This window comes from Burkholderia sp. L27(2015) (genome assembly GCF_009765705.1).
In the GTDB taxonomy this organism is placed as follows: Bacteria; Pseudomonadota; Gammaproteobacteria; order Burkholderiales; family Burkholderiaceae; genus LMUX01.
This window is the reverse complement of record NZ_LMUX01000007.1, coordinates 91614-149284: the sequence shown is the minus strand read 5'-3', so window position 1 is coordinate 149284 and position 57671 is coordinate 91614. Positions and strand designations below refer to the sequence as shown.

Below are 57671 nucleotides of genomic sequence, written 5' to 3'. Positions count from 1 at the left end.
TGACGTTCAGCTCAGACGACAAGTCGCTGGACGCGAACCCGTTGCGAGGTCTCGTTCGCTTTGGCGCGTACAACAGCGCGAGTTTTCCCTTGTACACGCCGCAGTTGCGGGTGGCGACGCTGGGTCCAGCAGCGGGCCGCAAGGGTGTCGCCGGTCTCGTCGAAACGCTGCGCTCCAGCCACGCCCCGAGGGATCGTCTCGATTACGTTCCAGAGTTCCCGAGTTTTGAGAGGCTGTTCGGCGTACCGCTCGTGGCCTCGCCGATCAGCGCGGCCCACATTAAGTGGCCCGACGACCTTGCGTCGTTGGGGCAGGGCGGTGCGCCGCACTTGCGGGTGCTCAGCGCGCTGCGCGACGGCATGGATCGGCTGTCGTTGGTGAGGGACCAATTCGACGTGGTGCTGGTACACCTGCCGGACGCATGGGAGGTCGGATTTCGAGCGCCCGGCTTCGACGCGCACGATTCTCTCAAAGCGTTGGGTGCGACGTACGGCATACCGACGCAGGTCGTGAACGACCGGGCGTTCACCTTCGGCTTCAAGGCATCGTTGGCGTGGCGACTGTCGATCGCGCTGTATGTCAAAGCCGGGGGCGTCCCGTGGAAGCTCGCACCTCTGCCCGGTGTGCCCGACGGAACAGCCTACATCGGCCTCGCGTATGCGTTGCGCGGCGATCCCAAGGACGCGCACTACGTGACCTGCTGCTCGCAGGTCTTCGACGCCGACGGTGGGGGCATGCAGTTCGTCGCGTTCGAGGCGCGCGACCCGGTGAAGGACGTTGATGAGGCACGGCGCAACCCGTTCCTGACTCGCACGGACATGCGGGCGGTACTGGCTCGAAGCCTTAGCCTCTACCAAAGCCGCAACGGGGGCCTGCTGCCGCGTCGCCTTGTCGTCCACAAAACGACGTCGTTCAAGCCGGAGGAGCTTGAGGGGGCCCTGGATGCATTGTCATCGGTGCCGGAGGTGGAGTGCGTCGAGATCGGTGGTAGCCAGAGCTGGCGCGGTGTGTGGTTGAAGGAGAGCCGGGTGGCCGGCAAGAAGAGCGAGCCGGACGGCTATCCCGTCCCGCGTGGAACAGTGCTGCTTCGTTCCGGCACGTCAGCGCTGCTGTGGGCCGCTGGCAACGCGCCGAAAGCGTCATTGAAAGCCGACTACTATCAAGGGAAGAAGAGCATTCCCCGACCGATCAATATCGTTCGGCACGCGGGGGTTGGTCCGCTCGAGCTGACCGCGCTCGAAGCTTTGGCATTGACGAAAATGGATTGGAACAATGATGCACTGTACGACCCGGTGCCGGTGACGATCCGGTATTCGCAGCGCCTCGCCCGAACCATTGCGAATGTCCCTGACCTTCCGGGCAATGCGTACGCCTACCGACTGTTTATGTGAGCCACGGAAACGTCATGACCATCGTACAGACAACAGCGAAGCGCGGCGATTTCAACCCAGATTGGCCGGTGCCGGATGAATACTTGCTCGAACTCGGACGCATGGTCTGCGTGTGGGGCTCCCTTGAGTCCATGTTGGTGGCCGCGATAAGCAAGCTGGCCGGATTCGATTCGGCCGTCGATCTTCGTGCGTTGACCATGATGGCCCACTCGACGTTTCAGCAGCGCGTTGACGTGGTGAGTGCACTGTGCGGGCTGCTTGTGGACCAGGTGCCGCACCTCAAGGACTATGAGGCCGTGATCAAGAGGATCCGGGCGGCGCAGGGCGGCCGCAACAAGTACGCGCACAATGCCATGTCCCTCGACGAGAACAATGAGGTGCACATTGCTTTCCTGTCCGCCCGAGGTGCGATCAAAACGACCGTCGAGCAAGTGCGGATCAACGAGATCAAGGAAGTCACGGCGAAGATCCACGACGCCTTGTGCGCCTTGCAGACGTTGATCACCAACAAAGAGACCAAGCCCATGTGGGCTCGCTAGGGCTGCATAGGAGGTCGCCGCTCCTCTTCATCGTCAGGACGAGCGATGGCGAGGCGGGAGTCGGGCACACGCGGTCGTTGGACCAGGAACATTTTGAAGTGGCCGAGAGCGGACGTCTAGGTCCGCCGGATAGGTGGCAGTCCATGTCGCCGGCGGCCGTAAGCTACGGGAGACTAAGAAATGGGTTGGCATGTAACGGCAAGGCTAGCATGGCACAACGACGGTTGGAACGGTCATGTGTGCAGCGCTCCGCAGAAGAACACGTACTGCGTAGGTGCGCACTCGTACCCTGGCGACATGATTGCGGAACGCCGCGATCTGGCATGGGAACAGTCCTGTGCGGGTAAGGCTTGCTCTGCCTTGGACAAGATGCCCCCCTGCATGTACAGCATTAATGCCTTTGGTGCGAAGGCATTGACCGCTTTCGCCGACCCGCCCGTCTTCTTCAACAAGGAGAGCAAGCGGCGCGACTGGGAGCTGCCGCCTGCGACGGTCTGTGTTTGGCCTTACGAGGAGATGTATCGGGACGAAGTTCGTGAGGGTAACTACTACGATGCACGCGCCCGGAAGAAGTATGCTGACGAGTTCTTCTCAAAGATCGAAGAGAACTCGAGCCTTGTCTTCTACTACTCGAATTACTCCAATCCGTTCAGTACGGCTGAGGATCCTCGTTACGCACTGGTAGGCCTGTCCAGGGTGGTAGACGTAGGAGGGGAGCTGTTCTACGACGGCTGCGACGAACGCACCATGGACCGGTATGGTGGCTATGTTTGGGACCGCAACATCACCTCAGCCTACCCGGAGCAGGGACTGCGGTTGCCGTATCACCTCTACAAGGATGACCCTCGTATCGAGCGTTTCGCAGTCTTTCCTGACAACCCGCTCTTGTGTAAATACGGCTCAAAGTTGCTCACCGACGATGACGCCCTTGGACTCGTCGAGCAGTTCCACCAGGCGGTGCTCGTCCTGATTGAGCTTGGCGACACCAGCGAGAACTGGGAGGCTAGGCGGAAGTGGCTTGAAGGCGTCATCAGCGAGCTGTGGCAAAGGCGTGGGGCGTACCCCGGTATGGCCGAGATCTGTGTCTACCTGAAGCTGCAAGAGGCGATTCCGTACCTTAAGAGCCAAGTCGCGCTAGGACAGGAGATCAAGGCCGTCGAGGCGATCTGGTCGCTCCTGGAAGGCAAATCTCAGACGCTTGGAGCGAAGGCGCTTGGTAACGGGGGAGTTGATGCCGCAAGACGATCCTGGAGGCTTCTGGAGGCCGACAGTCAGACCCTATTGAAGGTCGTGCTGGCTCGACTCGATATCGATGCCGACACGATCACGAGAGTCATTGAGGGGCCCTACTATCCGCACGGTCTCTACGCGAAGACCGTTGACATTGTCGCGAACCCCTACTTGTTGTCAGAGCAATATGTCGGGCTCAACCCGGATGATCGAATCACTTGGGGCAAGCTGGATCGCGCGGCGATCCCATCACCAGAGTTAGGCGTTACCGAACTTGCGGGACACGACTCACCACAGCGACTAAGAGCATTGGCCGTCGAATGTTTATCCCGTGTCAGCGGACACACGTTCGTCGAGGAGGGTGAGCTCGTCGCACTTGTGAACCGGCGTCTGCAGAGTGTTCCTGAGTGGAAGCAGGTTCAGTTCCGTGCGAAATATTTCGAGGTCGATGAGACCGAATACTCCGATGCCTTGTACTTCCGAAGTGAAGATGAAGGCAACTACGTGTACCTGCGACATCATCAGCAAGCAGAACAGCGTATTGAGCGGGACATTAAGCTGCTGATCCAGCGCCCGGATATCGCTCTGCGCGTCCCCATGACTGATGAGAACTGGCGCGACTTCCTATACAAGGCTGACAGTCCACTCGCAGTGCGGGCGAAGAAGGAATACGACGAAGCCATCAAGACACAAGTGACGACCTGCGCGCAGGTGTTTCGCCGTGGATTCTCCGTGCTTTGCGGTGCAGCAGGGACAGGCAAGACTACGGTGCTTGCATCAATAGTGAAGGCGATCCGCAAGATCGATGGCATCGGCGCGTCGGTCATCGCGCTAGCACCCACAGGCAAAGCCGCCGACCGAGCCCGCGATGTGTTCGAGCAAGATAACGAGCTCGGTGGCGCAGTGGAGACGGCGACAATTCACTCGTTTCTTGCCAAGCGTGGTTGGCTCAATGACAACCTGACCTTTAAGCGGATCGGAGGCGAACAGGAAACCGAGCGCCAAACGATCATCATCGACGAGTGTTCGATGATGGACCTGCAGCTATTCGCGACGCTGTTCATGGCAATTAAGTGGTCGACGGTCAAGCGGTTGATTCTGGTAGGAGATCCAAACCAACTCCCGCCGATTGGAACGGGTCGGGTCTTCGCGGACGTTGTGCACTATTGCCGAACCAATGCCCCGGGGTCTATCTCCGAACTGACCGCGAACCTTCGGCAGATGGAGAGTCGCGCGCAGGGCAAGGGGACCGGGATCATCGATCTGGCGAGTCTTTACAGACAATCCGGTGTTGCCGATGAGAAGGATGAGGACAAAGAGACGGCCGTCGAAGATTTGCTTCGGCGAGTTCAGGCCTCGGGCGACGTTGACAAAGACCTGAGAGTTCTCTACTGGCAGGAGCCGGAAGACCTGTCGGCGCTATTGTTGGAGCGGATGAGGGCGGACATGGCAGAGGACGTTGGTATCGATTCCTCCTCGGTCCCGTTCTTTGAGCTATGGGATAAGGCTTACGACTGGCGTCCAGAGTACGCGCAGGTCTTGAGTCCTTATCGTGGTGAGCTCTATGGCATTGAAGCGCTAAACCTAGCCGTTCAGTTGCACAAGAGCGGAGATTTGATCAAGCGGAAGGGCACACTGGATGGCATTGCGCTGTTCGACAAGGTAATTCAGATTCGAAACCGGACGTTATCTGATCCTATATTTGGGTATGACCTTCGCACGCAACGCATTGGCCAGTGCGATGTTTTCAACGGGGAGCTGGGCTTCGTCGGACCTCACGGGTACGACAAGGCTGAGTGGAAGAATTGGAATTTCCGACTGGAGCGTTTTGCAGTCAAGTTCTCGCGCAAGGGGGACATACGGATTAACTACGGGACCGATCTAGGCAAGGACGCGCGCGGTCGTTACCTTCCCGCACAGCGAGTGGAGGAGAACCTTGAGCTCGGATACGCGATCTCTGTTCACAAAGCTCAGGGAAGCGAGTTCGACCGCATCTACGTGGTCATTCCCGCCTCGAAGCGTCAGCTACTGAGTCAGGAACTGCTCTACACTGCTCTCACGCGGGGCAAGCGCCACTGCACGCTACTGATTCAAGGTGACGCGGGGGCGCTCATCGACATGCGGCGCCGAGAGCGATGCTGGCTAAGTCGGATTAACTCATCGCTATTGGGCTGGCACGTCGCACCAGCTCAGCTTCTCAAGCTGGAGGGTTGGTACGAAGCAGGTAAGGTCCATGAGGCTCTGTCACATGACATGGTCCGGAGCAAGTCAGAGGTGATCATTGCGAACATGCTTCACGAGCGAGACATCACCTTCTTCTACGAAAAGCCGCTCTTCGCTCCGGACGGAACCATGTACCTCCCCGACTTTACTGTGGTGTGGCAAGGCGAGGAGATCTACTGGGAGCACGTCGGGCGACTGAACGATCCAATCTACGTTGAAAAGTGGACTGCGAAGCGCGCTTGGTACGAGAAGTTCTTCCCGGGCAAACTCAGAATCACGTATGAGAAGAACCCGGGCAATGCGCCGGCGGCACCGAAGGCTCCCCTCGATGTGAGCCTTCAGGCTGACGCGATCATCGGGACACTGTGAGTTCGGCTGAGATCAACGCAGAGCTCCCAGGCCAAGCGGTCAATGTCCCCTGTTCAGGTCTAGGTGCTTCTGGGGGGGCGATCGTTTTCAAGTTGGTCGCCCCCCCGTCCCATACATGGGTTTCGGAGCGCTGCGGCTACCGATGAGCGCTGGCAGTCTGCGTGCCTGGTTACGGGTCTTCACCCGCACGGACTGGCATTTCGGGCAGGGCAGGGCGGGGCGGATGCGGAGGATCCAGCCGGTGAATCGGGGCGTCGGCTTTCGAATAGCTCGTACGTTTCATCCGGCTCATGGGTACGGCTGTGATCAATCAAATCCGGGGTTTGCTGGCAGAGCGCGGTTTAATCATGGCACGCTCGCCACAGGCATTCAAGCGTGCCATACCGACCTTGTTCGGCAATGAGGGCTCTGAACTCACCGCCTTCTGCCAGGCACTGCTCACCGAGATGTTGCAACATCTCGAGGCATTGGAAGCACGAATTCACTGGCTTGAAGTGTCGATCAAGGAGTTCGTGAAGAATTCCGAGTTGTGTCGCAAGATCAGCCAAGCCACTGCTAGGCAGTTCGAACTCGAAATTGCGAGCGGCGCTCACGAGTCTGCTGCAAGCTTTCCGTGCTATCCCACGTTTCGGTTCAGATGCCCTCAAGACTCCAAGCTCACCGGACTTGCGACGTCGAATACCAGGACTGCGATATGAGACCTGCGTTCGAAGGGAACGATATATCTCAGCATTTCGGCCATCGTTTCGGCCGACTCGGGACGACTTCGAGTCGTCGGATGCAATGGTGTTTTTCGATCGCGAGCGTCGCCGAACCAAAATATGCCATACACCCCATAACGTGATGCTCCCGGATCTGCCGTATACATACCGTCTAGTTGGGTTTGCGCCGCATCCCAGACCTCAGCGTGATAGTTGCGCTTCAATTCGACGGGAATTTTGTGCAGCCCGTGTGACACTGTGAGATCGGCACGCTTGCCGTCCGCCATATGCCCCTCCGGCTCGATGACTACGCCGAGCGGCTGCAGCCGGTCTCGTAGGAAGTCAATCAACACGTGGCGGCAGCTTTCTTCAGGTTTCGGGTTTGTGACTTTGCCGTAACCGTCCTCGTTCCAGAAGCGCTTGTAGATATCATTGTTCGCATTTGCAATGCGATTAGCGATATCCGAGAGCGTATCAACCACAAGCGCATGGAGGTCAGCCGCATTCGCGGGTGCGCCGCTGGCCAAGGTTGTTACCGTCTGGGCCCAGGTTGGCTGGCGGTATTCAGCGTCGAGCCGTCGCATACGTTGACTAGCAGATGCGTGCAGAATAAAGTCGCGATAGGTCACAATTCGCTCGTTAGTAAGCAGACGGGCAAGCGACGCGGTTGCTTCAGGACTCGCGTCCGCAGAAATGCGGTTGACCATTTTCTTGAGAAATTCAGAGGCGTCCCACGGATTTTGATTTCCCGACCATCCGCGAACGGGGTGAGGCGTATCTGGAAACCGATCTCCGACAAGAAGGATGATGCGCTCGCGCAGTTCGACCGCAAACTTCACGTGTTGATCAGCGCGTGTTGAAGGAACGTCAGCGGGGATGGCGATGTCCCGCAACAACCAGATTGCGTTTGGATTGGTTTGTGCACACGCCACGAATAACGATTCAAATTCTGCTGGCGCGATAGCGAACGCAGTGACAAGCCATCGCGCGTGGCCCTCTGCATCTAGTGCATGTCCGGGCGCAAGGGTATCTCGGGCGAGACGCAAGAAGTCGGCGTGCATCTGCGAGTCCGAGCAAGCGCATTCGAGAAGCTGTTGAAGTTGTTGCGCGGGTGCATTGGGATAACGCCTTAACAGTTGAAACCCGATGGCCGAGCGATACTGCGAAAGCTCAGTTTTCCAGCGCAATTCGTGCAGCCCATGCACGTGCGGAAGACCCGCATCCAAACCGGCTGCGGCGACAGCAACATATGCATCGCGAACCAGCTCGGGACGCTGTTTCAACGTCGCATTCGCCCAGCTATGTGAAAGCGAACGAATCGTGTTTCCTTGCCGTTCTTCGGTAGGGCAGACAAGGTTGATCGCGATCGCTGTTGATATGAGCTCGTCACTGAGGCCGTCAAGCGACGGATTGTCGTTCCACCGTTCATCGAGGGCGGCAATCACTGCGAGCCACCATGCCCGAATGCTGCCTTGCACGTCCGCTTTGCCAACGGCGTCGATTGTAGGGAGATCTGGGCGAGCTAAAACTGTTGCCATGCCGAGCAAGGCAGCAGAAGTGTATTTTTCGCCGAGTAAGGCAGTTAACCTTTGGCGCGGTGGCGACTCATGACTCACCTCGCTCAGTTGCGCGAAATACGCCTGCGCGATCCAGCCCAACCAATTGAGCAGCAATCCTTCACGGATTGCTTGTTCGTTTTGACCGAAGGAGTGCCGAATCTGCTTATTCGAGACTAGATCCGCGTCGAACTGGCGCGACTTTCGCTGTGCGTCGTCGATTCGCCATTGAGAAATCTCGCTGACGAGCGCACGCTCGCGGACTTCCCTTAGATCTGCCCGCTCGCCCTCAGCATACAGCAGCTCAAAAAGTGCAACATTTTCAGTTGGGGACAGGCAAGCGAGTGAAAGGGCGGCTTCATATACGTTGGCAGCCTTGGTCGCGTCCGCATTTAAGTCGGCCAATTGTGCAACGAGCCTGTACAGCATCTCCTGATCACTCAAGGTATTTTGCGTCTTTCTTCTAAGGTCATTCAGCATTTTCCACCAGTTTTCGTTCACTGATAGCGTTCTGATTCCCTCGTCTAGTGCGTCAAGCAGGAGCATTTTATTATTCAGAAGCGCGGTCCTCAAATGCTCCGCTAATGCGCTTGGGCCGTCGTAGGAAGTCAGGTTCGATAGCCAAATCCAGAGCTTGGCTCCAGATGGTCTCGTTGAATCCTTAAGAACTTGAATCAACAGCATCGTCAAAACATTCGAAACCGTCGAGGCGTTACGCCCAACCCTTCGGGAGTTTTCGTTATCGCGTACCGGCGGAGGTACGCCATCCAGGATGACTGACGCATCGTCCGCAGGAACGCTTTCGGTAAGCATCCAGGTCTGCACGCTCCTCGACACGTCTTCACTCGCAATCTGGAGCCGCGTCAACAAGGTGATGACATCAGAGGGACCAAATGCCTCCCCGTACAAACTGGATATCGCCTCGGCTCGCAAATAGAACGCATCTGAGGTCCAGCCTATTGCGCCTTTGCATGCATCGGCGACAAACCGCTTACCTTCATCGCCACCAGTTAACAAGGCCCTCAAGGCTGCTCGACGCTCGCTGAGCCCTCCGGTTGTGTCGATCAGTACACTGGCGACGTCAATCAAAAGACCTCGTGAGATATTACCGGCTGCTAACGCTTCAAGTACGAGCAGGCGCATCGCATGATTAGGTTCGGCTAGACGGAGGATTGATCTGAATGCGTCATCCATCGCCGGATCACACAGCGCTGCAAGTCGCTCCCGTGATTGGTCGTCGCTCCGAAACCAGGGGTCGCGACGCGATAGGTCACTGAGGGCGCTAAGAAGATGAACTCGAGCTTCCGAGGAGAGCAATGCGGCGTCGCCATAGACGAAAACACCGTATGGATCTGCGTCGATGAATAGATGCGCAAACTTCGGGGCGAAGACTGGCAGCCAACTATGTAGCCCACGTAATTCTGTCGCGGGGCGACCATCCAAGCCTAATAGCGCCGTTACGCGGGTTATCGGGAGGCCGTGATTCATCTTCGAGGCTAGCCACTGAGCCGCTAGATACTCAGCGGTGGTCCGATGTATGTAGTCCACACCGGCTCCGTCGGTCGTAGACACGAATACGGGACGACGTAAAGCGGCGCGGATCTTATCCTTTTCGAGGAACGGAATGGTTCCGAAGCCCGGAAACTCGGCGTCCGTACTCTGCTCATCAATTCCGAGGCCTTCGACACCACTTATTAGCCGCAAAGCGCAAAGCGCACCGGCCGTCGACCGCAAGTCTTCCGGACCGTACCCATCTTTGCGAAGGTGTGCCTTGTTATGCTCAGACAGCAACAGCTGCGTCGATTTCTGAAATAGCTCTGCCCGGGTAGAGGGCCAACTGTCATTTTTTGCTACTACCTCGGCAAGCATAAGCAAATTCTGGGGATTGCGGAGAAATTCACCCAGCTCCCGGCGGTTGGCCTCTTCAAGAAAGGAGTCGACATCATGCAAGCCCCGGGATTCCAACACTTCTCGCTGTTCCTCGGGCCGCAGCGCATGCAGGGCCAGTACCGTTACGCTGTCGTGTGCTTCGAAGTACGGCTGGAACGCCTCAAGGTCAGATTCACCCAGCCAGTCGCGCTCCCGACAAGAAATCCGGAGCGCGGCGGGCGGGCTTGCAAAAAGCTTCTGAACCAGCGCATCAATAATATCGTCATCACCGCGGCCGCCGCGCTTCTCGTCAAGGGCATCGATGAAAATATGGTCGTTTGCCCAGTTCGGTGGGACGTTAAGGAACTGGCGAACCGTCATGTATCTTCCACCGGCTGCTTCCGCAGCCATCTTGAAAAGATACGTTTTGCCTGCGCCCGGTTCACCAAGCAGCACTATGTTGGACCGCGACAGGAAGTCCGAGAACCCGATCCGCACGCTGATCGCATCTTGAGCTGGCTTAGGGAAAATTTGTTGAACCTGGCGCTCGATCATTTTGGCGAAAAAAATTACTACTGTTATTGAGCATCCCTTAACGGGACCGATTCTAGCCGGATGGATAGATTATGTGTCGCACGGAGCCGTATTTTTGATCAAAGCCTCGCTGATATTTTATAGAATTGCGCGTTTTTCTAGTCGCTGTGAGGGCAGCCTAACAATGCATCAGAGTTACCTCGTGGGAAGCTGATTCGTGTCTACAAGTGCTTTTCATCGAGGTTGCCCGCGGACCTTGTCGGTCGCGAATGGTCGCTTACGAGCAATTCGCATGCTCCTTACTAGCCGATTCTGTTGGAAACCGCGTGCCACTCGATCAACCGACCAACGCGTCCCTAACGCTGATGCCAAGCCCGCAGCGAAAGACCTACACACCGAAACGAGTTTTGCAGATTTTCCTTAGCAGTTAATATATCGCTGCGGTCGGTCAGCTTGCCTGCCCCGCGCAGACATTAGCACGCGGTACCTGCTTGCGGCGCCCGGGAAAAATGTCCACATTAAAATGAAAACAAGAGAGAGACCATGGAAATTACTACAACCATTGGATTTGACGGCACTGCGCGGCAAGATCTTGCCACTATCCTTGGCTGCGCCGATGCAGATCTCGAACAGACGTTGGCAGCCTACTCAGCTGCCGCTTTGGATGAGTACATCGCGATGTTCCGAGGGCAAAAGGTGCTGAAGCGGGGAAGCGACTTCCTCGAGTTTCGACTTTCTCTCTTGATAGCGCACGCTTTCGGCGGGGTCATCCCTGATGAGCAGAGAGTCTCAAACTTGTTTCAGACTAGCGCAACCGAAAGCCGATCGTTGATCCGCGCGGTCATGTCGAAATATCAGTACCAAATGCGCAGCTTCGTCGACCAAACCCTTACAACGTTACTTGCCCGGGCAGAGTGCGAGGAGGAGGGAGGGGTTTACTATCTCGTGATCCAGAGTCAGAATCTTGTCGACGAACTAAACAGGATACTCGCCAGCATTGACGGCAATCTACCGCCAGTAGCGAGGAAAAAGGGCAGCGTTGCTACATTCGAGATCAACCCGTCTTCATACGAGCGCCTGCGCGTAAAGTTCAATCTGCCGCTTGTAGCACCTCGTCCGCAGTGATAAGTCGAGGCCGACAATAATGGGAGATCTCCTCGCCGCAGCCTCACTGCTTGCTACCGTCGTCACCATACTGTACAGCCTGTGGTATCCAGAGCTCATGAAAACGCTCGATATCGAGCCCAAGCGCTTCTATCACGACAATATTGCGGCACGGCGTGAAGTCGCGGTGAAGCTCTTCGGTAAGGCTCTTCCATTGGGCGTTCTGGCCGTTGCCGTCGCCATCGTGTTCCTGCCAGATGCCTGGACTATTTGTTCCGATAGTCTCGCCGGATATCGGGCCGACTGGCTTGCACAGCTAAAGCGTTACGATGCCATCCGTACTGCAATCGTCTTGGTGGTGGTCATGTCGTTGGTTCTTGCATTGTATGTTTGGGTCATCAGTTGGCGACTTTTCCGGCTGAAAGCCAGGCTAGGGAAGCCAGACTGACGCCCGTTCCTCCTTGCGAGATCGTCGCGCACGATTATTAGGTAATTCCGTGTGAACGTCGAACCTATTGAAAATCTACTCGACCTGGCCTATCTGCGCTGGCCGATTCCGCACGCGAATGAGGTTCTTTCCACTTGGTGCCGCACAGCCGATTTTCTATATCGATAAATTCAAGCACTCCATGAAGCACGCCCTAGACCGAATCGCGCGCGAGTCGAGAGATCATTCATGGGCGCCGGTACCGAGAAAGATACTTTCAAAACACTATTTAGCGGCTAGTGGGCTGATGTTCGCAGGCATCGACTATTCCTCAGCGGTACAGCCATGCTCGGCGTTGCACGCGAAAACCGCGCTTGCGGCCGAGACGGAGGATAGCAGCCGAACAAGCGAATACCCGTACATCCGCGTTATGCCATTACCCGGCTGGACTGGATCAGGCGACAACAGCGCAAGCTGCTTTCGCAGGAACGGGAGACAGCCCGTGAATATCTGGATCGGGAGAGCCACTACGTCTGGGGAAAGCGTTACCTGTTGCGTATTGTGGAAACCGATGCGGCACCGACGGCGAAGCTGAAGCATTCCACGCTCGAACTAGGTTTGCGCCCCGGGAGTGATGCAAACGAGCGCCGTGAGGTGCTTGAATCATGGTATCGGGAGCAACTTCGGGCCGCCGTACCGCCGTTGCTGGAGAAATGCGAGCCGTTACTGGGTGTCAAGGCTGGAAGGATCCTGGTTCAGCACATGAAAACGAAGTGGGGAAGCTGCAACCCGGTGTCCGACAATATTCGGCTGAATACGGATTTGGCTAAAAAACCGTGAGATTGCCTGGAGTACATCCTCGTGCATGAGTTGCTGCATCTGATCGAGCCGACTCACAATGCACGGTTTCAGTCGTTGATGGATCGGTTCATGCCGCAGTGGCGGCAGGTGAGGGATGAGTTGAATCGCTTGCCGGTACGGCATGAAGAATGGGGGTATTAGTCGCGGGCGTCGTCGATCATCCGTGCTGCACCCCCGCACCATCAGCAGCACTGTAGAAATTGGGCGAGGCGACCGCAGCGTTGTTCAGCGGGATGGTGTGCGCTTGGTTTGTGATTGCCGCCGCAGCGACGGCGCAAGACAGCAGAAGCGAGAGATGATGCGCATGGGCGGGACAGCCGGATTGCCCCTTAGTCTAACAGACTGCTGAAAAACTGTTTTTATAAGGTTTACAAGGCGAATTTCCAGCGTACCTCACCCCTTACCCATATCGCGCGAGACGCTTGTGAAGCGTTTTGAGAGGCCGAGAAATTTTCCTCGCGTGCATCCACAAGGTATTTCAGTAGCCTGCTAGGGTTGGTCGCTCGCTTGCCATTATGCTTGTAGCATAAGGCCGTGGAGCGCCTCTGATGCCTCACTCGTCCAGTGTGGTGCAGCACGGTACAATAGCGTTCATCGGCCAGGCGTCGCCGTGAGTGCCGCGTTCTATTGGTTTGGACGTTGAACTTGAACTGGCAATCGAACCAAAGTGTTCCCGAAAATTGGGGGCATTTTTGGGGGCATGCAGAAATGGTGGAGCGGCTAGGATCTTTATTTTAAAGGGCTCTCCCTGAATAATTTTGTTCCTGCAGCCGCACCAAAATGTAATGCGCCACCGTTCGGTGGTGTCCAAAAAACCCGTGGAATCGATGATTCTGCGGGTTTTTTGTTTTTTCACGTCCATTCATAGGCGCTTAGCGACGCGGCAGATTCAGTTCGAGATGGGCCCCGGCCTGCTGGAGGACAATCCGCCGCCGCGACCCCTCAGGTGCCTGAACCGCTCGCCGAAGGCAAATCGAATAAGTGCCGTGGCGCAGCGGCATGAGGCGATCGACGTGTCGATTCCGCTCTTAATCGCCGAGTACGGATTGGGGCGAGATAGGCGTCGCGCGAGAGGGGGGCGACGCATGACCCGCGCCGAATTTTGCGCGGTACAGCATGGCTAGCCAGGTCGAAAATACCGTGGCGACCACGAACGGCACCGCCGCGGCGTAGAACAACTGCGTCGAGGGAAGATGGGTCGCCAGGAGCAGGCCGCCGATCACGGGGCCACATACCGAGCCGATTTTGCCCACCGAAATCGCAGTGCCGACGCCCGCCGAACGGAAGTGAGTCGGATAGATCATACCCGCCACCGCATACAGCCCGTATTGCGCGCCGACCACGCAGAAACCGGTTGCGAACACCGCTGCGACCAGCAGCCCTTCCGACATGCTGTGCCCTAGCAGCGCGACTACGGGACAACCGATGGCCGGCAACGAGATAATGGCAAGCACACCGTGGCGATCGACAAAGCGGCACAGAATCAAGCCGCCGATCACGCCCCCGACGGAAAACATGGCGGTGACTATGCCGGCATCCTTAGGCGCAACGCCGATACCCTCGATGAGAATCGGCAACCAGTTCTGCAGGAAATACAGCGCCATCGAATTACTGATGAAGACGATCCACAACAGTGGCGTGATGTAGCGCAGGCCGTCCGAGAAAATCTGTTTCGGTGCGAAATGCGTCTTCGTCGGCGTTTCTTCTGCAACGAATTGCGCATCGCTTGGAATAATAAGTTCGGGTCTGAGGCGTCTAACGAGGCGCGCGACTACGGCGGGAGCGCGTCGCTTGACCGTGAGAAACTTGATCGATTCAGGCAGTACGAATATCAGCAGCAGCGAGACGCCTAGCGATCCCGCCGCGCCGACTATGAACATGACGGGCCAGCCGTAGCGGCCGATCAACGCGGACGAGACGAAGCCGCCGGTCCCCGCGCCGATCGAAAAGCCGGAGAACATCAAGGTCACCCATGTCGCGCGTAGCCGCTTGGGCGCGTATTCTGCCACCAGCGCGACGGCATTAGGCACCACGCCGCCCATGCCGAGGCCGGCGAGAAAGCGCAGCAGCATCAACTGCTGCAGCGACCCGGCCCACACCGAGGCGAGCGTGAGCGCGCCGAACACGAAGCCGCCGAGGATGATGGCCTGCCGGCGGCCCAGCCGGTCGCCCAAGGTGCCGAACACGAAGGAGCCGATCAAGGTGCCGAACAAGCCGGCACCGAACACGGGCCCGAAGCCGGCACGATTAACGTGCCAGTCCCTTACGATCGCCGGTGCGGCAAAAGACACCGCCGTCTGATCGTAACCGTCCATCGCCATCACGAGGAAACACCACAGCAACAGCCCTATGGCGAAGCGTCCGATTCTCTGTTCTTCCACCAGTTGCCCGATGTTGAAGGTCTGCGTTTCTTGCATGTGTCTTCCAGTACCTGGTTAGTCCAGCTTGCACAGCGGCGATCCGAATGACAGAGCCGGACCGTGCGGCGCCAAGATGTGTATGGCCGCCGATTTCGGACTGATACCGGGAAAGGGCGCGTCCCATTGGTACGCCATGCTATCCCTTCCGGTATCTGCGCGGAATCAATAAATTTGCATCTGTCTATAGCGATATTCGATCAATGAACTTGAGGATTCCGGCTTCGCCGCCAGCCCGTCTCTTCGCGGGCGGCGCCCGCCCCGCAGGGCCGAGCGTAGCGTTCAGCTCACGCTAGGCTGCGGTGCCCTGGTGCCCTCCCGGCGTGACCAGCCGAGCATCACGGAGAACAGCGCAATGAATACGAACACGACCGATACATCGACAAACAGCCTGCCAATCGGCAAATGCATGGCAAGCAGCACACCGCCCAGCATCGAGCCGGCCACCGAGCCGAGCTTGCCGATGCCGATCGCGGCGCCGACGCCGGACGAACGCAGCGTGGTCGGATAAATAATGCCGGCGAGCGCATAGAGGCCGAACTGGGTGCCTATGACGCAGACGCCGCTCATGAATACCGTCGCAAACAGCAGTGCGGGTGGCATCTCGATACCGAGCGACGCGGCGATCGGGCAGCCCAGTACCGCCAGGGCGACGATCGCCGTCATGCCGTGGCGGTCGACGAAGCGGCTTAGCACCAGCGCGCCTATCGTACCGCCGAGTGGGAACATCATTGCCGCCTGCGCCGCACGTTCGGGGTTGAGGCTCGTCATGCCAAACAGCAGCGGCAGCCAGTTCTGCAGGAAGTGCAGCGCAAGCGAATTCAGGATGAAGACCACCCACAAGAGCGGTGTCACATAGTGTAAGGAGCCGCCGAACAGCGCGCACGGCCCGGTCCGTGTGAGCCGCGTTTCGTCGTCGAGTACGAAGACTGCATCGGGCGGCACCGGCCGGCTCGGATCAAGCCGGCTCGCCAGCCGCGCGATCTGCCGCGGGTCACGCTGCTTGATCACCATGAAGCGGATCGATTCCGGTAGCACAACGAACGACAAGCACGCGATCAGCACCGCGCTCGCCCCGCCGATCAGGAAGATGACCGGCCAGCCGAAATGCGGCAACAGCCACGACGATACTGCCCCGCCGCCGCCGGCACCGACAGAGAAGCCCGAGAACATCAGCGTTACCCAGGTTGCTCGCCGGGCTTTCGGTGCATATTCGGCGACCAGCGCCACGGTGTTGGGCACGACGCCGCCCATGCCGATCCCGGCGAGGAAGCGCAGCACGGTCAACTGTTCGAGCGACGCCGCCCAGCCGCATGCCATCGTCAGCAAGCCAAAGAACAGCGAACCATAAATGATGGTGCGTTTGCGGCCCAGGCGGTCGCCGACGAAACCGAGCAGCAGCGAACCGACCAGTACGCCGAATAGACCGATCCCGAAGACCTGGGCGAACTCCCCGGCCTTGACATGCCACGCCTTGATCAGGGCCGGCGCCGCAAACGCGACGGCGATCTGGTCGTAGCCGTCGAGCAGAACGACGATGAAACACCACGCAAGCAGCGTGATGGCGAAACGCCCGACCCGCTGCTCTTCAACTCGCGCGGCGATATTGACGACTGGTTCGTTGCTCATTGGTGCTCCAGTTGCTGCGTTTTCCTATGTTCGCCGGTACTCAGAACATCTTGTTCACGCCGATCCGGGCCACCGTCTGCGAGTTCGAGCTAGACGGCTGATAGCCGAATTGTTCGGCATGGGCATTGGGACCGGAGGCGCGCTGCAGGCCGACGCCTGCATAAATCTGCGTGGTCGCAGACAGGTAGTGAGTCAAAAAGAGGTTGTACTGGTTGTAGGCCAGATCGGTGAAATTGGAGCGATTGTAGGAGATGCCAAGGATATAGAAGCGATTGCCGCCACTGAGATCGATATTGACGCCAACCTGATAATTGCGCTCCGACTCCGAGCCCTGTGTGTCGGCCAGTTTCACGTCGGTCACCGTCAAGTGCGGCGTGAAAATGCCGAGCGCCACAGAAAGGCCGCCACCTAACTCACTGTAGCGCGAGGCGTTGAACAAGGTGCCCGCAGCCAGCGGCTGCCCGAGCAAAGAACTGAGCCCGAACACACCGAACACATCGGCGGTGCGATTGTGTGACATGGTATAGGCCAGCCCTGCTTTCACCGAGTTTTGCACATACTCGGCACCGAAACTGTATTGACGGCCGGCACTGAAATCGCCGGCCGTGCCGCCGAAGCTGTTCATCACGCCAAATTTGAAGCCGTGGATGTCCGGGGTTAGGTACTTGATCGAATTGTTCAGTGCGCGCGTATTCGCGAGATCGTCAAGGTTGCCCACGGTATAGAACGACGAGATGCCCGGGACCGAATTGTTGATTCCACCCACGTTCTCATACATGAAGCCCGGCATATTCCCAGCCATGATCGCTCCGTACGACGTGTCCGAGATACCGACCAGCGCATATCGGTTGAAGAAGGCGGTTGGGTTGATCTGCGCGCCGGTGTTCGTTACGAAGCCGTTCTCTAGCCTGACGAACACCGAGTCTCCGTCGCCGAGGTCCTCGACGATCCTGAAGCCAAAGCGGTCCGGCGTGCGCTTGCCCGACGATTCCTGCACAAGGTGTTTGCCACTCGAGTTCGTTACATAGTCGATGCCGGTATCGAGGCTGCCATATATGGTGGCAGAGCTTTGCGCTTGGACGCCGGTGCTGGCGAGCGCGACGATGGCGCCCGCGAATAGGATTTCTCTCATCTAGTCTCCGTCTTATTTGGTATTTCGGTCTTGTCAAAGCGACCGATTTTCTTCTGGTAGATGGCTCTATGCGCTGATGCCCACGTAGCCATTCCCCTATTTCGGCCGAAGTGTAGCGGGCCACAATTCGGCGTGGAATCAATAATTATTTATAAATTAATAGAATAATATGATTAACGGATGGCCGGTTAGGGTTAATACCAGCCAAAATAAACCACTGCGGCGGGATTGTAGTTAATTCGACATGATAATATCTGTCGATATTATGAATTAACAGAATAAAGTGATTAGTAGTAGGGGTTAGTGCTGATCAAAAAAATCGTGTGAGACTGACGGATAAACAACCAAGCATGCCAATTCAGGACCCCCTGATCGAGTATTTTTCCCGATTAGCGGTCTTTGCGATTCGCTTGAAAACAGGAGTCAACGATGCACGTGAGAGTGACCCAGCCGCGCCGCATGGTGGTCGGTATCAGCGGTGCTTCCGGGGTGGTGTATGGGGTGCGCCTGCTGCAACTCTTGAGGAAGTTGGAAATCGAATCGCACCTGGTGATGAGCCGCTCCGCCCAGGTGACACTTGCGCACGAATCGCATTTCAGTGTGGCGGATGTGCGGGCGATGGCGGACATATGCTATACGAACGCCGACATCGGCGCGGCGATTTCAAGCGGGTCGTTTCCCGTCATGGGCATGATAGTGGCGCCTTGTTCCATCAGAACCATGTCCGAGGTGGCGACGGGGGTGACGGCCAACCTGCTGTCGCGCGCCGCCGACGTGATGTTGAAGGAACGCCGCAGGCTCGTGCTGATGGTGCGCGAAACGCCGCTGCACGCGGGGCACATCCGGAGCATGGCGGCCGTGACCGAGGCCGGCGGCATCATCTTTCCGCCGGTGCCCGCGTTCTACAGCAACCCCGAATCGATTGCCGACATGGTGGACCACACGCTTGGCCGCGTACTCGATCTATTCGGGATTGAAGCGGGCACGGTGCGACGCTGGGGCGTCTGAATATTCAGGCGCACTTACCGGTGCCGGCGTGCGGCGGCAGATTATATGAAGCACCTTGAGATATTAATAAAAATATCTTATCAGACAACAAAATTAATTTGCTTGTGTGGTCACAATGATTGTCTTAAAGTGATTTATCTTTTAGTTGACGTAAATGCTGGATGTTAATATCTAGGCATTAATTTTATAGCGATTTTTTAATAAATTGCTGCGTCAAGCTCGTGTTAATACAGGTGAATCAATTAATGAAAATAATCATAGCGGGCGCAGGCATCGGCGGCCTGATCGCAGGTTTGGCGCTATTGGAAAAAGGTTTTGACGTCACGATACTCGAACAAGCTCAGGCGCTAAAGGAAATTGGCGCCGGGGTGCAGCTCAGCCCCAATGCGACGCGCGTGCTTTATCGGCTCGGCGTGGGCGATGTGCTCGAAGAGCTGGCGTGCGAGCCGCTGGGCAAGCGCGTGCGGCTTTGGAACACAGGTCAGACCTGGCCGCTCTTCGATCTCGGCACGCATTCGCGTGAACTCTATGGTTACCCGTACTTTACGGTTCATCGTGCCGACCTGCATCAGGCGCTCGCCGCCTGCGTCCTCGCCAAAAGTCCCGATGCAATACGACTGGGCGAAAAGGTCGTATCAGTCGAGCAACGGGACGGCATGGCGCAGATTTACACGGCGAACGGTGGATTCTACGAAGCGGACCTGCTGATCGGGGCCGACGGCGTCCATTCGAGAGTGCGGCATGCACTGTTCGGCCCCGACGAGCCGCAATTCTCGGGCGTGATGGCGTGGCGCGGCGTGATCGACGCGGCCAAATTGCCCGGACATCTGCGCTCGCCATACGGTGCCAACTGGGTGGGTCCCGGCGCTCATGTGATCCACTATCCGCTGCGCAACAACCAATTGATTAATTTCGTCGGCGCGGTTGAGCGCTCCGACTGGCAAGTCGAGTCGTGGTCCGAGCAAGGTACGGTCGAAGAATGCCTGCGCGATTTCGAAGGATGGCACGAGGACGTGCGAGCGCTAATCAGCGCAATTGAGACTCCTTTCAAATGGGCGCTGATGGTACGCGAACCGATGACGACGTGGGTGTCGGGCAATGCCACGTTGCTTGGCGATGCGTGCCACCCGACGCTGCCGTTTCTGGCTCAGGGCGCGGCGATGGCGATCGAGGACGGTTACCTGCTCGCGCGTTGTCTGGCCGAGCATGGCCAAGACGGTGCCGGGCCGGGTGCTGCGCTCAAGCGCTACGAGGCATTGCGTATCGAGCGCACCTCACGCGTGGTACGCGGCTCCGCTGCCAATGCGACACGCTTCCACAATCCGGAACTCGCCCGTGCGGAAGGTGCAAGCTCGTATGTGAGCCGCGAGTGGAGCGAGGATCGAGTCAAGGAACGCTACAACTGGCTGTTCGAATACAACGTCGACGAAGTTACGCTCTAACCCACGTCGTGCACCCGCAACAGCGGGCGACTGCCGCGCTTTATGGGCGTCGCTCCATAGCGTTGCCAATACGGAGACTTCCCATGCTTACCCCCGCATCCATTCTCGGGTTGCATCATTTCGCGTGGCGCTGCCGCGACGCTGAAGAAACGCGACGATTTTACGAAGACCTGCTGGGCTTGCCGCTCGTTCATGTGATCCATCTCGATCGGGTACCGAGCACCGGAGAATTTTGCCCCTATGTGCATCTATTCTTCGAGATGGCGGACGGCTCGAACATCGCCTTCTTCGATCTGGGCGACCATACCGCCGCGTTGCCATCGGCTAACACGCCGGCCTGGGTCAACCACATCGCGTTGCGTGTGTTTTCGCACGAGGCGCTTGTCGGCATGAAAGCGCGCATTGAGGCTGCGGGCGTGGAGGTGCTGGGCGTGATCGACCACCACTTCGTCCATTCGATTTATTTCTTCGATCCCAACGGGCTGCGCGTCGAGTTGACCGTGCAAACCGCCGGCGACGACGAATTGCGAGCGTTTCGCAACAGCGCGCATACCAAGCTGGCTGCATGGACGCGTGACAAATCCAGCGTGCCTAAAACATCCGCGTCATCCGCGCCATCCGTATGAACGAGCTCAACCCAACTCATGATCCGTCGCGCCGCAGCTGGGTGCAGTCCGCCAATCAGCCCGGCCACGACTTTCCGATCCAGAACCTGCCCTTTGGCGCATTTCTGCGCGATGGCGAAGCCCGCACGGGCGTCGCCATCGGCGAACGCATCGTCGACCTGCGTGCGCTGTTCGATGCGCAACTGCTAGACGGCAACGCCGCCCTCGCGTGTCAGACTGCGCTCGGCGGTGAACTGAATGGACTGATGGGCATGGACGCGCGCTATCCATCGGCCTTGCGCGCGCGGCTCTCCGAACTGTTACGAGCCGATGCGCCTGAGCTGGCCCGCCTGCGCGAACGCACCGCGGGGATTCTGGTCGACGCGGCCGATGTCACGATGCTGCTACCGTGCCGCATCGGCGACTACAGTGACTTCCTGACCTCGCTCCATCATACCGAGCGACATGGCCGTTTCAAGGGTCTGGCCGATCCGCTGCCTGCGGCGTTCAAGTCCTTGCCGATCGCCTATCACGGCCGTGCCTCATCGATTTGCGTCAGCGGCGCAGCCGTGGTGCGACCCAATGGCCAGTACCGCGACTCGGCAGGTCAGGTGGTGTTCGGCCCCGCGCCCGCACTCGACTTCGAACTCGAATTGGCTGCCTTCATTGGGCGCGGCAATGCGTTGGGCCGGCCGATCGGAATCGACAGCGCGCGCGACCATATCTTTGGTTACTGCTTGCTCAATGATTGGTCGGCCAAGAGCATGCAATGGTGGGAGCAGGTGCTCGGTCCGTTTCTCGGCAAGAGCTTCCATTCGACGCTCTCGCCATGGCTCGTCACCGCGCAGGCGTTGCTACCGTTTCGTCTTGCCGCACCGGTGCGCGCCGCCGGCGATCCGCCGCTACTGCCGCATCTGCACGGCGCATCCGACCGGGCCAGCGGCGGTCTCGATCTGGTCCTCGAAGCCCGCTTATCGACCGCGCGCCAGCGCGCAGCCGGCCGGGCTCCCGTGCGCATCACGCGGACCCATCTGCAAAACCTCTACTGGACCTTTGCGCAAATGGTTACGCACCACGCCAGCAACGGTTGCAACTTGCGCTGCGGCGACCTGATCGGCAGCGGCACGATCTCCGGGGCGGACGATCTTTCGCGCGCCTGCCTGACCGAGCTGACCAATGCAGGCAAGGACCCGCTGTCGGTCGGCGACGACGAAACGCGCACGGCGCTGGAGGATGGCGACGAGATCATCCTGAGCGCACGCGCCGAGCACCCCGGCGCGGTGTCGATCGGTTTCGGCGAGTGCCGCGGACGCATTGCGCCCGCGCTGATTTTCGGCAGCGCGGAGTGCGACTCTGCCGATGCGGCACGGGAGGCATGATGACAAACGGCTTTCTGCAAATTGGGCACGGCTCGCGCAAAGTATTGGCACTCAACGGCTGGTTCGGCAGTTCGGCCGACTGGTCGGCAATGAGCGAGGCGCTCGATCCGCAGGCCTTCACCTACGTGTGGTTCGACTATCGCGGCTACGGCGCATCGATCGGCCGCCGCGGTACGTACACATTTGACGAGACGGCGCAAGACGTGCTGGAACTGGCCGATCATCTCGGCTGGGAGCGTTTCAGCCTGATCGGTCATTCGATGGGCGGCATGGCGATGCAGCGTGTACTGCTGGCCGCACCGGCGCGCATCGAACGCATGGTCGGCATCACCGCCGTGCCGGCATGCGGCTCGCGCATGGACGCCTCGCGCCTGGCCGTGTTCCAGCGCGCGATCGCCGAGCTAGGCGAGCGCGAAGCGATCCTTAATTTTTCCACGGGCAACCGTCTGTCGGCCGCCTGGATTGCACATCGGGCACGGCAGTCGGATCGCCACGCAACGCGCGAGGCGTTTGCCGGCTATCTCGGCGAATGGGCAAGCACAGATTTTTCCGCACAGGTGGCGCACAATCCGGTACCGCTCAAGCTCTTCATCGGCGCGCACGATCCGACGCTGACTCATGAGTTGATGACGAAGACTTGGCTTGCCTGGTACCCGAGCGCGACGCTTGAGACGCTTGCGAACACAGGACACTACCCGATGTATGAAACGCCCATCGCGCTGGCGACAGCGCTCGAAGCATTTCTCGGGCAGTAATAAGAACGAAGTCCCGGCAGGCATCAGACCTGCACGGGAATTGCTGGAGACACGTATGTACGAGACCCGGTATATCAGGCCCGCAACGCTTGCGGACGCAGTCGCTTTTCTGGGCGAGCACGCGGATGCCCGCCCGCTGTCGGGCGGCATGACACTGATCCCAACCTTGAAGCAGCGGCTCGCCGCGCCGTCGCACCTGGTGGACCTGAGCCACTTGAGCGAGTTGCGTGGTATCGCGCTAAAGGACGGCGTATTGCGCATCGGCGCGGCGACCACGCACGCCGAAATTGCTGCCTCGGCCGAGATTGCCGGCGCGATTCCCGCTCTAGCCGGCCTGGCAGCACTGATCGCCGACCCGCAGGTGCGCAACCGGGGCACGCTCGGCGGTTCTGTCGCCAACAACGATCCGGCCGCCGACTACCCCGCAGCCGTGCTCGCGCTCGACGCCACGATCATCACCCATGCGCGGCGCATCGACGCCGACGCGTTTTTCGTCGACACATTCGAAACCGCGCTGGCAGCGGACGAACTCATTATCGCGATTGAATTCCGGCTACCGCGACGTGCCAGCTACATGAAGTATCGTCATCCCGCGTCAGGCTATGCCGTGGTGGGCGTATTTGTTGCCGAGCATGCCGGCGGTGTGCGCGTGGCGGTGACCGGCGCGGGTGCGTCGGTGTTCCGGTGGCATGAAGCCGAAGCAGCGTTGCATGAGAACGGCAACGCAAGCGCGCTTAACGGTCTTTCGATCGATCCGTCGCGCCTGCCCGATGACGCCAACGCCTCGGATCGTTATCGCGCGCATCTGGTGCAAACGTTTACGCGCCGTGCGGTGCAAGCACTCACGCCCGGCGTCGCCGGTCACAATTTCGCATAGGAGCGCAAGATGGAATTCAATGGAACGCAGACGATCGCAGCACCGCGGCACGTCGTATGGAGGTGTTTGAATGACCCCGCCGTGCTGCAGGAATGCGTGCCGGGCTGCGAATCGTTCGTGGCCGAAAGCGACGATGAATTCAAGGCCGTGGTGGTCGCTTCGGTCGGACCGGTGAAAGCTCGCTTCAAAGGCAACTTGGTCCTTTCCGAGCGGATCGAACTGGGCGGCTACCGTATCGTTGGACAAGGCGAAGGCGGCATTGCCGGATTCGGCAAGATGACCGCGACCGTGACGCTGGCGGACACGGGGGACGACGCCTTGTCGACGTTGCTGACCTACGTCGCGGTTGCCGAGGTAGGCGGCAAGCTCGCGCAAATCGGTTCGCGCCTGGTGAGCTCGGTGGCGAACAAGCTGGCCGACGGGTTCTTCAAGCGGCTCAATGCAACGGTCGTCGCATCCGGTAAATGAGCGCGGCCGCGCTATACCGGCTCGACCGAAATGAAATAGGTGAATCATGATAGACATTGAATTGCGGGTGAACGGCACCGAGGTCCGGTGCCCGGTCCCCGACGAGACGCTGCTGGTCGAGTTTCTGCGCCAGAACCTGCGGCTCACCGGTACGCACGTGGGTTGCGACACCACGCAGTGCGGCGCATGCACCGTCAATTTGAATGGCGTCGCCGTCAAGTCGTGCACCATCCTCGCGGCACAAGCGAGCGGGGGCAGCGTCGTCACGATCGAGGGGCTCGCCGGCAAAGACACAATGCATCCGGTGCAGCGCGCGTTTGTTCAATGTCACGGGCTGCAATGCGGCTTCTGCACGCCGGGAATGATTATGGCGATCGACTTCTACTTACGTCAGCCGCCCGCGCTCGACGACGCCAGCATCTGTCACGCGCTCGAAGGCAACATCTGCCGTTGCACCGGTTACGTGAATATCATCGAGGCGGTGCGGCACGCGGCCCGCGAGATGTATCCGGAACTGCAGGCGTCCGTGGTCGAAGGCAGCGCGTCATGATAGGTCAGGCACTTCCACGCCTCGAGGACAGCCGTTTCGTCGCCGGCCTCGGCAACTATACCGACGACATCAACGTGGATGGCCAGTTGTATGCGGCGTTCCTGCGTTCGCCACACGCCCACGCGGTCCTGCGCTCGATCGACATCGCCGCTGCCGCTGCTGCGCCGGGCGTGGTCGCCGTATTGCTCGGTCCGGACTACATTGCGGCCGGTTTTCAAGGCATCAATCACGTGCCCAACCCGGCCGACGCCGTCGCACATGCACAAGCGGCGTTCCTGCATTCGTCGACGGGCCTGATTCTCAATCAGCCGCATTTACCTTTGCCGATCGACAAGGTTCGCTACGTCGGCGAGGCCATCGCGATGGTTGTCGCGAATTCCCTGCTGCAAGCACGCAATGCGGCGGAATTGATCGAGGTCGATTACGAGCCGCTGGACGCGGTCGTCCACGGTGCGGATGCACTCGAACCGGATGCGCCGCAAGTGTGGGATAGCGCGCCCAACAATCTGTGTTTTCAAACGCAGATCGGCGACCGCGAGGCGGCGCAACGCATTCTTGCCGCGGCGCATCACGTGGTGCGCCGCGAGTTTCACCACAGCAGGATCGTCAATTGTCAAATGGAACCGCGCGCGGCGATCGGAGAATATGACGCCGACACCGGCGAGTACACGCTGATTTCAGGAAGCCAGGGCGCGGTGCGGCAGAAGGTGGGACTTGCGGCAGCCTTGCAGGTGCCGTTGGAAAAAGTTCGAGTAGTCTGCCCGGACACGGGCGGCGGCTTCGGGCCTCGCTCGTTCATGTACGTCGAGCAATTGGCGGTGGTCTGGGCTGCCCGCCACGTTGGTCGGCCGGTCAAGTGGACGAGCGATCGCAGCGACGCCTTTCTCAGCGACTACCAGGGTCGCGACGCGATCATCCGCTCGGCCATCGGTTTTGACCCAGACGGGCACATACTGGCGATCGATAACGAATGGATAGGCAACGTTGGCGCGCACACGGTTTCCTATGTGCCGATGTCCAACGGCACCCGCATCATGACCTCGGTCTATCACGTGCCGGTAGCTGCGGTCCATGTCAGCGCAGTGTTGACCAATACGGTGCCGACTGCGCCTTATCGCGGTGCCGGTCGCCCCGAAGCGACCCACGTCATCGAACGGATGCTCGACCTGGCGGCCAAGGATCTGAAGATCGAGCGCGCCGAGATTCGCCGCCGCAATCTGGTGCGCCACGATATGCTGCCCTATCGCAGCCCGATGGGCCTCACCTACGATAGCGGCGACTTCGCGCGCAATATGGAACGCGTCCTCGAGCTGGCGGACTGGGATGGTTTTGCGGCGCGCCGGGAAGAGGCACGCGGACGTGGGCGGTTGCGCGGCATCGGCATGGCGAATTACATCGAATCGCCGGTCGGCGCGCCCCGCGAGCGCATCGAAATGACTGTGCTGCCCGAAGGCGTGATCGACCTCGTATCCGGCACGCAGTCTACCGGCCAAGGTCACGAAACAACCTTCGCGCAAGTTGTGGCCACGCAACTGGGGGTCGCACCGCAGGCGGTACGCCTGCGCACTGGCGACACCGCTTTCGTCAGCGTGGGCGGGGGCAGCCATTCGGATCGCACGATGCGACTGGGCGGCATGTTGCTGGTCGAAGCGTCGGCCCAGATCATTGAGAAGGGACGGCGGGTTGCTGCGGCGCTGCTCGAGAGCCCATGCGACGCGATCGAATTTGCGCATGGCCAGTACCTGGATCGGCCTTCGCAGCGCAGCGCCAGCCTGTTCGAGGTGGCGTTGCACGTCGCGCGCAACGGGATGCCGGGCGAGCCATCGACTCGAACACTATGTGCCTTTGCTGAGTTCAATGGCCGTATTCCCGCGCACCCGACCGGCGCGGCTGTCTGCGAACTCGAGATCGATCCCGATACGGGTTGCGTGGTGCTGGTCAATTACTCGTCGGTGGACGATGTCGGACAGCCGATCAACCCGTTGATCGTCGAGGGACAGGTGCATGGAGGCCTCGCCCAGGGGATCGGCCAGGCCCTGAGCGAAGGCTGCTATGTAGACCGCAGCAGCGGACAGGTACTGACGGGCTCCTATATGGACTACGGGATGCCGCGCGCCGCCGTCATGCCGCCATTACGCATCGAGTTGACCGAAGACCCGACGCATGGCAACCCGCTGCGCGTGAAGGGTGGCGGGGAAAGCGGCATCACGCCGGCCACGGCGACCATCTTCAATGCGCTGGCGGACGCGCTGCGTGATGTAGGCACTGAGGTAGGCACTGAGGCGAGCAGCGAGGCAAGTGCCGAGGAACTCGAGATGCCGGCCACGCCGCGCGTCATCTGGGAATACATCAACCGGGTAGGGAGAAATTCGCATGCAAACTAATCTCGTCACGATAGAACGCAGTGACAACCTGCTCGATGTCGTACTGAACCGCCCCGAGAACGGCAACCTGCTGAACGCCGCAATGAGCGAGGCGATCATCGACGCCGTGAGCCGCCTCGACGACTCGATCAAGCTCGTCAGGATAAGCAGCAGCGGTCCTGATTTCTGCAAGGGCCGCGAGTCGCCGATGCCAGCCGCCGACACAAAACCATCAGCCGAAACACTGCGCAGAATCGTCGCCGCGCCACCACTTGCCTTGTATGACGCGCTCAAGGCCGTGCGGGTGCCCGTGTTGGCGGTCGTACGTGGCCGCGCAATCGGTGTGGGTTGCGCGCTCGCAGGCGTATGCGACCTTGCGCTGAGTGCTGACGATGCGCTGTACCAGATTCCGGAGATGGAGCGCGACATCCCGCCGACCCTGGTCATGTCAGCGCTGATCGGTCGCGTGCCCATAAAGACGGTCGCTCATATGGTCTTGAGCCGGGCCACGCTGACCGCCGCCGAGGCGCTCCAGGCGGGCCTCGTCAGCAGTGTTGTGCCGCTTGCCGAACTCGATGCACGCGCGCAGGCGCTCGCGGTCACTATGTCGACGTGCAGCGCGGTGACGCTGCGAGCGGTCAAGCAATTCCTGCATTTGGCGCCGGAGATGCACGGCGCTGCCGCCAGCGGCTTGGCCGCTCACCTGGCCGCGACCGCGTTGTCGGCGCGCTTCTAAAATAGGTGGGCCCGGCACGCTCGCGTTATTTGATACCCGGATTCGAAATCCAACCCTACCGGCCATCCCGAGGAGACACACTTGAGATCACACGCTTTACATGCCGATGCATCACGACCGGGCGCCGCACAGGTGCCCGCCAGCTTGCCGGACCTCGAACGGTTTCGGCTTAGAAATTTTCTCGAATCGCTCGACTCAGTCCAACTGGAACGCCACGACCAATCGGTCGACTTGGCGCACATCGCTTCGCTATTGGAAGGCAACCCGAAAGCGGTATGGTTTGCCGCCCCTTCGGGGAGCGCCACGTCGCTATGTGGCAATGTCGCCGCGAGCCGCGCGCGTCTCGCGCAAGCCTTCGACACGACCCCCGACCGGCTGCTGGAGGTCGTGCGCGAGCGGTTGCGACAACCGGGCCAAGTGGTCGAAGTTGCATCCGAACATGCGCCGGTACAGCAAGTCGTGCTGACGGGCGACGACTGCGACTTGACTGCCTTGCCGGTGCACTTGCAACACGACTTGGACGGCGCGCCGTATATTTCGGCATCGATCGACTTCGTGATCGATCCCGAATCCGGCTGGACCAATTGCGGCGTGCGGCGCCTGATGCTGCGCGGCCGACGCAGCGCGGGGATCGACCTAGTCGCCCCTTCCGATCTGCGCGCCATTTACCTGGCGCACGCCAAACGCGGCGAACGATTGCCGATCGCATTTGCCGTCGGCACGCATCCGATCGACCATGTTGCGGCGACCATGCGCATCCCGACCGACGAGCTCGCCTTGATCGCGACCTTGCGCGCCGCGCCGCTGGGCGTGGTCAAGTGCGTGACCAATGATTTGCGCGTGCCGGCCGATGCCGAATTCATCCTGGAGGGCTACCTGGATGAGCGCGGGCATGTCGAAGCGGAAGGCCCTTATGGCGAATTTCTCGGCTATTACGGCGGTGTCAAGTCGAACCCCGTGTTCCATTTAACCGCGATTACGCATCGCCGCGACGCCGTGTTCCAGACCTGCACGATCAGCGGCCCGACCATGGCGCATACCGACACCGCTCAGCTTGCCGCGCTGCGCACTGAAGTAACGATCTGGCGTGCGCTCGAGACCGCCGTGCGAGAGGTCAAGGGGGTGTATGCGGGGCCCGCCACGGGCGGCATGTTCAATGTACGGGTCGCGATGCAGCAGCGCGTTCCCGGTGAGGCGCGCAACGCTATCGCCGCCGTGTTCGCTTCGTTGGCGAACGTCAAGCATGTTTTTGTCGTCGATCCCGACATCGATATTTTTTCGGACGAGCAGATGGACTGGGCCCTCGCGACGCGCTTTCAGGCCGATCGCGATCTGGTGATCCAGGGGGGCATGCGGGCCATGCCGCTCGATCCCTCGCTGGGCGGCGGCGGCCATACTGCGAAGGCGGGCTTCGACCTGACGCTGCCTTTGCTGCGTCCCGGTAGCACGCGTTCGATGGAACATCGGGTGCCGACGCCGCCGGCCTATCGCGGCGCTCGCTTCGCCTCGCTCGAAGCCGCGCTGGAAGACGGGCCGAAGCGCTTCGTCGATCTGATGGCTGCCAGCGGAACCACGGATGGACGGGAAATCGTGCGCTGGCTGGAGGACAGCGCGGCGACGCGCGCAATCACGCGGGACGAAGAAGGGCAATATCGATTTGCCTGAGGTGTTGCGGCGGCGCTCCGGTTGGTCGAGCGCCGCGGAAAGGGAGGCAAACGTGGGCCCGACGGTGGCCCGAGCGCGGCACAAGTCAGATAGAATTGGACGCCTATGCCGCATTGGCTCGCTGTCGGACAACTTAGATGAATCTCTCGCTCAAACAACTCAAGGTGTTTCTCGGCGTCGCGAATGCCTCCAGCTTCACCAAAACGGCGCAAAGCATGCACCTGAGCCAGGCGGCATTGAGCGCCATCATTCGTGAGCTCGAAACGCAGTTGCAATGCCGCCTGCTGGACCGCACCACGCGCACGGTATCGCTGACCGAAGCCGGGCGCATGTTTTATCCCACGGCGGTCAAGATTGTCGAAACCCTGGAAAAATCCGCGCTGGAGCTCAACGAGTTCGGGCGGCAGGAGCAATCGTCGCTGCTCGTCGGCTGCACGCCTATCATCGCCGCGAGCCTGATGCCCGCGGTGCTGTCGCGCTTTGTCGCGCTGCACCCGGCAGCCGAAGCGGTGATCGTCGACACGACGCCGGCCGAGCTGCAGCGCATGGTCGAAGACGGCGACCTGGATGCCGCGTTCGGCGCATTTTTCTCGAGCCTGTCCGGTATCGATCGTCATCCGATCTGCCCGACGCAACTCATGGCCGTTTCGTCGCTGCAGGAGACGGCGCTCGGTCCCGCCTCGCGCAGAACACCGCTGAATTGGCGTGCACTCGAAGGCCTGCCGCTGATTTGCCTAGCCAAAGACAACCCGTTGCAGCGCCTGATCGAAGCGACGCTCTCGAAGGAAGACGTCACCTCCGGCAAGCGCATGATCGTCGGACACCTGCAAACGGCGATCGCGATGGCGCAGGCGGGGTTGGGCGTGGCGGTCATTCCGTCGTTCTGCGAGCACGCTTGTCGTCACTATCGCGTGCGGCTTGATGCGTTGCGTCCGGAAGTCGAGTTGTCGTTTTATCGAATCACGCGGGCGGGACGCGGCGAACTCGCGCTGCTCGATCAATTCACCGAAATTTTCGCGCAAGCCGCGCGACAGATGGATGGAGGGCTTAGAGCGGACTAAGCGCCTCCGGGTTTTCTGTTTAGAACAGCATGTCGATACCGACGGTAACTGCTGTCTGACGGGACGTGCCGGCCGGGTTCAGCGTGCTGACCACCGCGTTCTTATATGACGTGTAATCGACTTCACTGTAGAGCGTGGTGCGCTTGGACAGCAGATAGGCGAGCGAAATGATCGACAGGCCGCGACGGCTGGCGCTGTCGTTCGACACGGTGGTCTGGTAATAGCCGCCGTCGAAAATCAGATCAGGCCTGATGGTCCACGAGATACCGCCGAAGGGGTTGTTCGTCACTTGGTGCGGCGTGCCCATACTCTGCAGATCCTCGGACATGAAACCGCCCGACACGCGTACGGGACCGATTTTGTAGCCGGCGCCGAACATGTAATAACTGTCGCCGAAGTAGGTCGCGCCGGTCAGTATGTTGCGATGCCCGTACAGGCCGCCGAAACTAATCGGACCTTCGCTATAACTCGCGCCCACTGCACGCGTCGCCGCGCTGCTGAAGTCGCCAGCAACGCCGCCGAACGAATTGTCCGCTTCGAACAGCACCGGTCCGAAGTTGTTCTTGTACTTGGCGTCGTTGTTGTTACGCGTGCCGTCCGAGGCGGTGGTCAACGGAAGGATAGGCGTGAAGTGGAAACCGAACGGATCGTAGATCCCGATGATGTCGTGCGCAATCGTGTACTGGCGGCCAAGATCCAGCGACCCGTACGTCGAATTTCCGATGCCGACGTACGCCTGCCGGTTGAATTCCGTTTGCGTGGTGTTGTCGAACGCCCCATTGCCGAGGTTGAAGCCGCTCTCCAACTGGAAATGCGCGTTCCAGCCGTCACCCAGGTCTTCCTTTCCGATGAAGCCGAGTTTATTCGAACTGTAATAACCGTTCGAATTCATCGTCGCCAGCGAGCCGCCGCCTTTTATTGCATTAGTCTGGTATCGCACGCCACCATCTACCGTACCGTATAGCGCGACGCTCGATTGCGCATGGGCGGGCATTGCGCTCAGCGCGCCGGCCGTAACCGACAGTCCAGCCACCACGGTTCTCCAAACTTCTATTTTCATTTTATGTCTCCGATCTCATGTCGTATGTATGGAATAGCTGGCGAGGGAAAACCCTCATCATATGATTCGTATAACTAATTAAAGAGCCTCCTTTTAATCTCTATTAAGGCCTTTCAGCTAAACCGGCGGCGCTCGTTTATCGGCGCCGCCGCCCGGGCATAGTTTCTAGTTGCCTGCCGGACCGCTGCTCGTCTGGTTGAGGCAGACGGGCGGCGGATCCATCGGCTTGAAGCCGGTCTTCAGTTCGCGGCTTAGCGCGACCCGGTCGAGCGCTTTTTCCCAGTTCGCTACCACGATGGTCGCGACGCTATTGCCGATGATGTTGATGAACACGAAACCGCTGGACATCGCCTTGTGTATGCCGAGTATCAGTGCGATCGATTCGACCGGAATCGTGTTCGATGCGGCGAGTGTCGCGGCCAGCACGGCAATCGCGGCGCCCGATACGCCGGCCGCACCTTTGGACGTAAGCAGCAACACGGCAAGCAGCACCAGTTGGTCATGCCAAGTCATCGGCGTGTTGGTGGCCTGAGCGAGAAACACCGCGGCGGCCGCAAAATACAGGCACGTGCCGTCGTGATTGAATGTGTACGCGGTCGGCAGCACCAGACCCACCACCGATTTTTCACAGCCCAGCCGTTCGAGCTTGTCGATCAGTTGCGGAAAAACCGTCTCCGACGAACTCGTGCCGATCACGAGCAGCAACTCCGCGCCGATATAGCGCATCAGGCGCAGCAGGCTGAAGCCGTTGACTTTCGCGATCGGCCAGAGGATCAACAGGATGAAAAGCGCGCAGGTCAGATAGAACTCGAGTACGAGCTTGCCGAGCGAAAGCAGCGTGCCGAAGCCGAATTTGCTGACTGTGAAGGCGATCGCGCCGAACGCGGCAAGCGGTGCGACTTTCATCGTCAGACCGATGATCCAGAACAGCGAGCCCGACACCGAGTCAATCAGGTTCAACGCGGGCCGTGCACGCTCGCCGATTGCGGCGAGGCCGAACGCAAAGAGCACCGAGAAGAACAGCACCTGCAGCACGTCGCCGCCGTTAAACGCGCTGATCACCGTATGCGGAATGACATTGAGCAGGAATTCGCTGGTCGTGACGACGTGGTGGGCATTCGCGACGTACGCATCGACGGCCGCGGAGTGCACGCTGCGCATGTCCACGTTCATGCCGACACCGGGCTTGAGCAGATTGATCACCACGAGGCCCAGCACCAGTGCGAGCGAGGTGACCACTTCAAAATAGACGAGCGCCTTGATCGCCACGCGGCCAACCTTCTTGAAGTCGCTCACGCCCGCGATGCCGCTGCACACAGTGCAGAAGATGATCGGTCCAATCAGCATCTGGATGACGCGGATGAAGGCGTCGCCCACGGGCTGCAGGTCGATGCCGAACTTCGGGAAGACGTAGCCCGTGACGATGCCCAATGCCATGCCGGCCAGCACCTGGAAGGACAGGTCGCGATAGAACGGTAGCCGTGCCTTGGGTTTCGCGGCGGCGGACTTGCCGGGCAAGCTCATGGTGTCTCCTTGTCAAACGCTGGCGAACTTCGGTTCGCTCAATAATGGTGAAACGGACGTACGCGCCGCTAGCGCGCGGCATCGCCCAGAATGGCAAGACTATCGGCGAAGATTTCGTCGACGGTCAGCTTGCGCGGTAGCAGTTGCTGTTGCTCGCAGAACGCAAGGGTTTCCTCAAGCGGACCGCGCAGCGCATCGTAGCCGAACAACAGCTTGTCGGGCTTGCCGGCGTACTGCGCGGCCATCGATGCCTTGCCTCGGCACAGCAGGTCGTACACCGCACGCACGGCTTGCGGATGCGTGTCGGCCAGATCCTGCCTGACTACGACAACGTGATTGATCGGAACGTAATGATGACTCGCGTACCACGCACGGTCGGCTGCCGCCGCATCGCGGATCAACGGTTCCAGCCCAGGTTCGTCCGGTAGATCGTTGCCGAGGATGGCGGCATCGAGTTCGCCTGAGCGCAGCATGGCCACGAGTTGCTTGCCGGCTTCGGCGCGGTGCACGAAAGGCGGATCCGGATACTCTTCCAGATGCGCACCCTCGATCGTGACCCATTCGATCTGATCGAGCGACACGCCGTAGGTTTGCGCCAGAATCGCGCGCACCCACATACCGGTGGTTTGCGTGTAGGCCCGCACGCCCACTCTCTTGCCCGCGAGACCGCCGACATCGAGTTTGCCGCGTCGGGCATTATAAATGATGCAACCCTGCTGGAAGCGCGCGGCTACGACTGCGGGCAATAACACCAGCGGCTTGCCGTACGCTTTCGCCTGCAGATACGTGACGATCGCCATTTCGCTGACGTCGTACAGTTGACGGCGCGCCATCGGCGCAAAAGCGCGGTGTATCGGTTCGACGTCTTCAAACACCAATTGAGCGGCAGGGTCGGTCAGCTCGCCGGCTTTCAGTGCCTTCGTGTGCGGATAAGTTTTCAGCGCAGCCTTCAGGCGCAGCGCTTGTGTAGAGGTGCTCACGGTCGGGTTTTCCTCGTGTTTTCCTGTTTAGTTCGAGACGGACGTATCAAGCGGCGAGCGCAGGATAAATCGACCGTGCGGTGCCGCCGAAGATCGCTGCGCGTGCATCGGCTGGCAGCATGGCCAGACTCTCGCGGGCGTCGGCGAGCAGTTGCGGCAGCGTGCCTTCGGCCGCTGGGAAATTGGAGCCCCAGGCGATGCGATGCGCGCCGAATGCATCGAGCACGCGCGGGAAGAAGGCCGCGGGCGTCGAGGCACCACGCGCGGCTTCTGCGATCGTGCGGTTCGTGAGCTTCAGATACACGCCCTGGTGCGACGCGAGGCTGAACAGCGGCGCGGCCGCTTCGTACGGCGGGCCGCCGGCGAGTTCCGGACGTGCAAGGTGATCGAGCAACACCCGGATGTCCGGAAAGCGCGCGAGCATGTTCAGCAGCGCCGGAATGCCTTGCGCGGTCATCTGTAGACAAATCGACACGTTGTGGCGCTGCGCGTATTCCCACACGGGGAACGAGCGTTCGTCGTCGAGCCAGCCCGCCTGACCGGGCATCGTGCTACCGGTGGTAAAAAGGCGCAGCCCGCCCAGGCCCGCGTCGAGCCAGCGCTGCATCTGCGCGACGGCGTCGCTCGCCAGCACGTCGATGGAGAACACGCCTGCGAAACGATCGGGATGGGTGCGCACCGCTTCGACCACATAACTATTGTCGTTGCCATACACCGTCGAGGCTTGCACTACCACCGCACGGTCAATGCCGGCTTCATCGAGCGACGCGAGCAGGGCTTCGAAACTGACGGGACGCTTCGCCGACCATTCCGACTGGTGTCCGCCGACGGGAGCCAGCGGATAGCGTTGTTTATCTGGGGAAATTGCGTGAGTATGGGTGTCGACGACGACGGACATGAACGGGCTCCTGGCTGAAATCTTTTTTGATCGATTGGGCGCTACTGTAAGTGGGATGTCGTGAAAGCCCTCAATATAAAGTGCGCTGCAGGACATAAATTTTGGTTAAGCTAGGGGTTTTCACGTAGCCATTCTGGAGAGTTGATGAAGGTAGTCGAGCGCGCATCATCCGATAACGATCTCACGCGATTAAGGCGTCTGTTGCTGTTCGACGCGGTGTGCGAGGCCGGTGGAATTGGGCAGGCGGCTATTCGCGCGGCGCGCACGCAACCTGCGGTGAGTCTCGCCATCAGCAAGCTCGAAGCGAGTTTCGGCGGTCAGTTGTTCGAGCGCGGTTTCGGCGGCAGCGAACTGACGCCGGAGGGCGTAATCCTGCAGCGGCGCGTTCGTCGCATGCTGGACCAGATGGAGCGGGCCGTTGCGAACGTGACCGGGCACTCCACGCCGGGGGCGTCGAACGCGGGCACGATTTGCCGGCATCTGACCGACGCGCAAGTGCGCTGCCACATTGCCATTGCGAATGCGGGTTCGGCGGCGGAGGCGGCCCAGTTACTCGGCATTTCGCAGCCCGCCGTGCATCGGGCGGCGCGGCAGATCGAGCAGACCGTCGGCGTGTCGCTATACCGCCGACGTGTGCACAGCGTGTCGGCGAACCCGGCAGGCATCGAATTCGCGCGTTGCCTGAGTCTCGCGCTCTACGAGATCGCACAAGCGAGTGAGGATCTGGCGTACGCCCGCGGACAACTCACCGGGAAAGTGGCGGTCGGCGTCTTGCCGTTGCTGTCGCCTCGCCTCATCGCGCGTACCATCCAGCGATTGCGCGCGCGTTATCCCGCCGCGCGCGTCACGGTCGATGAAGGCTCACATGCCCGGCTTTTGCGCGAACTGCGCGTCGGCGCGATCGACATCATCATCGGCAGCCTGCGCGAACCCCGGCTCACAGGGTCTGTTCAGGAAACCGAATTATTTTCTGATCCGTACGTCGTCGCGGTCCGCAAGGGGCATCGGCTGGCCGCACAGAAATCCATTGCGACGCACGATCTCGCGAACTACGAGTGGGTCGTGCCGCAGCGCAACGTGCCGCGACGCACGGTGATCGATTCGATTTTCGCTCGTTTGCTGGTCAAGCCGCAACTGGTGGTCGAAACGAGTTCGCCTGCGATGATGATGGCCATGCTGGTCGAAAGCGACTGCGTTACGCTGCTGTCACGCTCGCAGATTCGCGATGCCTACTCGGGAAACGAGATGGTCGCGTTGGAGCTGGAGATGCCGGAGGCCAGCCGGGTAGTGGGATTTACGGCGCGTACCGATTGGCTGGGTACGGCAATACAGCAGGCATTTGTTGAGCATCTGGTTCAGGAGTGTGCGACTCGCGTCTGACGGGTTCCTGGCCGGACAATTCCGGTCCCAGGGCATCGTAAAGAGGTTGCAGGATGGTTGCCGGCGGATGCCAACGATGCAACGACGTCCGGTACAAGGGCTCTCGCACCTGCGCCGCGCTAGCCGTGACGACCTGGCGTTGAGTACGATGAAACGTCATGCAGTGCTCGTCCCATTCGAGTGCGCAGTGAGCGCACATCCGTCGCGCATTGCCCTCGAGATCATCGACCAGTTCCTCATAGCGCACTTCGAGCATTACGCCATCGGGCAGTACGCTGCGCCAATGCGCCATCAACGTGTCGTAGGCGCGATAGTAGCGCCCCAGTTCACCGAGATCGTAGCTGAAAGGCACATCGTGGAACAGCCGCGAGAAATTCGACAAGCACGTTTCCACCGGTGCGCGTCGACTGTGAATGAAGCGCGCGTTGGGCAATGCCAGATGGATCATGCCGACGTGAATGAAATTGAATGGGTATTTGTCGGCGATCCGCGCGTAGCGGGCGGTGCTGTCTGCACCGCTATCTGCGCCCCCGTGCGCCGCATCGTTCGCGCCATCGTTTGTAGCGGACCGGATCGAGCGCGTGTATTCAGCGCCTAGCTGCGCTAACTGAGCCTGCGTGACGGTATGCAGCGCGTCGATATCGATTTTGGCATGATCGTCGTCCCCCGTGATGAAGCGCCATAGCGACTGAGCAAAATCGGGTCGCTCGCCAGCTCCGAATACCCGTGGGTGGCTGGCCAGGATTTGTTCGATCAAGGTCGAACCCGACCGAGGCATACCGATGATGAAGATAGCCGCATCCGACGGATCGCCCAGGCCGCGCTTGGCCCTCAGCAAATCGATGGTGAATAGGTCAGGCATGCACTTGATCAAATTCAGCGTCATCGCCTCGTCATACGGCACGCCAGGACGCTTCAACGCATTTGCTTTCAGGAAGTGCTCGAACGCAATTTCCTGATGCCCTTGATCAGACAGTGCGTGGCCATAAGCGAAATGCAACTGCGCGCGATTCTCTATCGTGAGCGTTTCAGCGCGCATTATCAATTGCGACATGGAGATGAAGCAGGGGTCGTCGGCCATCAGCCGATATGACTGCGAGAAATTGCGATAATACGAGCCGTTCATCGGTGCGAGACGAATCGCCTGACGATATGCGTCGTGCGCCTGTGCGAACCGCCCGAGCGCATGCAGGCAGTTCGCCATATTGTTGAACGACGCATCGGCACCGGGGTTGAGTCGCACGGCTTGCCGATAACAGAGCACGGCTTCTTCGAGGCGGTGCGACTGCTCCAGCGCGCAGCCGTGGTCATGCAGCATATCCGCGCTGGGCGCTTTAGTTTCTTGCGTCATTGACGCGGGGCAACGCCAGGATGAGTATCTTGAGGATCGGGTGCCGTGGTTCCCGATAGGACCGGGCCCAGGCCGTCGAGCAGCGGCTGCAGCAGTTGCGCCGCAGGTCGCCAACGGGTGAGCGCATTTCGATAAAGCGGCTGGCGGACCTGCGCGACGCTCGATGTCGCCACGGCGCGCTGGTTCTGATGAAACGTATTGCATGCGTCGTCCCATTCGAACCCGCAGTGCTGCACCATGCGACGCGCTTGTGTATCGAAGTCCACGACCAGTTCTTCGTACTGGACCTCGAGCATGACGCCCGGCGGCAGTACTGCGCGCCAGTGATCCATCAAGGCGTCGTAGGCTCGGTAATAGCGGCCCAGCTCGCCGAGGTCGTAACTGAATGGCACGTCATCGAACAACTTCGAGTAGCACGACAGGCAGGTTTCAATCGGTGCGCGCCGGCTGTGGATGAAGCGTGCATTAGGCAGCGCCAGGTGGATCAGGCCGACATGAATGAAGTTCAACAGCGACTTGTCGACAAACCGACGATGCGGCGCTCCCGCTCCCGCCGCTTCCGCCGCATCGCCCATGCGCCGCAGGTAACCCTCGCCAATTTGCAGCAACTGGGCGTCGGTCAACGCCGCGAGCGTATCCAGCTCGGAACGCCCCGCATGGTGTTGCGCGATGAAGTGCGTCAGGGTCTGGATGAAATCACGGCGTTCCCCACAGCCATACATCGCGGGATGGCTGTCGAGAATGTGTTCGATCAGCGTCGAGCCGCTGCGTGGCATCCCGATCACGAAGATCGGCGCGTCGGACTGTGTGCCGAGTCCTTGCCGCTGCTGAAGGAACTCCGACGTGAAAGTCACCCGACACCATTCCAGCAGTGCCAGCGTCGCGCGCTCGGTATAAACCGTGCGCTGCCGTTGCAAGGCATTGGCCTGAAGATAGTGCGCGAACGAGTCGTCGTGCAGACCCAGTTTTTCCAGCGCGTCGCCCAACGCAAAGTGCAGATTGACTCTGTCGTCGGGCGCTAGTCGGTCGGACGTTTGCGCAAGCTGCCGCATCGCCTCGAAATGCTTGTCGTCGGCAGGCAGCAAACCGGCTTGCACCAGGTTGCGATAGTACAAGCCCTTGTCCGGCGCGAGTTCCAGGGTGCGACGGTGATCGGCTTGCGCCTCGGAGAACCGGCCCAACGTGCTGAGTGTGACGCCGCGACTATTGAACGCCGGCGCATAGTCGTGGCGTAGTTGCAAAGCTTGTTCGGCACAGGCGAGCGCTTCTTGATGTCGGTTCAAGTTGCGCAATACATCGCCGCGTCCGATCAGCGCGTCGACGTGATCGGGTTGCAGATTCAGCGCGAGCTCATAGCTCAGCAGCGCCAATTCGGGTTTGTGCAATCGCTGCAGGGTATGGGCCTGATTAAGGCGAGCGGCTATGCTATTGGGCGCCAGTCGCAGCGCGTGTTCGTAGCTCTCGAGTGCCGCGCCATATTGGGCCAGATCCTGCAGCGCGTTGCCGAGATTGATCGATGCTTCGATCATGTCGGGCTCGATGCGCAACGCTTGCTGATAACTGTGCGCTGCCGCTTCGTGTTGGCGTAGGTCCTGCAAGACGTTGCCGCGGTTGTAGTGGGCTTCGGCGTATTGCGCATCGAGTTGGAGCGCGGCATCGAGGCTGGCGATCGCATCGACATGACGTTGCAGCTCACGCAGCACGTTGCCACGGTTGTTCAGCGCGCGCAGGTAATCCGGCTTGATTCGTAGTGCCTCATCGTAGCGCGCCAGCGCGGCTTCGGGCTGCTGCAGCTCACGCAGCACATTGCCGAGATTGTTAAGCGTCTCGACGTGTTCGGGAGCGATCGCGAGCGCGCGCTCAAAGCTGTGTCGGGCGTCTTCGTATTGTCCCAGTGCCTGATGCGCGAGGCCCAGATTCGAATGCGGCGCCACCAGTGTTGGATTGACCCGAAGCGCTTGCGTCAACGACACAATCGCGCGTTCAGCGTGTCCCGCTTGATATTCAAGGATACCGAGCAGATGCAGCGCATCGAAATGCTCGGCGTCGCTGCGCAGGGCGGTCTCGTAGAGTTCCCTGGCTAGTCGCGCATCGCCTTGCCGGTGCAATACCAGCGCACGCTGCACCAGCTGATCCGGTTGCTCCGCTTTGGAGCCGGCCGCTTGCAAGCCGTGCCGCGCTTTCCTATGTTTCATGACTGCGTCTTTTGTGAGCTGGGGTAATGCTCTGGGGTAATGTTATTTCCGACACCAGTTCGGGGCGCCCCGTGCGGTTCGCCGCAAGTATTCGAGAGGCTCTCTGTCACGGTCGCGACAGGAGCCGAAACTCCACGCATAAAAAAGTGACTACGAGATTTCCTTGCAGGTTAGACGCGTGGCTGACGAACGGCATTACATGGGGCGTGCCCAGAATTACCGAAAATTACGCTGAATCACGCCGCGAACGAGACCAGGCAGTGACGAATCCGGCCGCGCGTGAGGCGCCATAAAGCCCGCAGACGGATCGACATGACAAGGTATTTCCATGCCTCGTTTTTCCAATTAACGATGCGTAATTTTTCGCGCTGTCACGCCTCGATTGAATGCTTTCATCTACTGCTACCATCGCTCGTGACTGTAAGGGGAATGCAGGCTGGTGGCAGCAACAGCTGCAGCATCCGACTCGCTGCATTGGGCTCACGATCGCAAATTTTTTTTGGAGATCACTATGTTAGTTTCTGCAGTTGCTAGCGCATTGCCTACTCAACCGGTCACGAGCAACACGACCCAACCGTTGGCTCAGACGACGCCGCAAACCACAAGCTCCCCAACCGCGAGCGCACAACCGACAACGACCGCGCAAGTCATCGCTCAAGCGTCGAAGCACGCGGAAGCAATGCACGGTCATCATCATGGCAGTGGCGGCCACACCTATTCGCCGAACGGTACGCAAAATACCTCCGCTACCTCCGCGACGTCGAACTTCATCAACGAAAAGGCATAGTCACATCATGACGCTGCCATTGCGTCCCTGAGACGCGTGGCAGCAGTCGCCGAAACGTTCGCGCACACCGCGCAACGAATTATCCAAAGCCACCCCCGCGCATCGCGCGCTGTCCCGAAGTGGGGCAGTAAGCGCTCAATCTGGCGCATTCGCTCTACCTAATCGGGCAACACTCTCCAAACGAAGCCGCGTTCTGTCGAATGCGCTCGACTTGGAACTCGCGTGTTACATGTCAAAGCGGCGAGGAAAAACGATCTCGCCGATCTCGGTGGCTGGCCGTCCGGCTGGCAGATCAAGACCTGCGCTCAACGGCTCCCACCTCGTTACTCGGCGCACCGGGCACACCGGGCGTACTCATCGCATCTCATCCCGACGTGGACAACGGGCATAGGAATTGCTTTTTATAGCCAACATAGTGCATTTCCCCGACCGAGAATTCGATGCCGACTCATCCGATGCCCACGCAGCTCGCCCTACGCAACATCCGAAAATCCTTTTCCAATAAACAAGGCGCCGTCGATGTCCTTGGCGGCTTGTCGTTCGATATCAAAGAACGCGATTTCGTCAGCATCATCGGCCCCTCGGGCTGTGGCAAAACGACGGTGTTCAATATCGTGGCCGGCTTGTTACAACCCGACAGCGGCGAAATCATCTACCGCGGGCAGGTCGTCGACGGGTTGCGTGGCAAGGTGGGTTACATGATGCAGCGCGATCTGCTGCTGCCGTGGCGCACCGTTCTACAAAACGTCCTGATCGGCCCCGAGCTCGCCAAAATGCCACCGGCGCAAGCGCGCGAGACGGCGATGGAGTACCTCAACACCTACGGCCTGGCGGGTTTCGAAAACGCCTATCCCCGCATGCTCTCCGGCGGCATGCGTCAGCGCGTCGCGTTGATCCGCACGCTGATCAACGACCCGGACATCATCCTGCTCGACGAGCCGTTTTCAGCGCTCGACTACCAGACCCGCTTGTATCTCGAAGGCGTGCTGATGGAGGCGGTGGAGACGTTCCACAAGACCGTCGTGCTGGTCACCCACGACATCGACGAGGCGGTCGCTTTATCCAAGCGCGTCGTGGTGCTCGGCGGGCGACCGTCCCAAGTCAAGAAGATCTATGACATCGAGATCGAGGCACGCACGCCGATCGGCGCGCGCAGCGACCCCAACTTTTCCGGCTACTTCCATGCGTTGTGCGGAGAACTCGACATCCAAACCGAAGTGAGAGCCGCATGACGCAATCCGTTTCCGTGAATAAATCGACAGCCCCCGAAACGCGCCGTTCACCTCGCGTGGTGATTAACCTCGATACCGGCTGGGGCCGCACGATACTGCAATTTTTCGCCGTGGTCGCATTCTTCGGAATCTGGGAAGGTGCGGCGCGCATGGGCTGGGTTTCGAATTTCCTCGTCGGTTCGCCCGCGAAAATTTATGACGCGCTGGTGCAATCGGCGGTTTCTGGCCAACTATTCGTCGACACCGGCTATACGCTGTTCGAAGCGATTCTCGGTTTCGTATTCGGTACCGCGGTGGGCTCTTTCTGTGGACTTGCGCTTTGGTATTCGCCGTTCGTCGCACGACTGATAGAGCCGTTCATCGTTGCGATCAATAGCGTGCCGAAGATCGCGTTTGCCCCGATCGTGATTCTATGGTTCGGCACCGGCCTGGTATCGAAAGTCGCGCTGGCAATCTCGCTCACCGCCATCGTCGCGTTGATTGCCGCCTACGAGGCGGCCAAGGAGGCGGATTCCGATCTCCAGGCGTTGCTCGTCACGCTCGGCGCGGACAAGAACGATGTCTTCATGAAGATCGTGATCCCGTCCACGCTGCCCTACATTATTTCGACGTTTCGCATCAACGTGGGCTTCGGTCTGGTCGGTGCGGTTGTGGGCGAATTCATTTCGTCGGAGAAGGGGCTGGGCCACATGATTTTTACGGCGTCCAGCCTCTATGACCTGAACACCGTCTGGGCCGGCCTGTTCGTGCTCATGGCGATTGGTTTCGTGCTGTATTTCCTGATCGACCTGCTCGAACGCAGCTTGCTTCCGTGGCGGCAAGCATCGAATGCATCGACCTTACGGGTTTGACCAGATTTTTCAACCGGGTTTTTCTACCGGGTTTTCCACATTCACCACTCTCTTACCAGGACATCAAGATGGCGCTTAGCTCCAAAAAAATGCTGCTCGCATTGACCGCGGCGTTGGCAGTGTCGGCCGTGACCCCCGCGTTTGCTGCGGACAAGAAGGTCACGATTTCGCAAGCGTTCCAGTCGATGCTGTATCTGCCGCTCTACGTTGCGCTCGACAATGGCTTTTTTACCAAGCAGGGGCTCGATGTCACCAAGCAGACCGCCGGCAGCCCGAGCGCGGCCTTGTCTGCGGTGTTGTCGGGTAGCGCGGAGTTCTCGCTGCATGGCCCCGAATGGGCGGCGGTGGCGGCCGAGAAGGGCGCCGATGTCGACGTGATTGCCAACGTGGTGAATGGCGCCGCGGTGTGGATCGCGGCCGCGCCCGACGTCAAGTTCGATGGCGTGAAGGATCTGAAAGGCGGTACCGTCGTCAGCGGGCAGATGCCGACCACCAGCACCTCGCTATTCTTCAAGCTGCTCAAGGAAAATGGCATGTCGCCAAGCGACATCAGTCTGATGCAGGTGCCGCTGGGTTCGGAGATCGGCCCGCTGGTAGCCGGTCAGTCCAAAGTTGCGGTCATGTATGAGCCGGGCCTCGATCAGGCAGTGGCCAAGGGTATGAAGGTGGTGCTAAGCTTTCCCAAGCTGTACGGCGAATATGCATTTTCGTCGATCGCCGCAAAACGCAATGTCGACCCTGATTCCGCTGCGCGCTTTGTGAAAGGTCTGCAAGAGGCGCTCGTATTCATGCAAACCAACCCGACCGAGACGGCAGCAATTGCGCGCAAGGAATTCCCGACACTGGATCCGGCGATCGTGAATGCGGCGGTAACCCGGATGTTGAACGAAGGCGTCTATCCGAAGAGTGTGGATATCACGCCCAAAGCACTGACGGTGGGCATGGATACGCAGATCGCACTGGGTAATCTGAAACAGCAACCGAAGTACGACAGCTTCGTCGTACGCACCTACATTCAGCAAGCGCTGGCAGGGAAATGACGGAACTATTGCATTCAAAAGGGGTACGCGCACTGCGCGAGGCGATCGCCGCAGGCAGTGTGACGATAGCCGGCGCTGTGCAACAAGCGTTCGATGCGGCACAACGCTCGCAAGCGCAACTGCACGCCTTCATTTATTTGCCGGAAGCGCTTGCGGTGAACCACCGCATTGATCATGGCATCCCGGGCAGCAGCGGCGAGAGCCCGGCGCATGCTCCACTGGCGGGCGTGCCGGTGGCGGTCAAGGATCTGATCGATACGGCCGACATGCCCACCGCATTGGGCTCGCCGGCGTACGCCGGGCGGCGCCCGCAACACGATGCGTGGGTGGTCCAGCGTCTGCGTGCCGCGGGCGCTACCGTACTGGGTAAAACCGTCACCACGGAATTTGCTTGGCGTCACCCGGGCGCGACGACCAATCCTTGGCATCACGGCCATACGCCGGGCGGCTCATCCAGCGGTTCCGCGGCCGCCGTCGGCGCGGGCATCGTGCCGCTCGCGCTGGGTACGCAGACCTACGGCTCGGTGATACGGCCGGCCGCCTATTGCGGCGTCGTTGGCATGAAACCCACATACGGGACGATTGCGCGTACCGGCGTGTTACCGCTGGCCGGCTCGCTCGATCACCTTGGTTTATTCGCCAATAGCGTCGGCGACATCGCCTACGTGCTGCCGCTGCTGGCCGGCACCGACGATGGCGATCCGCATGGCTTTCCCTCTGCGCTTAATGATCTAACTTCGGGTCCCACTTCGGCAGCCGCCACGTCGGCGCAAGCGGCGCGTGGTTTTGCAGGCGCCGGCTACCCCCGTATCGGCGTATTGCAACAGCAGATTGGCGGCGCGATCGAACCCGCGCAACAGCAGGCGCTCGACGCGTTGGCCGGGCGCTTGAAAGCCGATGGCGCTGAGTTGGTCAACGTCGAACTTCCCGGCGAGATGGCAAATGCCCAGGGGCTGGCGTGGACCTTGTTGTGCGTCGAGGCGGCGCTCACGCACCGTGAGCTGTTCGATCGCACGCCCGAGCTGATGAGCGCCGTGATGAGGGAGCTGATTGAAGAAGGGCGCCGGATTCCTGCCACTGACTATGCAAACGCGAAAGCCCTGCAAGTCCAGATGACTACGCGGTTCAAGCGCTGGTTCACGGCAAGCATGGGGCTCGACGCTTTGCTGGTCGCGCCGGCCTCCGGTGAAGCGCCACGCGGACTTGACTACACCGGCGACGCGGCGTTTTGCACGCCGTGGACTCTGCTGGGCGTGCCGGCCATCAACTTGCCGATAGGGTTCGGTCCCGCAGGTCTGCCCCTTGGAGCGCAATTGATCGGCGCTCTGGGTGACGACGTGGCGCTGCTGTCAGTCGCTGCCTGGGTGGAGGCGCGAACCGGTTGGGCGCATGCAGTGCAGGCGAGGGGAGCGCCGAGACTGTAAATAGCAAAAAGATGCCTCAGGCGTTGGGCCGCCGTGCTGCAGCCCGCGCCTGGGACATATGCCGCTTTGTGCACACAGGCACAGCAGCGCAGCATCCATCGCCCGCAATCTTCTTGTTCATCAACCGCATTCATCGCCTCGCCGATCGGCCGTTCGTTGCCGCTTGGAAAAGACGAGATCGATCGACCCGGCAGACCGCTTGTACCGCCGTCCTTTCATGACCCCGACGTTCATGGGGGCGCGTGTTTCGCTGCTGGCGTTGCAAAATCGGTCACTGCGCTGAAAATAAAACCCATTTTTAGGCCGCTTGCGGGAATTCAACGACATTACGCGTGTCTTTGAGTCACTACTGCAATTGTTTATTGAAGCCCTTCGTTTAAAATGCAGACTAGACCAATAAAAGCATGGAGGCCGAATTGAAATCCATAAAAATACCCATTGCGATCGGGAGAATCGCGGGGTGGGCTCAAGAGCACGCGGTCGAAGGGGCCGGTCAGCAGACCGAAATGTTCCGCAGAACCACAAAATCAGGTCGCAGACGCCGGCAAATCAACATCCCGATTGCGAATCTGAAAATTAGAAGAACGGTCGAAATTGCGCCGGATAATGGGCATATTAGCGCCATTTTTGGCGAATACATGGGTCGCGACGGGCTAAGACCCGATTTGAATTAGATCAATAGTTCCACGATATTTACCTGATCGCACTAGCCCGCCCTGGCTATTGCCATTAATCTTTCATATTCCTTTGACCTTCACGCCTTTGCATGACCTCCTGCTTTAGCCTGTTACGGAATTCGTTATGTGTAACGAAACTTTAGTCAAGGATCTTAGTTGATGAATCTCAAAGACCATCCCGGCTGCCGTCCTTTTACCGAAGCCGGGGAGTTGTCTCAAGTTTCTGTGTATTACGAGGAAGGGCGCAGGACGATCTGGATGATGCTGTGCTCTCGCCCGCGCCCCTGTTTCACTCAGAAGCTGGTCAACGACATCATGCATGTGGCGCGCGTCGCCCGGGATTCCAAATTACCCTTCGATTTTTGGGTCAACGGTTCATCGGTTCCGGAAATTTTCAACGTCGGCGGAGATCTGGATTTTTTTGTTGAAGTGATTCGTGAAGGGCGTCGTGAGGAATTGGTGGCTTACGCGCGCTCTTGCATTGATGCCGTGCACGGCGTGTTCACGGGCTTTGGCACCGGCGCGATTTCCATCGCGATGCTGGAAGGTAGCGCGCTTGGCGGCGGGTTCGAAGCGGCGCTGGCCAATCACTACGTACTGGCGCAAAAAGATGTGAAGATGGGTTTCCCGGAAATTGCGTTTAATCTGTTTCCCGGCATGGGCGGGTATTCGCTGGTGACGCGCAAAGCCAATATGCGCCTGGCCGAAGAGTTGATCAGCTCGGGCGAAACGCATACGGCCGAATGGTATGCCGAGAGGGGCCTGGTCGATCAGACGTTTGATGCGGGGGAGGCGTTTATGGCAACGCGCACCTTTATCGATAGCATTCGGCCCAAGCTAAACGGCATGCGCGCTATGCTGCGCGCTCGCCAACGGGTGCTGCCGTTATCGCGTTCAGAGTTGATGGATATCACCGAGGATTGGGTGGACGCAGCCTTTTCACTCGAAGAAAAAGACCTGGCCTTCATGGAACGGCTGGTGACCTTGCAAAACCGGCGGGTTTCCAAGCTGTTTCAAGCCGTCTAAGCTGCGGCCTGCTCGACGCCACCGCTGCGTGGTTGCACGTATCCTCGTATCGAAGCCGCATCAAGCGCAAATCAATCCCACCGAGAACCTCAGGCGATCAACCGCAGCTTTCTCTTCTCAGCCACCCACAGTTCGAATTGCTCGGCGGTCAGCGGTGTGCTGTGCAGGAAGCCTTGCACGTAATCGACGCCCACTTCCTTGAGGAACTCCGCTTCGGCGTGCGTCTCGACACCTTCGGCAACCACCGAGTAACGCAATTCCCGCGCGATCGCGACCATCGAGCGCACCAGCGCCTGAGATTTGGTATCGGTGTCGATCGACTTGATGAAACTGCGATCGAGCTTGATCGCATCCAACGGAATGCGCGCCAATTGCGACAGCGAAGAGTATCCGGTGCCGAAGTCGTCCAGATGGACCTGGGCACCGAGATGCCGGAACTGCTTGATAATCTCGCGTGTCGTCGCTTCGTCTTCCATGAAGCAGCTTTCCGTCAGCTCGATGTCGAGCAGGCAGGGGTGCAGGCCCGTCGTGCGCAGCGCATGCGTGAAGTGTTTCACGATATCCGTATCGCACAATTGGCGCGCGGAGACGTTAATCGCGATGCGCACATTCAGGCCCTTCGCCTTCCAGCGTGCGGCTTGAGCTGCGGCCGCCTGCATGACCCACCGGCCTAGCGGGCCTATCATGCCCGACTCTTCCGCATAGGGGATGAAGTCGAACGGCATGATCAAGCCGCGTTCCGGCGAATTCCAGCGGATCAATGCTTCCACGCTGTGCAGCGCGCCGGTGTCCGCGCTGACCAGCGGCTGATAGTAGAGCTCCAGTTGCTGTTCTTCCAGGGCCTTGCGCAAGTTGGTGTCCAGCCAAACATACTCGGCCACCTTCTTGTTCATCTCCTGCGAGAACATCCGATACGTGCCCTTGCCGGCATCCTTGGCGACGTACATCGCGGTGTCTGCGCTGCGGATCAGGCTTTCCAGTCCATCGCCGTGCTCCGGGTAAATGGCGACGCCGATCGAGCAACCGGTGTACACCTCCATCAAACCGAGGTTGAACGGGGCGCGCAGGCAGTTCAGGATGAGCTGGGCTTTTTCTTCGAGCAACGCTGTGGTCGCTTTCTCGACCAACACCACGAACTCGTCGCCGCCCAATCGGGCCAAGGTATCGCCTTCGGACAGGCAACTCTTGATCACTTGCGAAACGTCCTGGATCAACTGATCGCCGACAACATGGCCATAGTGGTCGTTGACCTTCTTGAAGTTGTCGAGATCGAGGAACAGGATGCCAGGACGGTTCTCGCCCGCAGCGATGATCGCGCTGCTGATTTTTTCGTGTATGGCGTTGCGGTTCGGCAAGCCGGTCAGACTATCCGTATTGGCAAGTTCCAACAGCCGGTTCTTCGCATTACGCTCTTCGGTAATATCTGTGCCGGCGCAAATCAGGAACTGCTCGTCGACGCCGCTACCGCTGCGCACGAACTTGTTGCGGAAAAGAAATAGGCGCGGTCCGTTGACGGTGTTCAGATACCGCTCGACCTCGTACGGCTTGCCCGAATCGAAAAACGCGCTGATGTTGCTGCCCGATGCCTGGCCCTGCTCGGCGGACATGAATAGCTCGAGGCCGCTTTTGCCGACCACGTCTTCTTCCTTCATGCCGCTGAATTCTTCGCACTTGCGGTTGAATCGTTGGATGAGTCCGTTCCGATCGATCACCGCCACCATGGAATTCACTTCTGAGACGATTTGCTCGGCAAACGACAAACCGTGCACCAGATCGCGCGCCACCGAGACGGTGTCGTCGTAAGCCGATGCAGTGCCGGCCCATTCCACGCTGTTGGTTTTTTTGCCGACCAGGTTCAACTGCAACGCTTCGCCGAACAGGCTGACGTCGAGCACGAGGTGCGACGTGACGCCTGTCAGAGCCCTGATCTTGGCTGCCTGCGGGGCGGTCAAGACCACGCTGACGTTGGCCGGCCCACGAACGGCGGCGAGTTCGAGAGCATTGCTGTCGAACGACAAGCGCCAACAAGGGCTGCTTGTGCCGAAGTAAGTTTGAAGCACTGCGCCGTGCTGTTCATCATTCATGGGAGAGGCCCGGGCGAAATTGACAGTGCTGTCGGCCATGGTAAATCTGGCTTGGCGGACAGCTTGTCGGAAAGTAACTAACCTAGATTAATCACAGCGCCCCGTGGCGTCAACATTCCTGTGCCCCTAAATATGTCAAACGCCACGTAATTAATGGTTCACAGAGTTTTTTGAACTTTTTTTCAATCGCTTTTGTCCACGATGTGAGATTTTGGGCGCTCGTATTCTCAAATTGTCAGCGCTCGCCTTATACCGCGCTGCGATGCCGCTCGATGCACGTACGCAATACTTCCTCCCCAGGTTTGCACCACCAGTTCTGCGCAGAGAAAATTTCCACCTCCGAAAAACCCGTGTAGCCAACCGCTTCCACCCAGCTCCGAATTTGACGGATATCAATAACGCCGTCGCCCATCATGCCGCGGTCGGTGAGCATATCCCGGGTGGGCACCAGCCAGTCGCACACGTGAAAGGCCAGTAGCCGGTCCCGGCCGCAGCGCTCGATCGCGGCTTGCAATGTCGGGTCCCACCACACGTGATAAACATCGACCGCTACGCCCAACATCCCACTGCGCAAAGGGTCCAGCTCGTCGCACAGGTCCAATGCCTGGTCCAGCGTGTTCACGCAAGCGCGGTCGGCGGCATACATCGGATGCAGCGGTTCGATCGCAAGCGGCATGCCGACCTGACGTGCATAGTCGAGCAATGCGCCGATACCATCGCGCACTTGCTCGCGTGCGAGAGCGATGTTCTTGTATACGGTTTTACCGTCGGTGCCGCTGGTACTGTTAGGTAATCCACCGACGACGAGTACGAGGCAAGGTGCACCCAATGCGAGCGCTTCGTCCACTGCGCGACGATTATCGTCGCGTGCGTTACGTAGGCCAGCTGCGTCGGCAGCGGTAAACATGCCGCCTCGACAATACCCGGACAACATCATGTCGTGCTCACGCAACAATCGCATCGCGACATCGAGTCCGCACGCGGCAACTTGGTCGCGCCAAGGTGAAATAGCGCGTATGCCCAGCCGTGCGCAATGCTCGATGATTTCAGGCAACGCCCATTGCTGGCGCACAGTTGCGGTGTTGATCGAAAGCCATTCGTGGCTATCAGTGAAATCACGCATCGTGTACCCCATTCACGGCCAGCACCGCCCGCATACGCGCCACCGCGAGTTCAGGGTCGGCCAGCAAGCCTGCGCGGTCAGCCAGCCGAAACAGTTCCGCCAGATGCGTGAGTGAACGCGTACTCTGCTGGCCGCCGATCATGACGAAGTGATCCTGCAAGCCATTTAGGTAGGCCATAAAGACCACGCCGGTTTTATAGAAGCGAGTCGGCGCCTGGAAGATATGCCGCGACAGTGGCACAGTGGGCGCGAGAATCTCGTGGAATCGCTGCGTATCGCCACCCGCGAGTGCGTCCAACGCGGCCGAAGCGGCCGGCGCAATCGCATCGAAGATGCCGAGCAGCGCGTGGCTGTGACCGTGTGTATCGCCGGCGATCAATTCGGCATAGTTGAAATCGTCCCCGGTGTACATCTTGACGCGCGGGTCCAGCCGGCGACGCATCGCAATTTCCTTATGCTTATCCAGCAGCGAAATTTTCACGCCGTCGATTTTTTCGGGCCACGTGTTGATGATGTCGACCGCGACGTCCATCGCGTTGTCCAGGTTCGCCGACCCCCAGTACCCTGCGAGCGCCGGGTCGAACATATCGCCGAGCCAATGCAGGATCACCGGTTCGCGAACCTGCGAGAGGATGTGCCCATACACCTTGCGATAGTCGTCGGGAGAGGTCGCAACGCGCGCCAGCGCACGGCTGGCCATCAGGATGATCCGGCCGCCGAGTTTTTCGATCGCGGCCACTTGTTCTTCGTAGGCCCGGATCACGTCGTCGAGCGTGGTGGTCGCATCGAACGCCAGGTGATCGGTGCCCGCGCCGCTGGCGACTTGTGCGCCGGGAAAGTCGCGCGCGGCATCGATCGAATGGCGAATCAGTTCGAGCGAGGTGGGCCAGTCCAGGCCCATACCGCGCTGTGCTGTGTCCATGGCTTCGGCCACGCCAAGGCCGAGGGCCCAGATGCGCTGCCGGAACGCGATCGTTGCGTCCCAGTCGATCGGACTATCCAGCCACGGATTGCACGGCGCCAGCGGATCGGCGACCACGTGCGCAGCCGAATAGGCCACGCGATTGAATGCGCGCGCCGGTCGCGCGGCGAATGTGCGCGGTGCGCTCATCGTGTACGGTTGCAGGCGGCGATCGGCGTCGGGCAGGACGATGACTAGGCTCATGATGGTCGCTTCCTTAGGCGGGGCAAATAAGCGGCAAATAAGCGGGAAAATTACGCGGGCAAGGCCGGCACATCGACCCAGCGCCGCGCTTTCCAGCTTTGCTGCGCGAGCTCGACCAGTTGCACGCCCTTGGCGCCTTCCAGCAGGTCCCAGCGATAAGGCGCATCTTCGCAAACGTGACGGATGAACAGCTCCCACTGGGTCTTGAAGCCGTTGTCGAAGACCACTGAATCGGGCACGTTCTGCCAGTGGTCGAAGAAATTGAACGGCTGTTTGACGTCCGGATTCCATACCGGTTTGGGCGTGTTGACGCGAGCCTGCGACACGCAGTCGGTCAGCCCCGCTACGGCGGAGCCATGCGTGCCATCGACATGGAAGGTCACCAGGTCGTCGCGCCGTACGCGTGTGCACCAAGAGCTGTTCATCTGCGCGATGATGGGCGGCGCGTCGCCATTGTCCAGTTCGAACGTGGCGTATGCGGCGTCGTCGGCCGTGGCTTGGTATTTGCGCCCTTGCTCGTCCCAGCGCTCGGGAATATGCGTCGCACCGATACAGGAAACGCTCTTGACCGCGCCGAACAGGTTGTCGAGCACATAGCGCCAATGGCAGATCATGTCGAGGATAATGCCGCCGCCGTCTTCTTCGCGGTAGTTCCATGACGGACGCTGGATCGGTTGCAGGTCGCCCTCGAATACCCAATAGCCGAACTCGCCACGCACCGAAAGAATGCGGCCGAAGAAGCCGGACTTGCGCAACATGGCCAGTTTTTGCAGGCCGGGCAGGAATAGTTTGTCTTGCACCACACCGTGCTTGATGCCGGCTTGTTTGGCGAGCTGGTAGAGTTCCAGCGCCTGCTCGAGTCCCGTTGCCACCGGCTTTTCGCAATAGATGTGCTTGCCTGCCGCGATGGCCTGCTTGACCAGGTCCGGGCGCATCTGCGTGGTGCCGGCATCGAAGAAAACCGTGTCCTCAGGATTGGCAAGCGCGGCATCGACGTCGGTGCCCCAACGTTCGATGCCGTGCGCCTTCGCCAATGCGGCAATCTTCTCGGCGTTGCGTCCGATCAGGATCGGGTCCGGCATGACGCGATCGCCGTTGGATAAGACCACACCGCCTTGCTGCCGGATCGCGACGATAGAGCGGATCAGATGCTGGTTCATGCCCATTCTGCCGGTGACACCGTGCATGATCAGGCCTAGACGCTTTTGAGACATAGGATGTTTCCTCGAATAAACAAATGAAAAGGATGCAGAGGCGACGAATGAAGACTTAATCCGCACGCACCTCCATCGGCTCCAGCGTTTCCCAAACCGGGTGTGCACCGGAGGCAAAACCGGGCAGCGCCAGCGAGTCCAGTTCGAGCGAGCCGTTTTCGATATGCAACCGGACGGTGCCCGAGCCGCGTCGATACAAATTCGGATGTGCCGCGAGGAACGCCTGCTGTTCTTCGACACTGGCACCCTGGCCTGCAAAGCCGTCGACATAGTGATGGCCGTTGCGTTCCACGTGGGTCAGGCCGAGCAGATTGACCAGCGCAAGATCCTGTTGCACAGCCAGACCGGCTTGCGTAGTCAGGTCTTCCGCGGACATGAAGTAGGGCGCCGTGGCGGGCGCACTCGCGTTGCGTTGCGCGCAGCGCGCGGCATTCAGCAGCGAACGGTATACGCCTTTGCAATCCTTGCTGGATACGCCGGTATAGCCCAGGCCTAGCGCGGTCGGAAAGGCTTCGAGCGTAGCGTCGGATTCGTCGATCAGCACTGGGCGGGCGGCGGCCAGGCGCGAGACATCGGCGTCCAATGCGATGGAACGCGGCAGCGGCTGCTCGATATATAACGTTGACTCCGTCAGGCGTCGCAACGCTGGAACCTGCAGCGCGCGCTCCCAAAAGCGCGCAGCCGCCTCGGCGTCGCCGAACTGTTCGTTGCCGTCCAGCGTTACGACATACTCCGGCAAGCGATCCAGCACAGCGGCGATACGCGTCAGCCTGTCGATGTCTTCATCGGTCTTGCCGCACACCTTCAGTTTGAAATACCGGCAGCCGTAGGTCGCCACGACTTCCTCCAGTGTTTCCGGCAAACCATCGTCGAGCGCATCGATCACGTCCGAGCGAACGATCGGATCCAGCAAGCCCACCGTGTGCCGCACATGAATACGCGGCGACGGCGACAGATCCTGCAGGAAAGCGTCGATGTCGAACCGGGCCAGATCCGGACACAAGCGCGCATCGATGCCCGGCGTGTTGTGGCGCACCGCGTCGTAGAACGACACGCCGAGTGCGCGACACAGTGCGTCGAGCACGGCACGATCCAGCAGCGCAGGACCGTAGCAGGCGACGAGCGGATTCAGTCCATCCAGCGCTGCCGCATCGATTTGCGGCTGATAGTGTGCCGCGAAGTGCCCGAACGCGCTGCGCGTCGCGCCATCGCTCAGATACGCGTCACGCGCGAGCAACAGCGAGCGGCGCAACTGCGCGAAATTGTCCTCGTTGCTAAGCGCCAGGTTCTTGTCGAACCATTTCGGCACCATCAGCTCAGCGCTCGCGCCTTCGGCTTCGCGGCCGTCCGCGAGGCGAATGCGGGCTTGCACGAATGCCTGCGGGCAGGCGGACAGCGTCACCACGCCGAAACGGAACGGCAGGCGCATGGTCACGCCGCGTTCGAAGATATTCAGTTCGAGAATGCGGAAATCGGTGCTCATCAGACGGAGTCCTTGGGAACGTGGTTGCCAGAGCGGGCGAGTGCTTCGCGCACGCCGCGCAGGTAGCCGGCAGCAAAGGCCGCAGCACCGGGGCCGTCCGGGCGATAGTCGAACGGCTCGACGCCGATCGCGCCCGTGTAGCCGTGGCGTTCGAGCGCGGCGAATATTGGGCCGAATTGCATCTCGCCTTGGCCCGGTGCGCGGCGATTCGGGTCGTTGACTTGCACGTGCGCAATCAAGCCCGTGGGCATCCATAGGTCGATCAACGCCGGTATCGATTGCGACTCGGTGAGGCCGGCTGCGCTGCAGTCGATCATCGTGCGCAAGTGCGGATTGCCCACTTCGCGCACCAACTCGGCGGCTTCGGCGATCGTGTTCACCACCGAAGTTTCATGACGCGATAGCGGCTCCAGGCAATAGGTCACGCCGTTGCGGCCGGCCGCTTGCGCGGCCACCGCCAGCGCGTCGCGCAGACGCGCCATCGCCGTGGCGTGCGTTTCGCCGTCGTGGACATTGCGCTGATTGGGCGAGCCATGCACCAGCACTGCGCCGCCCAGCTCCGCACACAGTCCCGTGAGCCGCACCAGGACTTCCTGCGTACGCGCCCGTACACCCGCGTCGGGAGTTGTCAGCGACAATCCCGCCGGCTTCACCAGCAGCCAATGCAGGCCTGTCACTACGAGCCCGGCCGCCTCGACACTGCGACGAATGCGCGCGATCTCCGAGGTACTCAGTTGTTCGGGGTTGTCGCTCAACGTGAACGGCGCGATCTCCAATCCGTCGTAGCCGAGTTCAGCGGCGAATTCGCACTGACGTTCGAACGGCATCCCGGCGAGCACTTCATTGCATAGGGCGATGCGCATCGTCATGGTTTCCTTTCAACGTGCTTGTGCGCGCCGGGTAGGCAGCGGCGCAATGGCGAGCCGATCGCGCCGGTGACGCACTTCAGGCCGCGCCGAAATGCCGGCACATAGAGCAACATGGTGAACACCGTAACGATGGCGAACCCCATCGAAATCGGCCGGGTGAAGAACGGCGTGATGTCGCCGTCCGAGAGCACGAGTCCGCGGCGCAGGCTTTTGTCGAGCAGCCCGCCGAGCACCAGCCCCAGCACGAACGGGGCCATCTGGTAACCGCGCCGGCGCAGGAAGAACGCGCCGATGCCGATCGCGAGCATGCAATAGATGTCGAACAGGCGCGACGCGCTGGCGTAGGCCCCCACCACGCAGAGCACGAAGATGATGGGCATCAGCACGGCGCGCGGCACGCGCAGCACATAGAGCAGTGGCCGCACCAGGAACAAGCCGAAAATCAGTATGCTGATGGTGGCGATCGAGGTCATCGCCACCACGTCGTACACGAACTGCGGATGCTCGATGAGCATCATCGGCCCCGGTTGGATGCCGTGGATGATCATGGCCGCCATCAGCACCGCGGACGGTGCCGAGCCCGGTATGCCGAGCGCCAGCGCCGGGATGATATGGCCGGGAATCGATGCCATGTCGCCGGTCTCGGCGGCCATCAGTCCGTCGATGGAGCCCTTGCCGAATTGATCGCGTTCGCGGCTCGTCGCTTTCGCTGCCGCATACGACATCCAGGCGCCCGAATCCTCGCCTACGCCGGGGATCAGGCCCGTGAGCACGCCGATCACGCCGGAGCGCAGCACGGTGCGCCAGTACTGCGCCACCTCGCGAAAACGCGGCAGCACCGAATCGTCCATCTTCACGATTTTCTTCGCGATCGGATCGGCCAGCGTGGTCAGCACTTCGGCGAAGCCGAACGCACCGACGAGCGCCGGAATCAGCGAGATGCCGCCCGAGAGTTCCCCCCAGCCGAAGGTGAAGCGGTCGAAGCTGTATAGCCCTTCCTGGCCGATTTGCGCAACGAACAGCCCGAGCACGCCCATCAGCCAGCCTTTGAGCGGGTCGCGGCCGACCAGGCTGCCGGACATCGTCACGCCGAATAACGCCAGCCAGAAGAATTCGTACGCGCCGAACGACAGCGCGACATTGGCCAGTATCGGCGTGAAGGCCGCCAGGCACAGCACGCCGAACAGCGTGCCCATGAACGCGCCCGAGGTGGCGATGCCGATTGCGCGGCCGGCCTCCCCGCGCAGCGCGAGTGCGTGGCCGTCGGCGCATGATGCGGCGTTTGCGGCGGTGCCCGGGATGTTCAGCAGAATCGCGGTGCGAGAACCGCCATACAAGGTGCCGACGTATGAACACACGAGGATCAGGATGGCGGTGTTGGCGGGCAGCTTGATCGTCAGCGTGGTCAGCAGCGCAATGCATAGCGTGGCTGATAGTCCGGGCAGGCATCCGACCATGATGCCGAGCAAAGCGCCGCCCATGCCGTATGCAATCGAGATGGGGTTCAGAAAGCCGAGGTACGCGTGGCCCAGTTCGGCAAGACCTTGCAGCATGAGTGCGCCTCCCGGGGCTTAGGGCAAGTGAACCAGGAAAAATTCCTGGAACACCAAGGTAACGAGAGCGCCCGCGCCGAGCCCGATGACCGCGGCGATCAGCACGGTGCGCAGCGATAGGCCGACCCCCGCCGCTTTGCGCGATGCGCCTTGCAGGATCAGTACGGCAGCGGTGACGAAGAGAGCGGCTGCCGCCCAGAAGGGCAGGCCATGACCGACCAGTCCGCCGCCGAACAGCAGACATAATCCGAGCACGGTGGCGATGCGCACGCGAATCGCTCGGTGTGCCTGTGCCGGCTCCCGCGTTGGCTCACCGGGTTGCACTTGCGCCGAGGTCGAGGCGGGCTGGGAGTCCATCGAGGACACGGCCAATCTGGCGCCCGCACGCCATCCGCGCACGGCCATCAACGTGCCGAGCACCAGCATCGCCAGCCCGAGCAAGCCGGGCACCAGCCCCGGCACTGTGTACGGATTGACGTGCTGCGCCTGCAGGCGATCCATGCGCCAGGACATGACCGTGATGACGATCCCCAACGCCAGCCACAGCAGGCCGCCGATCAAATCAGCGCGTGGGGTGCCAGCGGCTTCGTGGGGGCTTTCGGCGGGGGAGGGCTGCGTACTCATGACATCGGAATCCGGTCGCGGCGTTTCAATGTGCTCGCAAATACGGCAAGCGTGGTGCGGTAGCGCGGCAAGAAGCCACCAGGGCTTACCCGGGTCTTGCCGCGCTAGGCGCTCAGGGCTTGGCTATGCCCAACGTAGCGGGCGAGACCTTGGCCTGTCCACTATTGAACAGTAGCCACGCATTGGCTTGCGCGGCCGGGAACGCCGCTTTCTGCGCGACCTCGCCGGATACCGGCGCGA

46 protein-coding genes and 1 pseudogene (2 of these 47 cut by a window edge) are annotated in these 57671 nt (G+C 60.1%); 27 read left to right on the top strand and 20 right to left on the bottom strand.

Annotated features, from left to right (window positions below):
- From GSQ77_RS02500 to GSQ77_RS02485, 4 genes are all read left to right on the top strand, one after another.
- Positions 1-1391: the 3' portion of a nuclease PIN gene (locus GSQ77_RS02500; RefSeq protein ID WP_158898709.1), read on the top strand. 61 nt of this gene lie to the left of the window's left edge; the window shows 1391 of its 1452 coding nt (coding positions 62-1452); its start codon lies off the left edge, out of view; the stop codon is at positions 1389-1391.
- 14 nt (positions 1392-1405) lie between these two features.
- Positions 1406-1930: a hypothetical protein gene (locus GSQ77_RS02495; protein WP_158898707.1), complete on the top strand. Its 525-nt coding sequence runs from the start codon at positions 1406-1408 to the stop codon at positions 1928-1930.
- A 381-nt stretch (positions 1931-2311) separates the two neighbouring features.
- The gene (locus GSQ77_RS02490) at positions 2312-5752 is read left to right on the top strand and encodes an AAA family ATPase (protein WP_216854839.1); all 3441 of its coding nucleotides are present in this window, start codon (positions 2312-2314) and stop codon (positions 5750-5752) included.
- A gap of 302 nt (positions 5753-6054) precedes the next feature.
- The gene (locus tag GSQ77_RS02485) at positions 6055-6450 is read left to right on the top strand and encodes a hypothetical protein (protein ID WP_158898703.1); all 396 of its coding nucleotides are present in this window, start codon (positions 6055-6057) and stop codon (positions 6448-6450) included.
- On the opposite strand, the gene GSQ77_RS02480 is transcribed toward GSQ77_RS02485, so the two are convergent.
- Positions 6396-10433 carry an NACHT domain-containing NTPase gene (locus GSQ77_RS02480; RefSeq protein WP_158898702.1) on the bottom strand — a complete coding sequence of 1346 codons (4038 nt, stop codon included), beginning with the start codon at positions 10431-10433 and terminating at the stop codon, positions 6396-6398. The two genes, GSQ77_RS02485 and GSQ77_RS02480, sit on opposite strands and share 55 nt — an antisense overlap.
- 522 nt (positions 10434-10955) lie before the next feature.
- Here GSQ77_RS02480 and GSQ77_RS02475 point away from each other — a divergent pair.
- The 3 genes and pseudogenes from GSQ77_RS02475 (at position 10956) to GSQ77_RS02465 (ending at position 12945) form a co-directional block, all read left to right on the top strand.
- The gene (locus tag GSQ77_RS02475; protein ID WP_158898700.1) at positions 10956-11537 is read left to right on the top strand and encodes a hypothetical protein; all 582 of its coding nucleotides are present in this window, start codon (positions 10956-10958) and stop codon (positions 11535-11537) included.
- A 19-nt stretch (positions 11538-11556) separates the two neighbouring features.
- Positions 11557-11964, top strand: coding sequence for a hypothetical protein (locus GSQ77_RS02470; RefSeq protein ID WP_216854838.1), 408 nt, complete (start codon positions 11557-11559; stop codon positions 11962-11964).
- Between the two features lie 390 nt (positions 11965-12354).
- A pseudogene (locus tag GSQ77_RS02465) lies at positions 12355-12945 on the top strand (M48 family metallopeptidase).
- A gap of 412 nt (positions 12946-13357) precedes the next feature.
- Here GSQ77_RS02465 and GSQ77_RS02460 read toward each other — a convergent pair.
- From GSQ77_RS02460 to GSQ77_RS02445, 4 genes are all read right to left on the bottom strand, one after another.
- On the bottom strand, positions 13358-13660 hold the full coding sequence (locus GSQ77_RS02460) for a hypothetical protein (protein ID WP_158898696.1): 303 nt from the start codon (positions 13658-13660) through the stop codon (positions 13358-13360).
- A 172-nt stretch (positions 13661-13832) separates the two neighbouring features.
- The gene (locus GSQ77_RS02455; protein ID WP_158898694.1) at positions 13833-15221 is read right to left on the bottom strand and encodes an MFS transporter; all 1389 of its coding nucleotides are present in this window, start codon (positions 15219-15221) and stop codon (positions 13833-13835) included.
- A gap of 282 nt (positions 15222-15503) precedes the next feature.
- Positions 15504-16850, bottom strand: a complete 1347-nt coding sequence (locus GSQ77_RS02450) for an MFS transporter (protein ID WP_158898692.1) — start codon at positions 16848-16850, stop codon at positions 15504-15506.
- A gap of 40 nt (positions 16851-16890) precedes the next feature.
- Positions 16891-17982: a porin gene (locus GSQ77_RS02445; protein ID WP_158898690.1), complete on the bottom strand. Its 1092-nt coding sequence runs from the start codon at positions 17980-17982 to the stop codon at positions 16891-16893.
- 429 nt (positions 17983-18411) lie between these two features.
- Between GSQ77_RS02445 and GSQ77_RS02440 the strand changes: the two genes are divergently transcribed.
- From GSQ77_RS02440 to GSQ77_RS02385, 12 genes are all read left to right on the top strand, one after another.
- A complete protein-coding gene (locus GSQ77_RS02440) occupies positions 18412-18990 on the top strand; it encodes a UbiX family flavin prenyltransferase (RefSeq protein ID WP_158898688.1) in 579 nt (192 codons plus the stop codon).
- Between the two features lie 245 nt (positions 18991-19235).
- A complete protein-coding gene (locus tag GSQ77_RS02435) occupies positions 19236-20432 on the top strand; it encodes an FAD-dependent monooxygenase (protein ID WP_158898686.1) in 1197 nt (398 codons plus the stop codon).
- 83 nt (positions 20433-20515) lie between these two features.
- On the top strand, positions 20516-21058 hold the full coding sequence (locus GSQ77_RS02430; RefSeq protein WP_158898684.1) for a VOC family protein: 543 nt from the start codon (positions 20516-20518) through the stop codon (positions 21056-21058).
- Positions 21055-22416, top strand: coding sequence for a fumarylacetoacetase (gene fahA / locus GSQ77_RS02425; RefSeq protein WP_158898682.1), 1362 nt, complete (start codon positions 21055-21057; stop codon positions 22414-22416). The genes GSQ77_RS02430 and fahA overlap by 4 nt, the downstream gene beginning before the upstream one ends.
- Entirely contained in the window at positions 22416-23171 is a 756-nt protein-coding gene (locus GSQ77_RS02420) for an alpha/beta fold hydrolase (protein WP_158898680.1), read from the top strand. Before fahA ends, GSQ77_RS02420 begins: the two co-directional genes overlap by 1 nt.
- A gap of 55 nt (positions 23172-23226) precedes the next feature.
- The gene (locus tag GSQ77_RS02415) at positions 23227-24048 is read left to right on the top strand and encodes a xanthine dehydrogenase family protein subunit M (RefSeq protein ID WP_158898678.1); all 822 of its coding nucleotides are present in this window, start codon (positions 23227-23229) and stop codon (positions 24046-24048) included.
- 9 nt (positions 24049-24057) lie between these two features.
- Entirely contained in the window at positions 24058-24516 is a 459-nt protein-coding gene (locus GSQ77_RS02410; protein ID WP_158898676.1) for a CoxG family protein, read from the top strand.
- A 46-nt stretch (positions 24517-24562) separates the two neighbouring features.
- Positions 24563-25066: a (2Fe-2S)-binding protein gene (locus tag GSQ77_RS02405; protein ID WP_158898674.1), complete on the top strand. Its 504-nt coding sequence runs from the start codon at positions 24563-24565 to the stop codon at positions 25064-25066.
- Positions 25063-27450, top strand: a complete 2388-nt coding sequence (locus GSQ77_RS02400) for a xanthine dehydrogenase family protein molybdopterin-binding subunit (RefSeq protein WP_158898672.1) — start codon at positions 25063-25065, stop codon at positions 27448-27450. The genes GSQ77_RS02405 and GSQ77_RS02400 overlap by 4 nt, the downstream gene beginning before the upstream one ends.
- Entirely contained in the window at positions 27440-28165 is a 726-nt protein-coding gene (locus GSQ77_RS02395) for an enoyl-CoA hydratase/isomerase family protein (RefSeq protein ID WP_158898670.1), read from the top strand. Before GSQ77_RS02400 ends, GSQ77_RS02395 begins: the two co-directional genes overlap by 11 nt.
- Positions 28166-28246: 81 nt before the next feature.
- The gene (locus tag GSQ77_RS02390; RefSeq protein WP_158898668.1) at positions 28247-29830 is read left to right on the top strand and encodes a UbiD family decarboxylase; all 1584 of its coding nucleotides are present in this window, start codon (positions 28247-28249) and stop codon (positions 29828-29830) included.
- A gap of 137 nt (positions 29831-29967) precedes the next feature.
- Positions 29968-30891: a LysR family transcriptional regulator gene (locus GSQ77_RS02385; RefSeq protein ID WP_158898666.1), complete on the top strand. Its 924-nt coding sequence runs from the start codon at positions 29968-29970 to the stop codon at positions 30889-30891.
- Between the two features lie 19 nt (positions 30892-30910).
- Here the strand turns inward: GSQ77_RS02385 and GSQ77_RS02380 are convergent, their stop codons facing one another.
- From GSQ77_RS02380 to GSQ77_RS02365, 4 genes are all read right to left on the bottom strand, one after another.
- Positions 30911-31951 (bottom strand): porin, encoded by a 1041-nt coding sequence (locus GSQ77_RS02380; protein WP_158898664.1) that lies wholly within the window; start codon positions 31949-31951, stop codon positions 30911-30913.
- A 165-nt stretch (positions 31952-32116) separates the two neighbouring features.
- A complete protein-coding gene (dctA, locus tag GSQ77_RS02375) occupies positions 32117-33475 on the bottom strand; it encodes a C4-dicarboxylate transporter DctA (protein ID WP_158898662.1) in 1359 nt (452 codons plus the stop codon).
- Between the two features lie 68 nt (positions 33476-33543).
- Positions 33544-34455, bottom strand: a complete 912-nt coding sequence (locus tag GSQ77_RS02370; RefSeq protein ID WP_158898660.1) for a hypothetical protein — start codon at positions 34453-34455, stop codon at positions 33544-33546.
- Between the two features lie 46 nt (positions 34456-34501).
- Positions 34502-35353, bottom strand: coding sequence for an amidohydrolase (locus GSQ77_RS02365; protein ID WP_158898659.1), 852 nt, complete (start codon positions 35351-35353; stop codon positions 34502-34504).
- Positions 35354-35497: 144 nt separating this feature from the next.
- On the opposite strand from GSQ77_RS02365, the gene GSQ77_RS02360 reads away from it, so the two are divergent.
- The gene (locus GSQ77_RS02360) at positions 35498-36733 is read left to right on the top strand and encodes a LysR family transcriptional regulator (RefSeq protein ID WP_158898657.1); all 1236 of its coding nucleotides are present in this window, start codon (positions 35498-35500) and stop codon (positions 36731-36733) included.
- On the opposite strand, the gene GSQ77_RS02355 is transcribed toward GSQ77_RS02360, so the two are convergent.
- A complete protein-coding gene (locus tag GSQ77_RS02355; RefSeq protein ID WP_174246379.1) occupies positions 36648-38084 on the bottom strand; it encodes a sulfotransferase in 1437 nt (478 codons plus the stop codon). The genes GSQ77_RS02360 and GSQ77_RS02355 overlap by 86 nt on opposite strands.
- A complete protein-coding gene (locus GSQ77_RS02350) occupies positions 38081-40279 on the bottom strand; it encodes a tetratricopeptide repeat-containing sulfotransferase family protein (RefSeq protein WP_158898653.1) in 2199 nt (732 codons plus the stop codon). Before GSQ77_RS02350 ends, GSQ77_RS02355 begins: the two co-directional genes overlap by 4 nt.
- 511 nt (positions 40280-40790) lie before the next feature.
- Here GSQ77_RS02350 and GSQ77_RS02345 point away from each other — a divergent pair.
- From GSQ77_RS02345 to GSQ77_RS02315, 7 genes are all read left to right on the top strand, one after another.
- Positions 40791-41066, top strand: a complete 276-nt coding sequence (locus GSQ77_RS02345) for a hypothetical protein (protein WP_158898651.1) — start codon at positions 40791-40793, stop codon at positions 41064-41066.
- Positions 41067-41521: 455 nt separating this feature from the next.
- Complete coding sequence (locus tag GSQ77_RS02340; protein ID WP_158898886.1) at positions 41522-42298, top strand: ABC transporter ATP-binding protein; 777 nt, start codon at positions 41522-41524, stop codon at positions 42296-42298.
- Positions 42295-43149 carry an ABC transporter permease gene (locus GSQ77_RS02335; RefSeq protein ID WP_158898649.1) on the top strand — a complete coding sequence of 285 codons (855 nt, stop codon included), beginning with the start codon at positions 42295-42297 and terminating at the stop codon, positions 43147-43149. Before GSQ77_RS02340 ends, GSQ77_RS02335 begins: the two co-directional genes overlap by 4 nt.
- Before the next feature lie 68 nt (positions 43150-43217).
- A complete protein-coding gene (locus GSQ77_RS02330; protein ID WP_158898647.1) occupies positions 43218-44189 on the top strand; it encodes an ABC transporter substrate-binding protein in 972 nt (323 codons plus the stop codon).
- Positions 44186-45613 (top strand): amidase, encoded by a 1428-nt coding sequence (locus GSQ77_RS02325; RefSeq protein WP_158898645.1) that lies wholly within the window; start codon positions 44186-44188, stop codon positions 45611-45613. The genes GSQ77_RS02330 and GSQ77_RS02325 overlap by 4 nt, the downstream gene beginning before the upstream one ends.
- A gap of 416 nt (positions 45614-46029) precedes the next feature.
- Positions 46030-46287, top strand: coding sequence for a hypothetical protein (locus GSQ77_RS02320; protein WP_158898643.1), 258 nt, complete (start codon positions 46030-46032; stop codon positions 46285-46287).
- Between the two features lie 162 nt (positions 46288-46449).
- Positions 46450-47316 carry a crotonase/enoyl-CoA hydratase family protein gene (locus GSQ77_RS02315; RefSeq protein ID WP_158898641.1) on the top strand — a complete coding sequence of 289 codons (867 nt, stop codon included), beginning with the start codon at positions 46450-46452 and terminating at the stop codon, positions 47314-47316.
- A gap of 89 nt (positions 47317-47405) precedes the next feature.
- Here GSQ77_RS02315 and pdeR read toward each other — a convergent pair whose 3' ends face one another.
- The 9 genes from pdeR to GSQ77_RS02270 all read right to left on the bottom strand — a co-directional run.
- Entirely contained in the window at positions 47406-49400 is a 1995-nt protein-coding gene (gene pdeR / locus GSQ77_RS02310) for a cyclic di-GMP phosphodiesterase (protein WP_158898639.1), read from the bottom strand.
- Between the two features lie 247 nt (positions 49401-49647).
- Positions 49648-50523, bottom strand: coding sequence for a sugar phosphate isomerase/epimerase (locus tag GSQ77_RS02305; protein ID WP_158898637.1), 876 nt, complete (start codon positions 50521-50523; stop codon positions 49648-49650).
- Positions 50516-51634 carry a dihydrodipicolinate synthase family protein gene (locus GSQ77_RS02300; RefSeq protein WP_254067414.1) on the bottom strand — a complete coding sequence of 373 codons (1119 nt, stop codon included), beginning with the start codon at positions 51632-51634 and terminating at the stop codon, positions 50516-50518. The genes GSQ77_RS02305 and GSQ77_RS02300 overlap by 8 nt, the downstream gene beginning before the upstream one ends.
- A 104-nt stretch (positions 51635-51738) precedes the next feature.
- The gene (locus tag GSQ77_RS02295; protein ID WP_158898633.1) at positions 51739-52902 is read right to left on the bottom strand and encodes a Gfo/Idh/MocA family protein; all 1164 of its coding nucleotides are present in this window, start codon (positions 52900-52902) and stop codon (positions 51739-51741) included.
- Between the two features lie 55 nt (positions 52903-52957).
- Positions 52958-54385: an enolase C-terminal domain-like protein gene (locus tag GSQ77_RS02290; RefSeq protein ID WP_158898631.1), complete on the bottom strand. Its 1428-nt coding sequence runs from the start codon at positions 54383-54385 to the stop codon at positions 52958-52960.
- On the bottom strand, positions 54385-55254 hold the full coding sequence (locus GSQ77_RS02285; RefSeq protein WP_254067408.1) for a sugar phosphate isomerase/epimerase: 870 nt from the start codon (positions 55252-55254) through the stop codon (positions 54385-54387). The genes GSQ77_RS02290 and GSQ77_RS02285 overlap by 1 nt, the downstream gene beginning before the upstream one ends.
- Complete coding sequence (locus GSQ77_RS02280) at positions 55251-56807, bottom strand: tripartite tricarboxylate transporter permease (protein WP_158898629.1); 1557 nt, start codon at positions 56805-56807, stop codon at positions 55251-55253. The genes GSQ77_RS02285 and GSQ77_RS02280 overlap by 4 nt, the downstream gene beginning before the upstream one ends.
- Before the next feature lie 18 nt (positions 56808-56825).
- Positions 56826-57431, bottom strand: coding sequence for a tripartite tricarboxylate transporter TctB family protein (locus tag GSQ77_RS02275; RefSeq protein ID WP_158898628.1), 606 nt, complete (start codon positions 57429-57431; stop codon positions 56826-56828).
- A gap of 112 nt (positions 57432-57543) precedes the next feature.
- A protein-coding gene (locus GSQ77_RS02270) for a tripartite tricarboxylate transporter substrate binding protein (RefSeq protein ID WP_216854837.1) crosses the window boundary here: on the bottom strand, positions 57544-57671 show its end. 889 nt of this gene lie beyond the right edge of the window; 128 of the gene's 1017 nt are visible here — the last part of the coding sequence; its start codon lies beyond the right edge, outside the window; the stop codon is at positions 57544-57546.

What these genes read in the sequence shown, in the direction of transcription:
- GSQ77_RS02495 (WP_158898707.1), top strand. Translation starts at nt 1,406, where the DNA reads ATGACCATCGTACAGACAACAGCGAAGCGCGGCGATTTCAACCCAGAT.
- GSQ77_RS02490 (WP_216854839.1), top strand. Translation starts at nt 2,312, where the DNA reads ATGTACAGCATTAATGCCTTTGGTGCGAAGGCATTGACCGCTTTCGCC.
- GSQ77_RS02480 (WP_158898702.1), bottom strand. Translation starts at nt 10,433, where the DNA reads ATGATCGAGCGCCAGGTTCAACAAATTTTCCCTAAGCCAGCTCAAGAT.
- GSQ77_RS02475 (WP_158898700.1), top strand. Translation starts at nt 10,956, where the DNA reads ATGGAAATTACTACAACCATTGGATTTGACGGCACTGCGCGGCAAGAT.
- GSQ77_RS02470 (WP_216854838.1), top strand. Translation starts at nt 11,557, where the DNA reads ATGGGAGATCTCCTCGCCGCAGCCTCACTGCTTGCTACCGTCGTCACC.
- GSQ77_RS02455 (WP_158898694.1), bottom strand. Translation starts at nt 15,221, where the DNA reads ATGCAAGAAACGCAGACCTTCAACATCGGGCAACTGGTGGAAGAACAG.
- GSQ77_RS02450 (WP_158898692.1), bottom strand. Translation starts at nt 16,850, where the DNA reads ATGAGCAACGAACCAGTCGTCAATATCGCCGCGCGAGTTGAAGAGCAG.
- GSQ77_RS02445 (WP_158898690.1), bottom strand. Translation starts at nt 17,982, where the DNA reads ATGAGAGAAATCCTATTCGCGGGCGCCATCGTCGCGCTCGCCAGCACC.
- GSQ77_RS02440 (WP_158898688.1), top strand. Translation starts at nt 18,412, where the DNA reads ATGCACGTGAGAGTGACCCAGCCGCGCCGCATGGTGGTCGGTATCAGC.
- GSQ77_RS02435 (WP_158898686.1), top strand. Translation starts at nt 19,236, where the DNA reads ATGAAAATAATCATAGCGGGCGCAGGCATCGGCGGCCTGATCGCAGGT.
- GSQ77_RS02430 (WP_158898684.1), top strand. Translation starts at nt 20,516, where the DNA reads ATGCTTACCCCCGCATCCATTCTCGGGTTGCATCATTTCGCGTGGCGC.
- fahA (WP_158898682.1), top strand. Translation starts at nt 21,055, where the DNA reads ATGAACGAGCTCAACCCAACTCATGATCCGTCGCGCCGCAGCTGGGTG.
- GSQ77_RS02420 (WP_158898680.1), top strand. Translation starts at nt 22,416, where the DNA reads ATGACAAACGGCTTTCTGCAAATTGGGCACGGCTCGCGCAAAGTATTG.
- GSQ77_RS02415 (WP_158898678.1), top strand. Translation starts at nt 23,227, where the DNA reads ATGTACGAGACCCGGTATATCAGGCCCGCAACGCTTGCGGACGCAGTC.
- GSQ77_RS02410 (WP_158898676.1), top strand. Translation starts at nt 24,058, where the DNA reads ATGGAATTCAATGGAACGCAGACGATCGCAGCACCGCGGCACGTCGTA.
- GSQ77_RS02405 (WP_158898674.1), top strand. Translation starts at nt 24,563, where the DNA reads ATGATAGACATTGAATTGCGGGTGAACGGCACCGAGGTCCGGTGCCCG.
- GSQ77_RS02400 (WP_158898672.1), top strand. Translation starts at nt 25,063, where the DNA reads ATGATAGGTCAGGCACTTCCACGCCTCGAGGACAGCCGTTTCGTCGCC.
- GSQ77_RS02395 (WP_158898670.1), top strand. Translation starts at nt 27,440, where the DNA reads ATGCAAACTAATCTCGTCACGATAGAACGCAGTGACAACCTGCTCGAT.
- GSQ77_RS02385 (WP_158898666.1), top strand. Translation starts at nt 29,968, where the DNA reads ATGAATCTCTCGCTCAAACAACTCAAGGTGTTTCTCGGCGTCGCGAAT.
- GSQ77_RS02380 (WP_158898664.1), bottom strand. Translation starts at nt 31,951, where the DNA reads ATGAAAATAGAAGTTTGGAGAACCGTGGTGGCTGGACTGTCGGTTACG.
- dctA (WP_158898662.1), bottom strand. Translation starts at nt 33,475, where the DNA reads ATGAGCTTGCCCGGCAAGTCCGCCGCCGCGAAACCCAAGGCACGGCTA.
- GSQ77_RS02365 (WP_158898659.1), bottom strand. Translation starts at nt 35,353, where the DNA reads ATGTCCGTCGTCGTCGACACCCATACTCACGCAATTTCCCCAGATAAA.
- GSQ77_RS02360 (WP_158898657.1), top strand. Translation starts at nt 35,498, where the DNA reads ATGAAGGTAGTCGAGCGCGCATCATCCGATAACGATCTCACGCGATTA.
- GSQ77_RS02355 (WP_174246379.1), bottom strand. Translation starts at nt 38,084, where the DNA reads ATGACGCAAGAAACTAAAGCGCCCAGCGCGGATATGCTGCATGACCAC.
- GSQ77_RS02350 (WP_158898653.1), bottom strand. Translation starts at nt 40,279, where the DNA reads ATGAAACATAGGAAAGCGCGGCACGGCTTGCAAGCGGCCGGCTCCAAA.
- GSQ77_RS02345 (WP_158898651.1), top strand. Translation starts at nt 40,791, where the DNA reads ATGTTAGTTTCTGCAGTTGCTAGCGCATTGCCTACTCAACCGGTCACG.
- GSQ77_RS02340 (WP_158898886.1), top strand. Translation starts at nt 41,522, where the DNA reads ATGCCCACGCAGCTCGCCCTACGCAACATCCGAAAATCCTTTTCCAAT.
- GSQ77_RS02335 (WP_158898649.1), top strand. Translation starts at nt 42,295, where the DNA reads ATGACGCAATCCGTTTCCGTGAATAAATCGACAGCCCCCGAAACGCGC.
- GSQ77_RS02330 (WP_158898647.1), top strand. Translation starts at nt 43,218, where the DNA reads ATGGCGCTTAGCTCCAAAAAAATGCTGCTCGCATTGACCGCGGCGTTG.
- GSQ77_RS02325 (WP_158898645.1), top strand. Translation starts at nt 44,186, where the DNA reads ATGACGGAACTATTGCATTCAAAAGGGGTACGCGCACTGCGCGAGGCG.
- GSQ77_RS02315 (WP_158898641.1), top strand. Translation starts at nt 46,450, where the DNA reads ATGAATCTCAAAGACCATCCCGGCTGCCGTCCTTTTACCGAAGCCGGG.
- pdeR (WP_158898639.1), bottom strand. Translation starts at nt 49,400, where the DNA reads ATGAATGATGAACAGCACGGCGCAGTGCTTCAAACTTACTTCGGCACA.
- GSQ77_RS02305 (WP_158898637.1), bottom strand. Translation starts at nt 50,523, where the DNA reads ATGCGTGATTTCACTGATAGCCACGAATGGCTTTCGATCAACACCGCA.
- GSQ77_RS02300 (WP_254067414.1), bottom strand. Translation starts at nt 51,634, where the DNA reads ATGAGCGCACCGCGCACATTCGCCGCGCGACCGGCGCGCGCATTCAAT.
- GSQ77_RS02295 (WP_158898633.1), bottom strand. Translation starts at nt 52,902, where the DNA reads ATGTCTCAAAAGCGTCTAGGCCTGATCATGCACGGTGTCACCGGCAGA.
- GSQ77_RS02290 (WP_158898631.1), bottom strand. Translation starts at nt 54,385, where the DNA reads ATGAGCACCGATTTCCGCATTCTCGAACTGAATATCTTCGAACGCGGC.
- GSQ77_RS02285 (WP_254067408.1), bottom strand. Translation starts at nt 55,254, where the DNA reads ATGACGATGCGCATCGCCCTATGCAATGAAGTGCTCGCCGGGATGCCG.
- GSQ77_RS02280 (WP_158898629.1), bottom strand. Translation starts at nt 56,807, where the DNA reads ATGCTGCAAGGTCTTGCCGAACTGGGCCACGCGTACCTCGGCTTTCTG.
- GSQ77_RS02275 (WP_158898628.1), bottom strand. Translation starts at nt 57,431, where the DNA reads ATGAGTACGCAGCCCTCCCCCGCCGAAAGCCCCCACGAAGCCGCTGGC.